The following is a 53,849-nucleotide window of genomic DNA, read 5'->3' as shown; positions in this document are numbered from 1 at the left end:
CGCCTCACTGGGCAGAACGTCGTCGAGGCAACCGCCTCATATTTGCATCAGACAAAACAAACTCATCATCCGGTTGCCCGGCAGATCGTCTGCCCTGTCAGAGGTCGCTGTCAGTGGGAACAACTGAAGTCGTTCGCGTCGTCAGCGTCGCGGTTTCTAGTGAAGTTCTTTTTCACTGTCAATCGCTTTTTTCGATTTTCTTTTCGGTTCGTTTTAAACTCACCGAGGAGAATTTCGAAGTCACTTCTAAGTCAGATTGCTCTTTCTTTTCAGTGGCTTGCCGCAGTTCGTTTCGCCGTTTGGCGCCTCGCTCTGCAGCGGTGAGCGGGGTTATAGGGATGACCTTTGGGGCTGTAAACCCCCTTTTCCAAACTCCATGACATTTCTGTCGTTCTTGGTGGGGTGGTACTGTGGATATCTAGGTGCAAGTCCCCAGAAAACAAGGGGTTTGACCGCTTGGTCGATTTTTTGGCCGCTCCTGCCAATCAGGACGGCAGGCCTGTGTAATTCTCGGCAAGGCTTTGCTGCGCCGCATGCGAACTGCACAGATAGTCGAATTCGGCCCGCTGGATGCGCCGGCCAAAGGCGCCGGTTTCCGGGAAAGTGTGGAGGAGCGAGGTCATCCACCAGGAGAAACGCTCGGCCTTCCAGATGCGCTGCAGGACTTTTGCCGAATAGGCGTCCACGCCGGCTTGGGACTTTTCGATTGTCGCTTCTATGAGGACATCGGCCAGGGTCGCGACGTCGCTCATGGCGAGGTTGAGGCCCTTGGCACCCGTGGGCGGAACGATATGGGCCGCGTCGCCTGCGAGGAAGAGACGGCCGAAACGCAGGGGTTCGGCGACGAAGCTGCGGAGTGGGGCGATAGACTTCTCTATGGAGGGGCCAGTTTTTAGGGCTTTGGCGGTTTCGGGATTGAGGCGGAGACGCAGCTCGTCCCAGAAGCGGGTGTCGGACCAGTTTTCTACGTTTTCGTCGGCCGGGACCTGCACGTAATAGCGGCTGCGGGTGTGGGAGCGCTGGGAGCAGAGGGCGAAGCCGCGGGCGTGGTGGGCGTAGATAAGTTCATCGGCGACCGGGGGTTGATCGACGAGAATGCCAAGCCAGCCAAAGGGATAGATACGCTCGAAGGTGGTCAGCGCCTTTTCCGGGACGCTTTGGCGGCTAACGCCGTGAAAGCCGTCGCAGCCGGCGATGTAGTCGCAATCAATCCGATGGGTCGTGCCGCCCTGCTTGTAGGTGACATGGGGTGACTTGCCCTCGAAGCCGTGGGGTTCGACGTCTTCGGCTTCATAGATGGTGGGGGCTTTGCGCGCGTTCATCAGGTCGCGGGTGACCTCGGTCTGGCCGTAAACCATTACGTGGCGGCCGATGAGGGCGGAGAAGCCGATGCGCTGGCGATCGCCGTCGAAACTGAGTTCGATTCCGTGGTGGATAAGGCCTTCGGCGTGGAGGCGGGTGCTGGCCTCGGCGCGGTCCATGAGGTCGACGGTGCCCTGCTCCAGCACCCCTGCCCTGATGCGGCCGAGGACGTAGTCGGGGCTTTTGCGCTCGAGGATGATCGCATCGACGCCGGCGAGTTCGAGCAGGCGACCCAGCATCAGGCCTGCTGGCCCGGCGCCGATAATGACAACATTGGTACGCAAAGTGTTCCCCTCCAGTTAGCACCATCATCGGCGTTTCGGCGAATTGGTGAATGGACAGGGTGCACAATGACTTGCACTATCCGAACATGACATCGATCCCCGTCTATGCGCTTTATGGCGAACAGGTCGCGACACAGGACTGGCTGCACTGGGAGAGCATCCAGTCACGCAGTCGGCTCTTTGGCTATCGGATCGCCCCGCATCGGCATGAGCAGTTTTTTCAGGTGCTGCACCTGACGGGTGGCTGGGCCGGGGTGACGCTGGATGACGGCAAGTTCGACATCAGGCGCGAAGGCGTGGTCGTGGTGCCGGCGCTGACGGTGCATGGTTTTGCGTTCAGCGATGACGTGGAAGGGATCGTCGTTACCTTGATGGAGCGCGACCTGATTGGGCTGGGGCTGGAATTGCCTGGGCCGATGGTTTTGCAGGGGGCGTCGTTCGAGGTGGGCGAGGCGCTGAATCGGTTGATTGCGGAGGCGGATCGGCCGGGGGCGGGCCACGAGGCGGCGATGCGAGCGCTGCTTACTTTATTGCTGGTGGCGCTTGCGCGGGCGCAGCGCGAGGGGCGGCCGGAGGGCGAGCTGGCCGATCGGGCGCTGCTGCATGCGAAAGCGTTTCGGACGCTGGTCGACCACCAGTTTCGGCAATCGCGCAAGATTGGGGAATATGCCGATCAGTTGGGGATCAGCCAGACGCATCTCAATCGGGTGAGCCGAGAGGTGCTGGGGGCTTCGGCGCTGGAGGTGATCGAGCGGCGGATTGCGCTCGAGGCGCGGCGGATGCTGCTGTTCTCGTCGCTCTCGATCAAGGAGATCGGGGCGGAGCTGGGCTATGAAGACCCGGCGTATTTTTCGCGGGTGCTGACGAGAGTGCTCGGGATGTCGCCAGCGGCATTTCGGAAAGAGGCGATGGGACGATAGCCCCTACCCTTGCAAAGAGGTCATCCCCGCCGAAGCGGGGATCTGCTGCTTGAAGACGAGATTCCCGCTTTCGCGGGAATGACGCTGTGGGTGGCTCAGATCGGATAGTGGATGTGCTCGGCACCCTGGACGGTGATCCAGCGAAGTTCGGTGAATTCTGCGATGCCGGCCTTGCCGCCGAAGCGGCCGTAGCCGGAGGCTTTTACGCCGCCGAAGGGCATCTGGGCTTCGTCGTGAACCGTTGGGCCATTGATGTGGCAGATGCCGGATTCGATGCGCGAGGCGACGGACATGGCGCGGGTGAGGTCCTTTCCGAAGACGGCAGCGGCGAGGCCGTATTCGGTGTCGTTGGCGACGCGGATGGCTTCTTCGGTGCTGGCGACGCGGATGACGGCGACGACGGGACCAAAAGATTCGTCGCGATAGAGCTTCATGCCGGGGGTGACGTTGTCGACGACGGTTGCCTGCATGATGGTGCCATCAATGCCGCCACCGGCGACGACGCGGGCGCCCTTGGCGACGGCGTCCTTGATGAGCGCGTCGATGCGCTGGGCGGCGGAGAGATCGACCAGGCACCCGAGCGGGGTGTCGCCCTTCCGCGGATCGCCGGCCTTGAGAGAGGCGGCCTTGGTCGCGAGAGCCGCGACGAACTCGTCGGCGATCTTGTCGTCAACCACAAGGCGCTCGGTCGACATGCAGATCTGGCCCTGGTTCATATAGGCGCCAAAGGCGGCTGCGGCGACGGCTTCGCCGATATCGGCGTCATCGAGGACGACGAAGGGAGCCTTGCCGCCGAGTTCGAGGAGCGCAGGTTTCAGGTTACGTGCGGCGACTTCGGCAATATGGCGGCCGACGCGGGTGGAGCCGGTGAAATTGACTCGGCGCACGCCCTTGTGGGCGATGAGCGCTTCAACGAGTTCGGGCGCATCGGCGGGGGCGTTGGAGACGACGTTGAGGACGCCCTTGGGGAGGCCGGCTTCGAACAGCGCATCGGCGATGAGTTTGTGGGTGCGCGGGCAGATTTCGCTCGATTTGAAGACGACGGTATTGCCGCAGGCGATCGGGGTGGCGAGCGAGCGAACGCCGAGGATCACCGGAGCATTCCACGGGGCGATGGAGAGGACGACGCCGGCGGCCTGGCGGATGCCATAGGCTGTGGAGCCGGGGCGGTTCGAGGGGATGATTTCGCCGGTGATCTGGGTGGTCAGCGAAGCGGCTTCGCGCAGCATGTCGGCGGCGAGCATGACGTTGAAGCCGGCCCAGCCGGCCGTGGCGCCGGTTTCGTGGCCCATGGCTTCGATGAATTCAGGGGCTTTGGCGGCGAGTTTGTCGGCGGCGGCGAGGAGGATTTTGCGGCGGGCGCCGGGGCCGGTGCGGCTCCATTCGGGGAAGGCGGCAGTCGCTGCGTCGGCGGCGCGCAGCGCGTCATCGACCGTGGCGGCGGCGGCGCGCGTGGCCAATTCGCCGGTGATGGGATTGTTGCGGGTAAAGGTCGCCCCGCCGGTGGCTTGGACTTCCTCGTTGTTTATGAGCAGGCCGAGATCGGTCATGCGGGGTCTCCGATGTGGTGTGTGGATATGGAGGGATTCGGGAGCGACGTCATGCCACCGCTCCCAAGAAGGCGCGCTGCACGGCCGGGTCGGCGCGGAGGCTGTCTGCTGTCCCTGCCCCGGTGATGCGGCCGGCTTCCATGAGGTAGCCGCGCTGGGCGATGGCGAGGGACGCTCTAACGTTCTGTTCGACGACCAGCATGGCAATGCCGGTTGCGCTGATGCGGCCGAGGGCGGTGAAGAGTTCCGAGGTGACGATGGGCGCGAGGCCGAGGCTTGGTTCGTCGAGCATGAGCAGTTTTGGGCAGCTCATGAGGGCGCGGCCAATGGCGACCATTTGCTGTTCGCCGCCGGACATGGTGCGGGCGATCTGGCTTTGGCGTTCGGCAAGGCGGGGGAAAAGGTCGAGGACGAGATCGCGCTGACGCTTTTCGTGCGGACGCGCGTGGGGCGGATGGGCGCCGAGCTGGAGATTCTCGGCGACGGTGAGATCGCCGAAGATACCGCGACCTTCGGGGACGAGGGCAATGCCCAGCTCGGGAAAATCATGAGCGGGGCGGCCGAGGATTTTTCTGGTCTCGAAGGTGAGATCGGCGCCGGGTTCGGGACGGGCAAGGCCACCGAGAACCTTCAGAAGCGAGGATTTGCCGGCGCCATTGGCGCCGAGGACGACGACGGTTTCGGCCGGGGCGACGGAGATGCCGACGCCGTGGAGGGCGAGGTGTTTGCCATAGCGCAGGGCGACATTGGTCAGTTCAAGCATGGTCGTCTCCGAGATAAGCGCGGATGACGGATTTGTCGGCCAAGACGTCTGAAGTGGGGCCATCGGCGAGGCGCGAACCGGTGTTCATGACGATGCAGCGAGTGCAGAGCGCCCGCACCGCATCCATAACGTGTTCGACGAGCAGAATGGTGATGCCGCTTTGTCGCAGGCGGGTGATGAGGTCGATGCCGGCGCGCAGTTCCGTCGGGTTGAGGCCGGCCAGCCATTCGTCGAGCAGCAGCAGTTTGGGCTCGGTGGCGAGGGCGCGCGCCAGCTCCATGCGCTTGAGGTCAATATAAGTGAGATTGCTGGCCCGTTCATGCTGGCGGCCGGCAAGGCCGACGCTTTGCAACAGATTCTCAATCCTGGCTTCGGCTTCGCTGCCCCAGAGCGGGTCCCTGCGGAAGGCGAGAGCGGCGAGGACGTTTTCGCCGACTGTCAGGGATGGCAGTGCGCGGACGAGCTGGAAGGTGCGGGCGACGCCGCGATGGGCGATGCGCTCGGGCCCCAGGGTGCTGATGGTGGTGCCATCAAGAGCGATGGTGCCCGCTGTGACCGGCAGATAGCCCGAGATCATATTGAGCGCCGTGGTCTTGCCGGAGCCATTGGGGCCGAGGAGACCGACGGTTTCGCCTGCGGTCAGGGTGAAGGAGAGATCATTCACCGCCGTGAGGCCGCCAAAACGCTTGGTGACATTGGAGAGAGTGAGAAGGCTCATGCTGACGCCTCCTTGTTCTTGAAGCGCGCGGCAAACTTGTCGGCCGCGGCGAGGACGCCATTGGGCAGGAGGAAGACGATGGCGATGAAGAGAAGGCCCAGGATGATGGAATAGTGGTTGGGGAAATTGGCCGAAAGCCATTCGAAGAGAAGGAAGAGCGGCACGGCGCCGAGAAGGGGGCCGAAGAGTCGGTTGGGGCCGCCGAGCAGGGCCATGATGACCGTGAGGAAACTGACCGTCGGATTGAAGACGATTGAGGGCTCGATATAGGTCCAGCGGGGGGCCTGGATGGCGCCGGCAAGGGTCATGACCACCGCGCTTAAAGAGAAGAGCGCGAGTTTGGTGCGCGTGATGCCAATGCCGAGGTGGGAGGCGACAACGGGATCGTCGCCGATGACGCGGAGGGCGAGGCCGATCTTGGCGCGGCTGATCCAGAAGGCGAGCGCAAGGGTGACCGCGAGGAGTCCGAGGAGCTGCCAATAGATGTGTTCGGGGCCGATGGGCAAGAAGACATAGCGACCAAGGGTGCGGGTGACGTTGACCTCATAGTAGGTGACGAGCTGGCGCACGAGTTCGGCGAGGCCGAAGGTGAAGATCACAAAATAGATGCCGGCGAGGCGCAGGGTGGCGAGGCCGACGAGAAGGGCGACGACGAGGCCGATCAACGCGGCGCAGAGGAGCACCAGCGGATAGGGCATGAGATCGGCGAGGACCGCGACCGTGTAAGCGCCGATGCCGAAGAAGGCGACGGTGGCGAGAGAGATGTAGCGCGTCGGACCGGAAAAGAGGGCCCAGGCCGTGGCGAGGGTGGCGTAACCCAGAATGCCGATGCCGAGGCCGAGCGGATAGGCGCCGACGAAGAAGGGAACCGCAGCGAGAGCCGCGAGCGCGAGAAGAGGGATTAAAAAGATCATCGGGCGGCCTTTCCGAAGAGGCCCTGTGGCCGGACGACGAGCACGGCGAGGAAGATGAGATAGGTGGCGGCGAGGGTCAGGCCGGGATCGATGAAGCTCGAAACCAAGGTTTCGACGACGCCGAGAATAAGGCCGGCGGCGAGCGCGCCGAGAAGATTGCCGACGCCGCCCATGATGACGACGATTAGCGCCTTCATGGTGAAGATGACGCCCATGGTGGCCGAGAAGGTCAGATACATGGAGACGACGACGCCACCGGCTGCGGCGAGGCCACCGCCAAGCGCAAAGGCGAGGCGAGCGACGTGATCGACATTGATGCCGACCAATGGGGCCGAGCCGGGATTGGCGGCGACGGCGCGAATGACGGTGCCGAAGCGGGTACGGGTAAGAAGGAGCCAGAGGCCGACGCCGAAGAGCACGGCGAGCGCGAAAGCGAGGAGACGGTTGGCGGCTATAGTGGTGCCGAGCACGTCTATGGGGACGGCGAGGAAAGAATAGCTTTGATAATTGGCGCCGAAGAGGACGAGCGCGACGCCCTGGATGACGAAGAGAAGGCCGAAGGTGGCCAAAATGCTATCGCCTTCGAGGCGGTCGCGATTGGGCGAGCGGCGGGCGAGTGGCTGGAGCATCAGGGCGTAGACGAGCCAACTCAGGACGAAGCCTGATGGCACCACTATAATAAGAGCGAGGAGCGGATTGATGCCTGCGGCGGTGAAGAGGAGCATGGCGCCAAAACTGCCGGCGATGATGAGATCGCCATAGGCCAGGTTCATGATGCGGGCGACGCCGTATTGGAGCGTGAGGCCCATGGCTATGAGCGCATAGGTGCCGCCGAGGACGAGGCCGGTGAGGATGGCGCTGAAGAGCATTTTTGCTCCGGTTCTAGGATTCCCGCTTTCGCGGGAATGACGTGGGGGAATTTAGGGTCAATCCGGGGCTCCCCATACCCCCACCCTCATTCCCTCCCCACAAGGGGGAGGGAGGCGCAGGCTGAGGCGTTACGTTTCCATCGTCTCCCTCCCCCTTGTGGGGAGGGATTAAGGGTGGGGGTGGACCGGCTAGCTTAGCTCGCAGGAACCCAGGCCGGCTTCGGCACGACCGGTTCGCGGGCGGCTTTGCCTTCGGTGTGGGCGAGGCCGACGAATTTGCCGTCTTGCCACTGGCCGACGGTCCACAGGGCACGGAGCTGGTTGTCGACGAGTTTGACCTTGCCCAGGATCGTGTCGAATTCGCCGGACGCGATTTCGGCGGCGACGGCGGCCTTGTCGAGATCGCCGACGCGGGTGATGGCCTGGCCCAAAATTTCGAGGCTGGCATAGGTGACGGCGCTGGCCCAGCTATCGGGCGCCTGGCCGACTAGGGCAGTGTGGCGCTCAAAGTAAGCGGCGATCGCTTCGCTATCGGGGTCGATGCCGCCGACGCCCATGACGCCATTGTGGTTGGGACCGGCGACATTGGGGTAGATCGGGAAGGCGGTGCCGACGCCGAGATAGAAAATCTTGGGGCTGAAATTGGCGACGACCGATTGCTGGGTCAGCGCAAAGGTATCGGGCGGATAGGAGAAGGCGACGAAGGTATCGACGCCGAGGCCCGAGACTTCATTGATGATGGGCGCGAAATCGGACGTGCCGAGCGGATAGGTCTTGTCATAGACGAGCTCGAAGCCGGCGGCCTGGAAGGCGGGCGTCGCGGCCTTGGAAAGGTCGATACCAAAACCGTCTGCGACCGAGGCAATGGCGACCTTGTTGTTGATCGCTCCCGCATCACGCTGCTTGACGAGGAGGTCAACCAGCGCATTGGCATAGTCGTGGCCGCCGCCGAGGAACCAGAAAGAGTTCTTCCAGCGCTGGACCAGTTGCGGGGCCATGTCGGTGACGGCGGTGCCGGCAAGTTGGGGGAACTGGAATCGGTCGAAGGTCGGGCCAGCGGCAAGGTTGGAGCCGGTGCCCCAGCTTGGCAGGATGAAATCGACATTGTCCTGGGTGGCGAGGCGCTCGATGGCGCGAACGGTTTCTTCGGCGGAAGAACGGTCGTCATATTCGGTGACTTCGAGGGGGAGCGTGACGCCGAGCTTGGACAGCTCAAGGCCGCCGGCCTTGTTCACGTCGTCGACCCAGAGCAGGTAGTTCGGAATGGTCGAGATGCCCGCGCCGCCGGCATTGGCGCCAGTTTTCGAGACGGCGTAGCCGATGCGAATGGCGGTGCGATCCTGCGCAAAAGTGGGCAGGCTGGCGAGAGCCGAGGCGAGCGCACCGGCGCCCATGGCCTGCAATAGCGTTCTACGAGACAGATCAGTCATGTCGTCCTCCCATGCCCGCTCCCGGCGGGCGCTTCCCAAAAATTTCGGCTCCAGACCCCTGCCTTTTCGGCGATTTTGGGTGTCCGGTTCCGACCCTGACCAAACGCTAGGCCGGGTTTGACCCGAGCGAAATGGACAAAACTGAGAGAGTTTTGTATTTTTAGCGGCGTTTTTGGGGAGAGGAACGTGCATCAAGCTATAGCGCAGGGCGCGCGGGTCGAGGGGCCGGATGTCGAGGTGACTGATCTCACCGGCAGTCTTGGGCCGTCGGAATGGAGTTTTGCCGGGGACCGGGCGCGGCGCTCGGCGCATGGGTTTTTGCTCAATGCCGGTGAGGGCGAGGTGCGGCTGGGGGATACCGTTACCGCCGTCCGGGGGCCGTGCCTGATCTGGTTGCCCGGTGGGCGGGGCGGGCAGGTGCGGCTGGCGGCGGGGGCGCGCGGGGCGGCGTTGACGGTTTCGGATGGGGCGCTGGCGCGGGTGGTGCCGGCCACCGCCATTGCCGGACCGCTGCGCGAGGGCATGGAAAGGCCGCTGCTCGGTGTACCGCTCGACGGCAAGGCGGCGCGGGGGATTGGCGCGGATATTGCGGCGCTGAGCGAAGAATTGTTTGAAGACCTGCCGGGGATGCGCGAGGCGGTGATGAGCCGGCTGTGTCTCGTGCTCATTGCCTTCTGGAGATTGGGCGGCGGCGGGACGCGGCCGGCGCAAAGTTCGCCGCGCATGCTGGTGCAGGGTTTTCTGCAACTGGTGGAACTCAATGCGCGACGGCATTGGCGGGTGGCTGACTATGCGCGGGCCATGGGGATTACTACTGATCGGCTGAATACGGCGATCAAGCGGGCGACGGGGGTGACGCCGCTTGATCTGGTACATCGGCGGCTGCTGGAGGATGCGGAAGCCTTGCTGGAGCGTTCGGCGCTGCAGGTGGGGGAAGTGGCTGATGCCTTGGGGTTTCGCGATGCGGGCTATTTCAGCCGGTTCTTTTCGCAGCGAAAGGGGATTTCGCCGGGACGTTTCCGGCAGCAGGCGGCGCAGAGGCTGGGACGGCGGGACGGATCCTATGCGGCCTGGCCGTGACGTGTGGCGGTAGTTACGCCCACCGCAAAACTATGCATAAATTAACAATTGAGGTTCAGCATCAAATCATCGGCACGGAGTGTCTTGATGTTGAAGCTACTGGACTGCATTGTACTAGAGCACGACACAGTAACTTTTCTTCTTGCAGCAATAATCTGCTTATCGTCGATGCAGGTCATGTTCCTGCTGCTCCGGCGCGTCGATGAATGCGCGGAGGCCCGAAAACCCCTGTGGCTGATTGCAGCCGCCAGCGTGGGCGGTCTCGGAATATGGGCGACGCATTTTGTCGCCATGCTGGCCTATCACGGTTCGATTGCGGTGAATTTCGACTGGCTGGTGACCGGGCTTTCGGCCCTGGTGGCCGTGGGCGGCGTTCTGGAAAGCCTGCGGCTGGCCAGCCGGAAATCGCTCGTCGGTTCGATCCTCGCGGCCGTGGTCCTCGCGGGCACCGTGGCAGCGATGCATTTCCTGGGCATGATGGCCATGCAGGGACTGACGCGGCAGGCATATGATTTTTCGATGCTGATCGGCGCGGCCGTTTTTGCGGTCGGCGCCTTCTGGCTCGCCTATGCCGGACAGCGGAGCGGCATCAGGGGGCTGCGGCAGGTGGCCCCCGGACTTCTCGTTTCGGCCGGTATCGTCGTGCTGCATTTTTCCGACATGGCCGCCTCGAGCTTTGTCGTCGATGCCACCGTTTCGACCCATGGCGCGGACGATGCGAGCCGCATCTGGCTCGTGGGCGCCATTTGTTCGATTGCGGCGATTTCGGCCTGCGGCAGTGTGGCGGCCGTGGTGCTCGACCGCTACCTCACCGACCTGCGTGGCATGACCGAAGCCTATATCGAGGGCGTGGCGATCGTGCGGGATAATCGCATCATCGACCTCAATGCGCGGTTTCGCGATATCGTGGCTTTCGACGGCGCGGTTTCGGCAATGACCGGCATGGACCCGGAAAAGCTGCTGCTGCCCGTCGATGGGCAGAAGGTTTTGGGCAATCGCGAGGGCATTGCCGAGGCGACCCTTGTGAACGGCCCGCAGGAACGCAGCCTGGAATTTGCGGTTCGCACCGTCGAATATCGGGGGCGGCCGACGCAGGTTCTGGCAGTGCGCGACCTGACAGCCACAAGGCAAGCGCAGCGCCAGATCGAACACCTTGCCAATCATGACCCGCTTACAGGGCTCGCCAATCGGACCCTACTAAACCTGCGTCTTGAACGGGCCATATCGGTGGCCGGTCGCGCCGATGCATCGCTGGCCGTGATGGCGCTCGACCTCGATCGCTTCAAGGCAGTGAATGATCTTTTTGGACACAGTGCCGGCGACCAGGTGCTGAAAACCGTCGCTGCGATCCTGCGCGAATGCACCAATGACGTCGATACGGTCGCCCGGATCGGCGGCGACGAGTTCATCATCGTGCAGGTGGGCCAGAGCCAGCCCAAGGCGGCCGAGCAATTGGCGAAAAACATCCAGCGCGCTTTCAAGCGCGACTTTAATCCCCATACCAACCCAATGTCGGTCGGGGTTAGTATCGGCGTCGCCCTCTATCCCGACGATGGCGACAATGGGGATGCGCTGCGCCACTGCGCCGATATCGCGCTCTATCGGGCAAAATCCACCGGCCGGGGCATTACGGCCAGCTATTCGACCGAGATGGACCAGGAATTGCGGGAGCGTCGGCGGATGGAAGCCGAACTGCGCCAGGCCATAAGGCGCAAGCGATTGCGCACTGCGTTCCAGCCGCTGGTGCGGGCGGAGACGGGTGCGGTCGTCGGCTATGAAGCACTGTTGCGCTGGCACCATCCGGAACTGGGGGAAGTTCCGCCCTCGGTCTTCATTCCCATCGCCGAAGAGAGCGGGGCCATCAACACGATGGGCGAATGGGTTCTGCGCTCGGCCTGCCGGGCAGCCGCGCAATGGCGGGAAGAGCTGAGCGTTGCGGTCAATGTTTCGGCCGTTCAGTTCCGTCGCCGCAATTTTGCCGATCGCGTCTTTGCGGTGCTGGAGGAAACGGGCCTTGCTGCACATCGGCTGGAGCTCGAAATCACCGAATCCGTGCTTTTGCAGGACGAAGCGCTTTCCCGCGAAATGCTGCATGCGCTCAAGGCCCATGGCGTGCGGATCGTCATCGACGATTTTGGCACCGGCTATTCCTCGCTGAGCAATCTGCGGACGTTTCAGTTCGACAAGATCAAGATTGACCGCAGCTTCATCGCCGCCATGTCGGAGGACAAGCATGCGCGCGCCATCGTCCGCTCGATTGCGGATCTGGGGCGCAATATCAATGTTCCGGTGCTGGCCGAAGGGGTTGAGAGCAAGGAGCAGCAGGACATGATCGCGGCCGACGGCTGCACCCATGCCCAAGGCTACTTTTTCGGACGCCCCAGCGAAGTCACCGAGGCGCAGGCGGGGAATGTGGTTTCCCTGGATTCGGCGAAGCGGCGGGCCTAGCGGAAACCCGCAGCCACATTGCGGATGGCCTGCATCAGTGCCGTTGTCGCCAGGGTCGGGATGGTATCGGCGCGCGTCGTAAAGCCGACGGGACCGGTGGTTTCGCTGGTGTCGACGGGCAGCAAGGCGAGTTGGTTTTCTTCGACATCTTTTGCCACCACACCTTCGGAAATGATCCAGATGGCGTCGGTCTGCCTGACATAGGAGCGACCAAAGGCATTGGAGACGGTTTCCACCTCGTCGCGGATGTTGGAAATGCCGTGGGCCAGGAGCATGCGGTCGACATGGTGGCGGATGACGGCGTCGGGCGTGGGCATCAGCACCTGATAGGGTTCAACCAGGCCGAGGTTGAAATCGGGGACATTGAGGAGCGGATGGTCGGGACGGACGACCATGACGACGCGCTCGGAATAAAGATGCTCGAAGGCGAGGCCGATCATGACATCGGGCTCGGCCATGCGGCCGATGACGAGATCGACATCGCCTGTGCGCAGCAGGGAAAGCAGATAATTGTTGGGGCCGGTGATGATGCGGGTGTGGACGCCGGGATCATCTGAGGTGAAGGCGCTGACGGCCGTGGGGAGAATGCGGGCGGAGACGGTGGGGAGCGCGCCGACTTTTACGGTGGTCGCCTCGCCGCCGGAACGGGCGGCATCGATGCCCTGGCGGAGGGCGGCGATCGATGTGGAGGCGTAGCGATAAAAGGTTTCGCCGAAGGGGGTGAGGAAGAGCTTTCGGCGGGAGCGATCGAAGAGCGCGTTGCCGAGGAATTCTTCGAGTTCCTGCACGGTCTTGCTGGCGGCGGGCTGGGAGATGTTTAGGGCATCGGCGGCGTTGACGACGCTCCTGAGCCGCGCGACTTCGAGGAAGCAGGCGATGTGGCGCAGTTTTATGCGGGGGTCGATGATGCGTTGCGCCAAAAAAGCTTCCTCCGGTTATGTGACGGGCACTTCAGGGCGCATTTTTTGCGCTTCTTGAGGTCATCGATAATTCAGAGGTTATAGCTCGTCCAGAGCTAATCATTTTACTTGGGGTTTTGGGCTGGTTACACCGAGGATAGAGCGTCGTGAGTTCGAATGGCCCAGAACCATCTACGGTCGTCATTGCCGGGCTTGTCCCGGCAATCCATCCACGGGGACAAGCCCGGTGGTGACGAAGGAGGGGAGAGTTTACGTCCAACAGGCTTCCGACGCCCCGAGAGGGAGGCCCCATGAACTTTGCCCGCATCAATGGCGTGCTGTTGCATTATCGTCTGGCTGGACCCGAAGGGGCGCCGGTGGTCGTGCTCGCCAATTCGCTCGGCACGGATGCGCGGATCTGGGACGGGGTGATCTCGCGGTTGAGCGAGACGTATCGCGTTGTGTCCTATGACAAGCGCGGGCATGGGCTGAGCGATATTCCCACTGGCGACTACACGCTGGATGACCATCTCGATGATCTCTTTGGGCTGGTCGATCATCTCGGGATCGGGCGCTTTGCGCTGGGCGGAGTGTCGATCGGCGGGCTCATCACGCAGGGCGCAGCTTTGCGGGCGCCGGAGCGGTTGACGGCACTCGTGATCTGCAATTCGGCGGCGAAATCGGGTGACCATGCATTCTGGACGGCGCGGATGAATGCGGTGTTCGACAATGGCGTGGCCTCGATTGCCGACGGGATCATGGAGCGCTGGTTTAGTCCGCAGTTTCGCGCGGAGCGGACCGAGGAATTGGCCGGCTGGCGCAACATGTTTCTGCGCTGCGATGCGCGGGGCTATGCCGCGACCTGCGCAACACTGCGCGATGCGGATTTGCGGGACAGGATCAGCGCAATTACCCTGCCGACGCTGCTGGTGGCCGGAGAGAAGGATCTCGCCATGCCAGCGGCGCAGGTTGAGGCCGCCGCCGCGGCCATTCCCGATGCGCGGTTCGAAATCTTCCCCGGCGTGGGACACATTCCATCCATCGAGGCGCCGGAGAAACTGGCCAGCCTGATGCTCGAATTTTTGAAGGAGGCCGGTCATGGCTGATACGACGCTTTACGACCGGGGCATGGCGACGCGCCGCTCGGTCCTGGGCAATGCCCATGTGGACAATGCCTCGGCGAAAATGACCGAATTCGATGCCGACTTTCAGAGTTTTATTACTGAGGGTGCGTGGGGCTCGGTGTGGTCGCGGCCGGGACTGAGCAAGCGCGAGCGCTCGATGATCACCCTCGCCCTGCTCGCCGCCTTGGGCCATGATGAGGAAGTGGCGATGCATGTGCGGGCCACCGCCAATACCGGGGCCACGCCCGACGACATCAAAGAAGCGCTGCTGCATGTGGCGGTTTATGCCGGCGTGCCGGCGGCCAATCGGGCGTTCAAGATTGCGCGCGAAGAACTGGCGAAGCGCGAGGGGAGTGGGCAATGAGCGGCATTATTCTGCCCGGCGCCGATGGCGTTCTTTATCAGCGCGACCGCGCCTGGCACCCGGCCGCGGATACGCCGGGATATAAGAGCACGACGTTTCGTGCGCCCAAGCATAGCCTGCTGGCCTTGGGGCCGACCAAGTCGGAAATGACGGGGCCGACTTTTGGCCACGAAAAGCTTGGGGCGCTCGACAACGATCTGATCCGCAATTTCAGCCAGGACGGCACCGACGCCATCGGGCAGCGGATGATTGTTTATGGGCAAGTGCTCGACGAAAATGCGCGGCCGGTGCCCCATACGCTGGTGGAATATTGGCAGGCCAATGCGGGCGGGCGCTATCGGCACAAGAAGGAAGGGTATCTGGCGGCGCTCGACCCCAATTTTGGGGGCTTTGGCCGCTCGATTACAGACGAGAACGGGTTTTATCATTTTCGAACGGTGAAGCCGGGTGCTTATCCCTGGCCCAATGGCGGCAATGACTGGCGGCCGGCGCATATCCATTTTTCCGTCTTCGGCCATGCCTTTGCGCAAAGGCTGATTACACAAATGTATTTCGAGGGCGATCCGATGATCTGGCAGTGCCCGATCGTCGCGACGATCAATGACAAGGCGGCGATCGACCAGCTGACGGCGCGGCTTGATCGGCAGAATACGACGCCGATGGATGCGCTGGCCTATCGCTTCGATATCGTGCTGCGCGGGCGGCGTTCGACCATGTTTGAAAATAAGCTCGAGGGGAATTGATGTTGCATCCCGTTCCGACGCTGAAGGAAACCCCGTCGCAGACGGCTGGGCCCTATGTCCATATCGGCATGACGCCGAATTTTTGCGATATCCCGGGTGTCTATGCCACCGACATGGGGTCCACCATGATCAATGGCGAGGTCGAAGGAGAGCGGATTACGCTATCTATTCGGCTGATCGACGGGGCTGGCGTGCCGCTCAATGATGGGCTGGTAGAAATCTGGCAGGCCGATGCCAGCGGCAGCTTTGTTTCGCCGACGGCGCCCAATTCCAATTCCGTGCCGGCCTTTACGGGCTGGGGGCGGCAGCCGGCCAATGGCGATGGCGTCGCGACGTTTGAAACGATCAAGCCGGGGCGCGTGGCGGGGCCGGACGGGAAGCCGATGGCGCCGCATGTGTCGCTGTGGATCGTGGCGCGCGGCATCAATATCGGGCTGCAGACGCGGCTTTATTTTGAGGACGAAGCCGAGGCCAACGAGGGCGACTTCGTGCTCAACAAGATCATGGACAAGCGCCGGCGGCAGACGCTGATTGCGCGGAAAGAAAACGCCGGGCGCTATCACCTCGATATCCATCTCCAGGGGGAGAAGGAGACGGTGTTTTTTGATATTTAGGCTGACATGACCACCCTCCTCTCTGCTCTCACCGGCGACCCGGAAATCGAAGACCTGCTCTCGGACGAGGCGCAGCTTGGGGCCATGCTGGCCTTTGAGCGCGCGCTGGCGGAGGCTAGTGCGGATTGTGGGTTTGTGTCTGCCGAGGCGGCGGGCACTATCGTTGCTGCGGCGGCGAGTTTTGAGCCGGATTGGTCAGATTTGGCCGCGGGCATGGCGCGTGATGGCGTGGTGGTGCCGGCGCTGGTCAAGCAATTGAAGGCGGGGATTCCAGAGGAGCATCGCCCTGCCCTCCATAAGGGTGCGACGAGCCAGGATGTCATTGATACGGCGCTGATGCTGCAGGTGGCAAAGGTGCTTGGCGTTTATGAAACGCGGCTGTCTGCTTTGTTGGCAGCGTTGGAAGAGCTGGCGCATCTGCACGGCGACCAGAAACTGATGGCGCATACCCGGATGCAGGTGGCGCTGCCGACGACATGGGGCGCAAAACTAGCGAGCTGGGGCGAGCCTCTGCAGCGGCATCTGCGTGCTCTGGCCGGGATGCGGCGGAGCCTGCTTGTCATTCAGCTTGGCGGGCCGGTGGGGGATCGCGGCAGTTTTGAGGGTTTTGGCGACACCATTGCAGCCGGCATGGCGAAGCGGCTCGATCTCGGGTTGGCGACGCCGTGGCAGGCGCAGCGCGATCCGATTGCGGCGCTGGGGAATTTGCTCGCGCTGATTGCCGGGACGCTGGGCAAGATGGGCATGGATGTGACGCTCTTGGCGCAGAACGAGGTTGCGGCTCTGGCGCTGGAAGGCGGCGGCGGGTCTTCGGCCATGGCGCACAAGAGCAATCCGGTGAATGCGGAAGTGCTGGTGGCGCTGGCGCGGCAGGTGGCGGGGCTTTCGGGCATGCTCAATCAGACGCTGGTGCATGAGAATGAACGCTCGGGCGCGGCATGGACGCTCGAATGGCTGACGCTGCCGCAGATGCTGGTGTCGACCGGGGCGAGCTTGCGGCTGGCGCAGAAGCTGGTTGAGCAGATCAGGATCGCCTAACGGTTATTGATCAATCGCAGTATCGACGCTTTTTGGCGACTCGCGACGATAAATCATAACCTCCAACCTATATATGGCCCGCACCATTTCATTTCCGTCCGCGGGTTTCCGATGGCAAACATGCTTTCGGCCCCAGCCGAAAAGGACAAGACAATGGACAAGACAGTGCCCGATCTCGCCGCTGCCGTAGCGGGGATCGAGGATGGCATGGTGCTGATGGTGGGTGGGTTTGGCGGCTCGGGCGCGCCCATCGAGCTTATTCATGCGCTGATCGACCGGTTCAAGGCGACGGGAAGCCCGAAGAACCTGACCGTGGTCAATAACAATGCGGGCAATGGGCGCATTGGGATTGCCGCTATGATCGATGCGCGGATGGTCAGCAAAATGGTCTGCTCGTTTCCGCGCTCGGCTGATCCACGGGCTTTTACGGAAAAGTATCTCAAGGGCGAAATTGCGCTGGAGCTGGTGCCGCAGGGTACGCTGGCCGAGCGCATTCGCGCTGGCGGTGCGGGCATTCCGGCCTTTTATACGCCGGCGAGCTTTGGGACCGATGTGGCCAAAGGCAAGCCGGTGGCCGAGTTCGATGGCAAATCTTATGTGCAGGAGCGCTGGCTGAAGGCCGATGCGGCGCTGATCAAGGCAGAGCTGGCCGATACGATGGGCAACCTGACCTATCGCAAGGCGGCGCGGAATTTTTCGCCGCTGATGGCGGCGGCGGCAAAGCTGACGATCGTGCAGGCGACAAAGATTGTTGCGCCGGGCGAGATCGATCCCGAACAGGTCGTCACCCCCGGGATCTTTGTGAATCGCATTGTGAAAGTGGCTGACGCCAAGCAGGAAGAGGCGCTGATGCGCGAAGGGGTGGCCTACGCATGAGCCAAAAACTTTCCAACGCACAAATCGCCTGGCGCGCGGCGCAGGACATTGCGGACGGCGCCTATGTCAATCTCGGCATCGGCTTTCCGGAAATGGTCGCAAAGTTCCAGCCGCCGGGGCGGCAGGCGATTTTCCATACCGAAAACGGCGTGCTGAACTTTGGCGAGGCGCCGCCGGAGGGTGAAGAGGACTGGGACCTGATCAATGCCGGCAAGAAGGCGATCACGCTCAAACCCGGCGCGGCATTTTTCCATCATGCCGACAGTTTTGGCATGGTGCGCGGCGGGCATTTGGATGTGGCGATCCTTGGGACCTATGAAGTCGCGGAGAATGGCGATCTCGCCAACTGGTCGACGGGGCCGAAGGGCGTGCCTGCCGTGGGCGGGGCGATGGACCTGGTGCATGGAGCCAAGCGCGTGGCTGTCATCACCGACCATGTGACCAAGGACGGAAAACCGAAGCTGGTGAAGCGGTGTTCGCTGCCGCTGACGGGCGTTGGCTGCGTGACGCGGATTTATTCGAGCCTGGCGGTGATCGATATCGAGAATAGCCGTTTCGTGCTGCGCGAGAAATTGCCGTCGATGAGCGTCGAGGAATTGCAGGCGGTGACGGGGGCGGAACTGGTGCTGCCCGATGTGATTGGCGACCTGATCGCGCCGGAGGTTTCATAAATGGCTGATGCTTTTATCTGCGCCTACAAGCGCACGCCGATAGGGCGATTTGGTGGATCGCTGTCCTCTGTGCGGCCGGATGATCTCGGCGCTATTCCGCTCAAAGCACTGATGGCGGAGCAGGCTCAGGTCGATTGGGATGCGGTCGACGACGTCATCTTTGGCAATGCCAATCAGGCGGGCGAGGACAATCGCAATGTCGCGCGGATGAGCCTGCTGCTGGCGGGATTGCCGGTGGGGGTGACCGGGACGACGATCAACCGGCTTTGTGGCTCGGGCATGGATGCGGTCATCGCTGCGGCGCGAGCAATCAAAGCTGGCGAGGCGGAACTGGTGATTGCCGGCGGCACCGAGAGCATGTCGCGGGCGCCGTTTGTTCTTCCCAAGGCGGAGACGGCGTTTTCGCGCAATGCCGAGATTTATGACACCACTATCGGCTGGCGTTTCGTCAATCCAGCGATGAAGGCGCTTTATGGCGTCGATTCCATGCCCGAGACCGGCGAGAACGTGGCGCAGGAGTTTGGCGTGTCGCGGGACGCGCAGGACGCTTTTGCGGTGCGGAGCCAGGACAAGGCCGTGGCGGCGCAGAAGAGCGGGCGGCTGGGCCAGGAAATCGTGCCGGTTTCGATTGCGCAGAAAAAGGGCGATCCGGTTGTCGTCGATACGGATGAGCACCCGCGCGCCGGAACGAGCGTGGAAACGCTGGCGAAGTTGCGCCCGCTTTTTCCCAATGGGACAGTGACGGCGGGGAATGCTTCGGGGGTGAATGATGGGGCGGCAGCGCTGATCATCGCTTCGGAGGCGGCGGCCAGGAGGTATGGCCTGACGCCGATTGCGCGGATTTTGGGTGGCGCCACCGCGGGCGTCGAGCCGCGGATCATGGGCATGGGGCCGGCACCGGCCAGCAAAAAACTGTTTGCGCGGCTGGGGCTTTCGGCTGGCGATTTCGATGTGATCGAGCTCAACGAGGCTTTTGCGAGCCAGGGCATTGCCGTGTTGCGCGACCTCGGGATTGCCGAGGACGATCCGCGGGTGAACCCGAATGGCGGGGCGATTGCACTGGGGCATCCGCTGGGGATGAGTGGCGCGCGGATTACCGGGACGGCGGCGCTGGAACTCTCGCTGACGGGCAAGAAACGGGCGCTGGCGACCATGTGTATTGGCGTTGGCCAGGGTATTGCCGTGGGGCTCGAACGGGTCTGAGAGCCGGTTTTCGATAGACTTGCTTTCATCACCTAAGCAATTGCAGTAAGGAAGCGTAAACCTTTTGACGGCAGAAGCCGGCATAGTGATCACAATATGCTTGCGCGGCATGGGAACATTGTTCTGCCATCAAGGCGCCGCGATTTGGGCTTAGATGCCGCAATTGAAGCATCCGCAAAAGGACGAAGGCATGACGGCACGGGCCATACCTCTGGCGGGACTTTTGGCGCTGGCGGTCATCGTCTCGGGCTGCTCCATGTCCGGCATCAAGCCGCTTCCGGGCAATAAATCCGCTTCGGCGGCCATCGCTGCCGCTGCCCCTGTAGCGCCCATGCCGACCCCGGCGGGCCATGTGCCCAAGGCGGCGAATGTGCCGCGCGCCGGTTCAGACCTGCTGCTCGGCTTTGCCGCCAGCGAGCGCGGTTCGCTCGATGGGCTGATTTCCCACTATTCGACGCAATATAGCGTGCCGGAGAGCCTGGTGCGCCGGGTGATCGTGCGCGAAAGCGGCTACAATCCGGCGGCGCGCAATGGGCCCTATTACGGGCTGATGCAGATCAGCCACGCTACGGCACGCGGCATGGGTTTTTCGGGTGAGGCCGCGGGCCTGCTCGATGCGGAAACCAATCTGCGCTTTGCCGTGCGCTATCTCGCCGGCGCCTATGTGACGGCGGGCGGCAATCACGACCGCGCCATGCAGCTCTATGCCAGCGGCTATTATTACGACGCCAAGCGCCTGGGCCTGCTCGAAAAGTCTGGGCTGCGTTAAGGCGCTTTTCTCCTTTACCTCCTCTTCACCATGAGTTCTGCCGCGTCACAATTGCGACGCAGCGGGGCTGAAGAACTGGCGCGCGGCCAGAAGGCCGGGGGAGATTTTCGTGCGACTGACTTTATTTGCCGCCGCTCTGGCGGGTATTTTTGCCTTGGCCGTTCCAGCACAGGCGCGGGATATTTGTACGCTGATTGCCGATGCGGCGACGCGGACGGTCTTGCATCAAGAGGGCGACTGCGAAACGCGGGTGACGCCGGCTTCGACCTTCAAGGTAGCGCTGGCGGTGATGGCATATGATGCTGGAATCATCACCTCGGCGCATGAGCCGAAACTACCCTTCAAGGAAGGTTATGCCGACTGGATGGGCGAGGCCTGGCGGCAGGATACGGACCCGACCATGTGGATGGCCAATTCCACGGTCTGGTATTCGCAGCGGTTGACCGAGATGCTCGGGGCCGCAAAGCTGACGGCCTATGCGCAGAAATTTGGTTACGGGAATGCCGATTTTTCCGGCGATCCGGGCAAGGACAATGGGCTTGAACGGTCCTGGATTTCTTCATCGCTGAAGATTTCGCCGCTGGAGCAGGCGGGGTTTGTCGCGGCGCTGGTGGACGGCAAGCTGCCGGTGTCGCCGGCGGTGATCTCGGGGACCATGGAACTGGTGCAGCAGGGCGGGGCCAACGACGGCTGGACGCTGCAGGGCAAGACAGGCTCGGCCTTTCCGCGGATGGCGGATGGGAATTTCGACCGGGCGCGGGGCTGGGGCTGGTATGTGGGCTGGGCCGAGAAGGGTGATCGGCAGCTGGTTTTCGTGCGCTTGGCGCAGGATGAGCAGCGGCACCAGAAGAGTGGCGGGCTCAGGGCACGCGACGAACTGGTGGAGGATTGGGCGGGGTTGGTTGCGGGGCTTTAGCCGGCCGGCCATCCTTTACCGATCGTCACCCTCGGGCTTGACCCGAGGGCTCTGTACTTACCGCGGCCTCAGCAGGTGAAGTGTCCTCGGGTCAAGCCCGAGGATGACGTTTGGTGGTGGGGAGGTGTCCCCATGCGGTCGTGACGAGCTGTTGAGAATCTTACTTACGGGTGCTTTCGAGGCCGTAGATCTTCTCGATATCGTCGAGCATCAGGTTGGCCGAGTAGATTCCGCCGCCCGTGTTCCAGGTGATTTCGCTGACGCGCTGGGCCTTGCCGGCCTTAACGGCCTCAAGATTGTTCCAGAGCGGATCGGCCAGCCAGTCGGCGAGATTGGCTTCGGGCTCGGCGTCCTTGAGATCGCTCGAGAAGTAGAAAATGCGATCGCCGGCCATGTCGGGGATGCGCTCCTTGGTCACTTCCTCGGCGAACTCGTCCTTGTCCTGGGCGGGCGGGCGCTGGAAACCGATCTGGTCGAGGATCAGGCCGCTAAACGTATCCTTATAATAGATGCGGGTGCGGTTGGGCGAGAAACGGACCATGGAGATCTGTTCGTTGACGGCATCGCCCAGGGCATCGTGGATGGCCTTGGTGCGGGCGTCGAAGGTGGCGAGAACGGCTTCGGCTTCGGCATCCTTGCCGAGGGCCGCGGCGTAGAACTTCAGGTTTTCCTGCCACTCGCCGCCGATGGTTTCGGTCATGACGGTGGGAGCAATGGCGGACAGCTGCTCATAGATCTTTTCCTGACGCACCTTGGTGCCGAGGATGAGATCGGGTTCGAGCGTTGCCAGCACTTCGAGATCGACAGCCAGTTCGGTGCCGAGATCGACGGTGTCGACGAGGAGATCGGTCAGGTGTGCGTGCCAGGGATTGCCATCCCAGCTCTGGGCGGCGCCGACGGGCTTGACGCCGAGAGCGAGCAGGGCTTCGGTGCCTTCATTGGTGAGGATGACGACGCGCAGCGGGGCGTCGGGCACTTCGGTTGTTCCCATGGCATGGGTGACTTCGCGGGCAAAAGCCGGCGCGACGAGCGTGGTGGCGGCGACGAAGACGGCCGCCAGGGCCGCGGAGGAGCGGAGAGAGAGCATTCTCGGTTTCCTGTGGTGGGAGTGGTGTTGCCCAACCCGCCGGCTGTCATCCCGGCGAAGGCCGGGATCCATCTTGAGATTTCAGGATGGGCCCCGGCCTAAGGCCGGGGTGACATTGGAGGTTGGGGCGTTTTCGGTGCTTAGCGAGTGCTTGCCAACCCGTAGATCTTTTCGATGTCGTCGAGCATCAGGTTGGCAGCGATATAGCCGCCGGCCGTGTTCCAGATGGCGTCGGAAACGGGGTGGACCTTGCCTGATTTGACCACTTCGAGATTGTTCCAGAGCGGATCGGCCAGCCAGTCCTTGGCCTGGGTGTCGCCTTCGCCATTGCCGGTTTCATAGGTGAAGTAGAACAGGCGATCGCCTTCGAACTCAGGGATGCGTTCCTTGGTGATCTCTTCGGCGAACTCGTCCTTGTCCTGCGTGGCAGGACGCTGGAAGCCGAGTTCGGAGAGGGCGAGGCCCGAAAAGCTGTCCTTGAACATGATGCGGGTCTGGCCGGACATGAAGCGGGCGATGGAAATCTTCTCATCGAGCGAGGCGCCGAGCGCGTCGTGGAGCGCGGCGATGCGGCCGTCATACTTGGCGAGAGCCGCCTTGCCGTCTTCGCCCTTGCCGACGGCGTCGGTGTAGAGCGCCATGTTGATTTTCCAGTCGCCGCGCAGGCGCTCGGAAACGACAGTCGGGGCGATGGCCGAGAGCTGCTCGTAGATCTTTTCGTGGCGCATCTTGTTGCCCAGGATCAGATCGGGCTCGAGCGAGAGCAGCACTTCAAGGTTCACGGCCGACTCTTCACCCACGACCACCACATCGGTCATGTCGGCGGCGATGTGATCCCACCACGGATCGCCGACGAAGGATTTTACGGCGCCGACCGGCTTGACGCCGATGGCGAGGAGCGCCTCGGTGCCTTCATTGGTCAAGACGACGATGCGCTGCGGATTGTCCGGCACATCGGTGACGCCCATGGCGTGGGTGATTTCGCGGGCAAAGACCGGGGCGCTCAGCAGCGCCACGGCGGCAACGGCAGTTACGAAACGGTGGAACATGGGAGGAGCTCCTGTTTGAAGTCAGCGGGTAGAGGCGAGGCTATAGGTGGCCTCGATGTCGTCGAGAACGATATTGGCTGCAAAGATGCCGCCGGCAGCGATCCAGGTGGCGTCGTCAACGCGCTTGGCCTGACCGGCCTTGACCGCTTCGAGGCCGAGCCAGAGCGGATCGGCGGTCCAATCAGAGAGATTGGCTTCGGCTTCCTTGTCGGTCGGATCGGGCGAGAAATAGAAGATGCGGGTGGCGGCGAGTTCCGGAATGCGTTCCTTGGTCAGGTCTTCGGCAAAGCCGTCCTTGTCCTGGGTCGCGGGGCGCTTGAAACCGATGGCTTCAAAAATGGCGCCGGGGAACGAGGCCTTCAGATACATGCGCGTGCGCGCGGGCGAAATACGCACAAGGGAGATGGTGTCTTCGACCGAGGTGCCGAGCGCCTCGCGGATGGCGCCGATACGCTGGTCGAAAGCGGCAAGCGCGGCGGCGCCTTCGGAGGATTTGCCGACGGCATCGGCGTAGACGACGAGGTTTTCCTTCCAGGGGGCGCCGAGCGTTTCGGTCATCACCGTGGGGGCAATAGCGGAAAGCTGCTCATAGACCTTTTCCTGGCGCACCTTGCTGCCGAGGATCAGATCGGGTTCGAGGCTGGCGATGAGTTCGAGATTGGGTTCACCCTCGGTGCCCAGAAGGGTGACACCCTCAAGCTGGGGCATCAGGTAGTCATACCAGGGATTGCCCTTCCAGCTTTCCACCGCACCAATCGGGACGACGCCGACAGCGAGCAGCGCCTCATTGCCTTCATTGGTGAGGACGACGACGCGCTGCGGATTGTCCGGCACATCGGTGACGCCCATGGCATGGGTGATTTCGCGGGCGAAGGTCGGCACGGCAAGCAGGCCCGTCAGGGCCAGCGGCATAAGCAGCAGATGCAGAGACTTCATGTCCCCCTCCCCCATCTTTTCTTGACATCGTTAGTCGGAAATTGGATGGGTGCAAAAAGTCAGAATTTAATTTGACTGTCAACATCAACTATATGGGGGCCCAGTGGTGTCCACACTGGCAATGTCACCACAATCGCAGGGCCTGCGCCTGGGTCCGGTACAGGTCTATGCGGGGCTGGTCCTGCTGCTGGCCCTATCCATGCTGATGAGCCTGACGCTGGGCTATAAGCTCTATTCGCTGGACCAGGTCTGGATGGCGCTTTTCGCCCATGATGGGTCGGAAGTGGCCGTGGTGATCGCGGGGCTGCGGCTGCCGCGGGCGCTGATTGCGCCGCTGGCCGGTGCCGCTTTGGGCATGGCCGGGGTGATGGTGCAGACCCTCTCGCGCAATCGCATCGCTTCGCCCGATACGCTTGGGCTCAATGCAGGGGCGTCGCTGGCCGTGGTGGTGGCGAGCATCATGTTCGGCGTGCAATCGCTGGCTGGGCTGTCGCTGGCGGCGGCGTTCGGGGCTTTTGTCACAGCGATCGTGGTTTTTGGCGTGGCCGCGAGCGCGGGCGGGCTTTCTCCATTGAAGATCGTGCTGGTGGGCGTGACTTTTGCCAGCCTCTCGCATGCCTTTGTCGAAGTGCTTCTGACGAGCAACGAGGCGCAGTTGCAGCAATTGCTGTTCTGGCTCTCTGGTGCCTTTGTCGATCGGCCGATTGCGCTCTTTTACAATGGGCTGCCGGTGGTGATCGTGGGTGCGGTGATCGGGATCGCGCTGGCGCGGGCGCTCGATGCGCTGCAGGCCGACGATTCAACCGCGGCGGGGCTCGGTGTACCGCTAGCGGCAGTGCGGGGGCTGGCCTTCGTTGCCGTGGCGCTTCTTACAGGCGCGGCTGTTTCCATGGCTGGGCCGGTGGCTTTTGTCGGCCTTGTCGTGCCGCATGCGGCGCGGCGTCTGGTGGGCTTGCGGCATATTCATCAATTGCCGGCGGCGGCCTTGTTCGGTGCGGTCTATGCGACGCTGGCCGATGTAGCGGCGCGCTTCGTGATTTATCCGGTCGAGGCGCCGGTGGGTGCAATCACCGCTGTGGTCGGGGCCATTGTCCTCCTGGTTCTTTTGATGCGGAGAGCGGCATGAGCACTCTGGCTGTCTCTGCCCCCGCCGGGCGCCGCTTTGGCATCGGGGCAATCGTTCTCATCATCGTCGGGCTTTTTGTGCTGCTCACGCTGGCAGCCGTTGCCTTTGGCTCGACCTGGATCCCGCTCGAGACGGTTGCCAATGTCATTCTCGGCGGCGGGGAAAAGACGGAAAAGCTGGTGGTCTGGCAATTGCGCATGCCACGCGTCATGGCGGCGGCGATTGCCGGGGCGGCTATCGCGTTTTCGGGCTATCTCTTGCAGCGCATCACGCGCAATGAGCTGGCTTCGCCGGGCGTGCTGGGTGTCGTCGATGGGGCGGCGCTTGGCGTGGTGCTGTTCCTTGCCATCTTTTCCAATGAGTCCAATGCGCTGACCGTGTCGGTTGCCTGGCAGCCCCTCGCGGCGGCGATCGGGGCACTCACGGCGATTTCCTTGGTTTTTATTCTGTCTGGGCGGCAATCGTCCTCGGCCATTCGCCTCTTGCTGTTCGGTATTGCCATTGCGGCTGTGGCCAAGGCGTTGACGACGGTGTTCATGCTGGTTGGGCCGGTCTATCAGGCGGCACAGGCAGCGCGCTGGCTCGCCGGTGCGGTCAATGCCATTTCCTGGAGCGAGATCCAGATCATGGCGATCTGCCTCGTGCCCACGGTGCTGGTGGCGGCGTGGCTGGCCAAGGACTTGCCGCCGGCCGATCTCGACGACGTTTCCTCGCGCAGCATCGGGCTTAATCTGCCGGTCTATCGCATTGCCGTGTTTTTCGTTGCGGCGGTTCTCACTTCGATTGCCGTGGCCTTTGTCGGCGGCGTGGGATTTTTGGGGCTGATTGCGCCGCATCTGGCGCGGTTGCTGGTCGGGCGCTCGCGCTTTGCCGGCATTCTCGCTTCCTGCCTGATCGGGGCGATGATGCTGATCGGCGCCGACCTTCTGGTGCGCGTGGCTTTTACGCCCCTCGAAGTGCCGGCAGGTACGGTGACCGCCATTGTCGGCGCGCCCTATTTCCTCTTCCTTCTCATGCGCAAGGACAAGACCAATGGCTGACCTCGTTCCGAGCCGCATAGAGGTACGCGACCTCACCCTGACTTACGGGCACGACACGGTGCTCGATGCGCTGAACCTGCCCATTCCGCGCGGCAAGGTGACGGTGCTGGCCGGGCCTAATGGCTGCGGCAAGTCCACCCTGCTGCGCGCCATTCGGCGCCTCCATACGGGGCAGAAGGGGCAGATTTTTCTCGACAATGTCGATATCGCTTCGCTCGGCGCCAAGGACCTGGCGCGGCAGATCGGGCTTTTGGCCCAGAACCCATCTGCGCCGCCCGATATGACCGTGGAGGAGCTGGTGCGGCTGGGGCGCTATCCGCATCAGGCCATGTTGCAGCCCTGGAGCGAGAAGGACGGTGTCGCCGTCAATCGCGCCATGGACGGCACGGGCGTGACGGGGCTGAAGACACGCCGCATCGGTTCGCTTTCGGGCGGTCAATTGCAGCGGGCCTGGATTGCCATGGTGCTGGCGCAGGAGACCGATGTCATCTGCCTCGACGAGCCGGTGAACCATCTCGACATGGCGCATCAGCTTGATTGCCTTGATCTGGTATCAAAGCTCAACAAGGAAGACGGGCGCACCATCGTGCTGGTGCTGCACGACCTGAACCTCGCGGCGCGCTATGCCGACCAATTGGTGTTTGTGCATGAAGGACATGTGCGGGCGCTGGGGCAGCCCGAAGAGCTGATGAAGCCAGAACTGCTGGCCGAAGTGTTCGAGGTCGACGCGGCGATCATGACTGATCCCGTGCATGGCCGACCGATCTGCATTCCGCGCGGACGGGCCCGGGCGGCGGTGCAGGAACTGGCTTAGGCGCTTTCGGCGAGCTGGATGGGGTTGCCGCCCATGAGCGCGGAAATCTCGCACCAGCGGGACTGGAACGAGGCGACGCAGGCCGGATCGAAATGGCTGCCCGAGCAACGGGCGATTTCGGCATAGGCCTCTTCGAGCGGCCAGGCGCGCTTATAGGGGCGCTCCGAGCAGAGGGCGTCGAAAACGTCGGCCAGGGCGACAATGCGCGCTTCGATGGGAATGGCCGTGCCCGAGATTCTGTTGGGATAGCCGGTGCCATCCCACTTTTCATGATGGCTCTGAGCGATCAGTTCGGCCGTGCGGATAAGATCACTGTCGGCATCGGCAAGGATGCGGGCGCCGATGGTGACGTGCTCGCGCATGCGGGCCATTTCTTCCGGCGTCAGCTTGCCGGGCTTACTCAGGATAGCGTCGGCGATGGCGATCTTGCCGATATCGTGGAGGGGGGCGGCGAGATAGATCATGCGGCATTGCTGCGCGGTGAGGCCGAGGCCCTCGCCGATGATCTTGCTGATCTGGGCGACGCGCGAGACGTGTTCGCCAGTGTCGCCGTCGCGATATTCGATGGCGCGGGCGAGGCGCCAGATGATCTCTTCCTCGCGGGCGAGCAGGTGGGCCGTAGCCTTGGCGACTTCGCGCGTCAGGCGATTGGCGTGATCGGCCAGTTCCACCTGCGCGCCGCGCAGGGCAAGCAGATTGGTGATACGCGCCTTGAGCTCGATGGGGTCGAAGGGCTTGGTCAGAAAATCATTGGCGCCGACGCGGATGGCCTCGATGCGGATGGCCTTGTCGATGTCGGAGGTCACCATGACCATGGGGACGGTGCGATAGTTGTCGCAGTTCCGCAGCATTTCGATGAAGTGGATGCCGTCCATTTCCGGCATGATGTGGTCGACGAGCAGCAGATCATACTGCCGCTCCTCGCAACGCTTGAGGGCCTCGAGCGGATTGAGACAAAGCTCGACGCCCTCACCCACTATTTCCCGAACGATCGAGCCCAGTAAGGCCAGACTCGACCGGCTGTCATCCACGATCAGCACGTACACAATACAGCCCCCCGGCCTAATGCGAGGGTGATGATATGGATGAGCCCTTATGCGAAACTTAATGTCTCACATGCATTTAGCAGGACTCTCTTCGATGGTTTATTGCGCCTTTACCGGAGCAATAAATTTATTCCCGGCAATCGAGGCCGGTTTCATTTCGATCGAGAATCCCGGCAGCTCCGGCGGCATGTAGGCAGCATTCTTGATCACACAGGGATCGATGAAATGCTCATGCAGGTGATCGACATATTCGATCACCCGGCCGTCCTTGGTGCCTGATACGACGAGATAATCGATCATCGACAGGTGCTGCACATATTCGCAGAGACCCACGCCGCCGGCATGCGGCCAGACGGCCTTTTTGTATTTTGCGGCCATGAGCAGGACAGAGAGCACTTCATTGAGGCCGCCGATGCGGCAGGCGTCGATCTGCACCACGTCGATGGCGTCACGGGTGATGAACTGCTTGAAGATGATGCGGTTCTGGCACATTTCGCCGGTCGCGACTTTTACCGGTGCGATGGCGTCGCGGATCTTGCGATGGCCCTCGATATCGTCGGGGCTCGTCGGCTCTTCGATGAAATAGGGATTGAAGCGCTTAAGCTGGTTGACCCACTCGATGGCCTGGTCGACTTCCCAGACCTGATTGGCGTCGATCATTAGGTAGCGATCCGGCCCCATGATGGAACGGACGATTTCGAGGCGGCGGATATCGTCGGCGAGGTCGCGGCCGACCTTCATCTTGATATGCGTAAAACCCTCGGCGACGGCTTCGGTCGCGAGGCGCGTCAGCTTTTCGTTGGAGTAGCCGAGCCAGCCGGCCGAGGTCGTGTAACAGGAATAGCCTTCGGCGCGCAGTTTTGCGATGCGCTCGGCCTTACCCGGCTCGGCGGCCTTGAAGATGGCGAGGGCTTCTTCGGGCGTGATGGCGTCGGTCAAATAGCGGAAGTCGATGATGGAAACGAGCTGTTCGGGGCTCATTTCGGCGACATAGAGCCAGACGGGTTTGCCGGCACGCTTGGCGAGAAGGTCCCAGACGGCGTTGACGACGGCGCCGGTCGCGAGGTGCATGGCCCCCTTATCGGGGCCGATCCAGCGCAGCTGGCTGTCGCCGGTCATGTGGCGCCAGAAGCGGCCGGGATTTTCTTCGACCCAGTCGAGATCGAGGCCGGTAACGCGATCGGTCAGGGCCGCAATGGCGGCGCAGACCACTTCATTGCCGCGGCCGATGGTGAAGGTCAGGCCATGGCCTTCAAGGTCGCCATCGGTGCCGAGGACGACATAGGCAGCCGAGTAATCGGGATCGGGATTCATCGCATCGGACCCGTCGAGCGAGGCCGAGGTGGGGAAGCGCAGGTCGTGCGTCGTGAGGGTGGTGATCTTCATTTGCAACTATCCAAAAGGCCCCCTCACCCGTCTCGGCCTTCGGCCGATCCACCCTCTCCCCGAGAGGGAGAGGAACAGGGGGCACCGCGTTCAGGCAGGCGCCGGTTCTATTCTTCTCCCTCTCGGGGAGAAGGTGGCGCGTAGCGCCGGATGAGGGGGCCTACGCCGTCCAGCCGCCGTCGATGATGTGGACCTGGCCGGTCGTATAGGTGGCGCCGGCGAGATAGACCGCGAGATCGGCAACTTCATCGGGGCGGGCGATGCGGCCGATGGGCTGGCGGGCGATAAAAGCCTTTTTCGCGCCCTCGAAATCGCCGGTGGCGTGCCAGCGATCGTGAAGGCTCGGCGATTCCACCGTGCCGGGGCAGATGGCGTTCACGCGGATATTGGAGGTCGTGTAGTCGGACGCGATGGACTTGGTGAGGCCGATGACGGCGGCCTTGGAAATCGTATAGGCGGCGCGGTTGGGCACGCCTTTGATCGAGGAGGCAACCGTTGCCATGTTGATGATGGCGCCGTCTTTGCGTTCCAGCATCTGCGGCAGGATGGCCTTGATGGTGCGGACCTGGGCGCGGACATTGAGATCGAGCGCGAAATCCAAATCCTTGTCGCTCATCTCGAGTAGGGTGCCGTTGTGGACGACGCCGGCGCAATTGAAGAGCACGTCGATGCGGCCGATTTCGGCGACGGCCTGGGTGACGGCCTCATCGGAAAGAACGTCGAGCAGGCGCGTCGTGATATTGGGCGTGCCATCAAGCTCCTTGAGCTTGGCTTCGTTGATGTCGGTCGCGATCACCTTGGCGCCTGCCTTGGCGAAAGCGCGGGCCGAAGCCTCGCCAATCCCCTGGGCAGCGGCGGTGATGAAGACGATCTTTCCGTTGAGGTCGGCCATATTCTGTTCCTGAAAAGCAGAAGCCGGGCAGCGCGAAGCGCTGCCCGGCCGGTGAAAGTCTTAGTCGTAGAGGACCGCGGCGATTTCCGGGTCAGCCATGTTGGAGGCGTCGTAGTAGTAGAAGCCGGTGTCGATGACCTTGGGCAGGGTTTCTCCCTTGAGCGCGCCGATGGCGGCCTTGACGGTCTCGTAGCCGATGCCGACCGGGTTCTGGGTGATGGCGCCGGCCATCACGCCCGAGGTGATCATGCCCTTCTGAGCTGCACCGGAGTCAAAGCCGATGACGACGATCTGGCTGCCCAGTTCCGTCTTGCCATTGGCAACGCCGATGGCCGAGCCTTCATTGGCACCAAAGATGCCCTTGAGGTCGGGATTGGCGAGCAGGATCGACTTGGTGATTTCGGTCGACTGCAGCTGGTCGCCGCCGCCGTACTGAACCGACACCACTTCGATGTTCGGATAGGCTTCCTTGATGCGGTTGACGAAGCCATCGACGCGATCGATGCCGGTGCGGCTGGTCTGGTCGTGGGCAACGACGGCAACCTTGCCTTCGCTGCCGATCAGTTCGGCCATCTTGTCGGCCGCGAGAGCGGCAGCGGCGACGTTGTCGGTGGTAGCGGTCGAGAGCGGAATGTCGCTATCGACGCCGGAGTCGAAGGCGATGATCGGAATGCCGGCATCCGAAGCCTGCTGCAGCAGCGGCACGGCAGCCTGGCTGTCGAGGGCGGCAAAGCCGATGGCATCGGGCTGACGCGAGAGAGCGGCGGCCAGCATATCCATCTGGCGGTCGACCTGGGTTTCGCTTTCCGGACCTTCGAAGGTGACGTTTGCACCAAACTCGGCCGCGGCCTTGTCGGCACCGGCTTTCACGGCCTGCCAGAACTGGTGCTGGAAGCCTTTGGAGATCAGGGCGATGTCATAAGTATCCTGCGCGAATGCGGCGCCGTTGGATGCGGCGAGCATTGCGACGGCGCTGAGGGCGCCGAGCAGGGTGCGACGGTTGAGCATGGTTTTCCTCCCACATGCTGCGTTGAAACTTCTTGGCATTGCTTGAGCCATTTTGTTGGCGCCCCGCGGGGCGCAGGCAGAATCGGCGCCTAAAGTGTGCGGCGCCGCAGTATGTCGGCATAGACAGCCAGGATGATGATGCAGCCGGTCACCACCGTCTGCCATTCCTGAGCCACCGATAGGATGCGCAGGCCATTGGCCAGCACGGATATGATGAGGGCGCCGATCAGCGTGCCGAGCACGGTGCCGCGACCGCCCGAAAGCGAGGTGCCGCCGATAACCACGGCCGCAATGGCGTCGAGCTCATACCCCTGGCCGAGAGCCGGCTGGGCGGAATTGAGACGCGAAGCAATGAGCACGCCAGCAACGCCGACAATGCCGCCGGCCAGCGCATAGACGCCGATCTTCCAGCGATCGACATTGACGCCGGAGAGACGCACGGCTTCTTCGTTGGAGCCCAGCGCAAAGGTGTAGCGGCCAAGCGCGGTCTTGCCCAAGACGAAGGCGGCAATCAGCGCCACGGCGAAGAGGATCATCACGCCATTGGGGACCGGTACCGCCGGAATGATCTGGCCGACGACGGAGCCCAAGGCGATCTGGTTGAAGCCCGGCGTGTCGTTGAAATAGATGGGGCGCGTGCCGGAGATGACCAGCGAAAGTCCCTTGAGAATCAGCATCATGCCGAGGGTGGCGATGAAGGGCGGGACCTTGAGTTTGGCGATGATGGTGCCGGAGATGAGCCCGCAGACGGTGCCGGCGAGGATGGCGCCGACGACGCCGAGGGGCAAAGGCAGGCCGAGATAGGTGAGGATGACGCCTGCGATGACGGCGCAAAAAGTCATCAGCGTGCCGACCGAGAGATCGATGCCGCCGGTGATGATGACGAGCGTTGCCGCGATGGCGAGGACGCCATTGACCGAGGTCGCCTGCAGGATGGCCAGGATATTCTGGGTCTGCATGAAATTGGGCGAAGCCAGCGAGAAGGCGACGACCAGGGCGATCAGACCCGAAAAGGCGAGGAGCCGATGGAAGGCGCCGGAAATGCGGGGCCCGGATTTTTGGGCCGCGGGGGCTGCGGTATCGGTCATGCCGTCCTCCTTTGGGTGGCGCTTTCGGCCACGCTGCTCTGGCGCTGGGTCGCCAGACGCATGATTTCTTCTTGGGATGCGCCACCGGGCAACATGCCGGTGAGACGCCCCTCGCACATCACCGCGATACGGTGGGAAAGGCGCAGCACTTCGGGCAGTTCGGAGGAAATGACGATGATCGCCTTGCCTTCGGCTGCCAGTGCATTGAGCAATTTGTAGATTTCGGATTTTGCGCCGACATCGATGCCGCGCGTCGGTTCGTCAAAGATGAGAATGTCGCAATCGCGCAGCAGCCACTTGGCGATGACAACCTTCTGCTGGTTGCCGCCCGAGAGAAGGCGCGCTTCCTGGGTGTCGCTGGGCGTCTTGATGGAAAGCTGGCCAATATAGCCGACGGCTTCCTTTTGCATGCTGGCTTCGTCGAGCACGCCGCCGAGGCCGGTGAAGCGATCAAGGCTTGCGAGCGCAATATTGTTGCGCACGTCGAGCCCAGTCGCGAGGCCAAAATGCTTGCGGTCTTCGGAGAGATAGCCAATGCCGGCCTCCACCGCGTCCTTGGGCGAAGCAATGCCGACGCGCTTGCCGTGGACCCAGATTTCGCCGCTCTCGCGCCGGTCGGCACCAAAAATGGCGCGGGCGACTTCGGTGCGTCCGGCGCCCATGAGGCCGGCAAAGCCGAGGATTTCGCCCTTCTTCACCGAAAAATTGACGTCGCGGATTTCGCGGCCGCGATTGAGGTTTTTGACCTCAAGGGCAATCGGGGCGTCGGCGGTGTTGGGGATGACCAGCGCCTCATTGCTGAGAGTGCGGCCGACCATCATGGAGATGATGGTTTCGATGGGGGTATCGGCGGCCGGGACGGTGCCGACATATTCGCCGTCGCGCATCACGGTGACGCGGTCGGAGATGCGTTTGATCTCGTCCATCTTGTGGGAGATGTAGACGACGCCGACGCCTTCGGCCTTGAGCCGATTGATGATGGTGAACAGCTCGGCGATCTCGGCGTCGTTCAGCGCGGCGGTCGGCTCATCCATGATGAGGACGCGGGAGCGATAGGAGAGCGCCTTGGCGATCTCCACCATCTGCTGCTTGGCGATGGTGAGGGTTTCGACCTTTACCGTCGGCTCGAGTTTTAGGTTCATCGAAGCGAAGATGGCTGCCGCGTCGCGGTTGAGCTGGCCTTCGTCGAGAATGCCGAAACGGCGCGGTTCGCGGCCGACAAAGATGTTCTGGGCGGCGGTCAGGTCGCGCATCAGCGCCAGTTCCTGATGGATGATGCCGACGCCAAGGGACTGGGCCTGTCGCGGCGAAGTGATGTCCACCGGCTGGCCATCGAGGAGCACGGAGCCCGCATCGCGGGTGTAAACGCCCGAAAGAATCTTCATCAGCGTCGACTTGCCGGCGCCGTTCTCGCCCATCAGGGCATGGACTTCGCCGGGCTTGAGCTCGAAGCGCGCCTTGGAGAGGGCCCGAACGCCGGGGAAGGACTTGTCGATGTCGGTCATTTCGACCAATGGGACCGGCGGGTTCGCCAGCGGCACCGCCGCATCCGCTGGGGATGCCGGTGCGAAATGCCCAGCCATGTAAAGTCCTCCCGATGCGTATGGCGGCTCCGTTGCTCCCGAGCCGTCCTCGCAATGTGGGAGGAATGAATGGCAAAACGATCAGGCTGTCAAGTGGTCAGACCAGTGGACATGCAACGAGCGTGGCGCTATGGGTTGAGACAGGGAACGGCATAGCCGCCTCACTTCAATTAAACGGCTTGGAACCCGCTTCCCCAAAGCGGAAGCAGGTTCTAGGGGGAGAGAATGAAACTTCAGGCCGTATCCAACCGCAAACTTTATATCCAGATTGCCGACCAGATCAGGGATCAGATCCTGGCAGGTGAGGTCGAGGCCGGGCGGCAATTGCCGTCGGAGCGCGATCTGGCAGTAAGCCTCGGGGTGTCTCGCCCCACGGTGCGCGAGGCGCTGATTGCGCTTGAAGTGGCCGGGTTCGTGGAAGTGCGCGTTGGGGTCGGCGCCTTTGTGCGCGACCAGAGCAAGGGCAGCGCCGCCCTGCCCGACGAGGGACATTCACCCATTGAAATCATGCGGGTCCGGCGTCTGCTGGAGCCGGAAGCCGCGGCGCTGGCGAGCCAGAATATTTCGCCCGAAGGCACGGCCCGGATGGCCGAGGCCATGCGGCGCATGCAGGCCGAGACGACGAACAATCGCTGGTCTTCGGAAAGCGACCGCATGCTGCACCTGACCATTGCCGAAGGCTCGGGCAATACCATGCTGCGCGAAGTGCTGGACCTGCTGTGGAACTCACGCTTCGAAGTCGTCGATACGAAATTTCACGAGCATCTTGCGAGCATGAGCGAGGTGCGGACGCACATCATGGATGACCATGCGCGGATCGTTGCGGGTATCGTGCAGGGAAATGCTGAAGCGGCCCGCGAGGCCATGGCGGCGCATCTGGATTTTGTTACCGCGTCGATGCTTGGGGCGTGGGATTAGTCGCCTGCCGCCACCCCCACCGCGTCATTCCCGCGCAAGCGGGAATCTCCTGTGCAGGCCGAAGAGAGATTCCCGCTTGCGCGGGAATGACGCAGTGAGAAGAGGGTGAGGTCGGGAGCGGGCCGTTGAGGGCCTAGAACCGCACCAGAATCTTCGTGAAATCACCCGGCCGCGCATGCCAATCAGCCAGTGCCTCGGCAGCCTCATCCAGCGTTGCGGTACGCGTGACGATGAGATCGCCCGCATCGGGGCGCTTGCGCAGTTCGTCGATGACATCGTCAAAGTCCGAGCGCAGCGCATTGCGGGAGCCGCGGATGTCGAGTTCCTTGGTGATAAACACCTTGGTTTCATAGGCGATCGGGGACTTGGCGTAGCCGATATAGACGACGCGGCCGGCCGTGGCGACGAGATCGACGGCCTGGAGAAAAGTAGCCTCGGCGCCGACGGCTTCCACGACGACATCAGGCCCCTCCCCCGTCAGTTCGGCGACGCAGGCTCTTACATCCGTTGAGGCATTGATGACCTCGTGAGCGCCGAGCTTTTTGGCGACTTCCAGTTTGGCGTCGCTGAGATCGACGGCGATGACGCGGGCTCCCTGGCGCAGGGCGCCGAGGATGACGCCGAGGCCGATCATGCCGCAGCCGAGGACAACGACGGTTTCGCCCGCGGTCAATTCGGCGCGGCGGACGGCGTGGAAACCGACGGCGCAGGGTTCGACCAAGGCCAGATCGCGCTGGGAGATACCGGTGACTGCAATCACCTTGGTGGCAGGCACGACGATGCGGCCGGTCATGGCACCTTCGCGCTGCACGCCCATGGTCTGGTTATGAGGGCAGGCATTGACCCGGCCGGAACGGCAGGCGCGACAGGTGCCGCAATTGAAATAGGGCAGCACGGTTACGGCGGTGCCGGGAGCAAGATTTTCGACACCCTGCCCTAGTTCTGCAATGGTGCCGGAAATTTCGTGGCCGGGCACACGGGGATAGCTCACCAGCGGATTGAGGCCGCGATAAGAGGTCAGGTCGGAGCCACAATAGCCGACAAAGGCGAGATCGATGGCGACTTCGCCGGGGCCGGGCATAGGCACCGGCTTCTCGGTGAGCGCGGCTTCTCCGGGACGCAGGATGGTCAGGGCTTGCATCGGTCGGTTGATCCTTCATCACCGTAACATGTTAGTGCCTTATATCTTCCATACATGACGGGTGACAAGAGAACCTTCGGCTTGTAGACCATGGAAAAGCCAGCAGTTTTGGAAGGACACGCGATGAAGACGCATCTGCCGACACGGGCCTTTGGCCAGACGGGAATGCACATCACCAAGCTCGGCATCGGCGCCTGGGCCATGGGCGGCAATATGTGGGGACCGCAGGACGATCAGGACTCCATGGCGGCGATTCGGCATGCGATCGATAGCGGTATCAACTGGATCGACACGGCGGCGGTCTATGGCAATGGGCACTCCGAGGCGGTGATCGGCGAAGCACTGGCGGGCCTATCTGCAGACAAGCGACCGCTGGTTTTCACCAAGGGCGGGATCGTTCGCGACGAGAACGGGCAGAATCCGCGGCGGATCGGCGAGCGGAAACATCTGCGGCAGGAGCTGGAAAATTCGCTAAAGCGCCTGAAGGTCGATGTGATCGATCTCTACCAGATGCACTGGCCCTCGGACGATGTGCCATTGGAAGACTATTGGGCGAGCCTGCTGGAGCTCAAGGCCGAGGGCAAGGTGCGCCATGTCGGGCTTTCCAACCATGACGAGGGGCAGTTGGCACGGGCCGAGGCGATCGGACATGTCGAGACGCTGCAGCCACCGTTTTCGATGATCCGGCGCGAGACGGCGGGCAAGATTTTGCCGTGGTGCGCAGAGCATGGCACGGGCACGATCTGCTATTCACCGATGCAGGCGGGGCTGCTCACGGGCACGATGACGGCCGAGCGCGTTGCGGCCATGCCGGACAATGATTGGCGCAAGGGTAGTCCGGAGTTTCAGGGCGAGAAGCTGACGGCCAATCTAGCACTGGCCGAGAGCCTGGAGCCGATTGCGGAAAAGCATGGAACCAGTGTGTCGAGCGTGGCGCTGGCCTGGTGCCATGCGTGGCCGGGGCTGACGGCGACGATTGTTGGCGCGCGTTCGCCGGCGCAGGTCGATGGCTGGATCGACGCGGCGAGTCTGGAGCTCGATGCAGGGGATGTCGAGGTGATTGCCAAGGCGATCGAGGCTACGGGAGCTGGGCAGGGGCCGGCGCGCGCCTGACCCGTTTCATCACGGCGTCATTCCCGCGAAAGCGGAAATCTCCCGGTCCGAAACAGAGATCCCCGCTTTCGCGGGGATGACGTGGTGGGTGGGGCATGGACCACCGGGACAAGCCCGGTGGTGACGATGGGGCTGGGGGCAGGACCTCACCATTCGAGCGCCAGCTCTTAGCCTTCGATCTCTTCTCGCAGCATTTCCAGTTCCAGCCATTGCTCTTCGGCCTTGGCCTTCTTGGTCGCCGCTTCGCTCAGCGCCGCGGAATCCTTGGCAAAACCTTGGGGGTCGCGGGTGTAGTAATTGGCCTGGGCGAGCTTGCGGTTGATGGTCGCCATAAGGTCGTCGAGCTTGGCGATCTCCTTGGGCAGGGTTTCGAGGGCGTGCTTTTCCTTGAAACTCAGCTTGCGCTTGGACGCTGCCGGGGCGCTGGAGGGTTCTGATTTCTGCTTTGCGGCCGCTGCCACCTTTTCGACGACGCGGGCAGAGACCCCTGCCCCGCGCTGGGCGACCATGTCGGAGTAGCCGCCGGCATATTCGAGCCAGTTGCCGTCGCCTTCGGCCATGATGATTGAGGTAGCGACGCGGTCGAGAAAATCACGATCGTGGCTGACGACGATGACGGTGCCCGAATAGTCCGAAACCATTTCTTCGAGGAGATCGAGGGTTTCGAGATCAAGGTCGTTGGTCGGCTCGTCGAGGACGAGGACGTTCGAGGGCAGCGCCAAGGCGCGTGCCAGCGCGACACGGGCGCGTTCGCCGCCGGACAGCTTGCCGATCGGCGTATTGGCCTGTTCGGGAGTGAACAGGAAGTCCTTCATATAGCCGACGACGTGCTTGTTCTCGCCGTTGATCTTCAAGGTATCGCTGCCGCCGCCGGTCAGCGCGTCCTTGAGGCGCGTTTCCGGATCGAGGCGGGCGCGGCCCTGGTCGAGCATGGCAAGTTCGATGGCCGAGCCCAATTTGATCGTGCCGCTATCGGGTTCGAGCAGGCCATTGAGCATTTTGATCAGCGTAGTCTTGCCCGCGCCATTGGGGCCGACGAGGCCAACGCGATCGCCGCGCAGCACGCGGGTCGAGAAATCGCGGACAACCGTGCGCGAGCCAAAGCTCTTGGAGATGTTTTCGGCTTCCACCACCAGCGCGCCAGAAGTGCGGCCTTCGGTGACCTGCATATTGACCGCGCCGGTGACGCGGCGCTGATCGCGGCGGTCCTGGCGCAGATTGGCGAGGCGTTCGAGGCGGCCGACATTGCGCTTGCGGCGGGCGGTGACGCCATAGCGGAGCCAGTGTTCTTCGCGAACGATCTGGCGATCGAGCTTGTGGCGGTCCTTTTCTTCCTGCTCCAGCACTTCGTCGCGCCAGGTTTCAAAGGAGCCAAAACCCTTTTCGATGCGACGGGTGAGGCCGCGGTCGAGCCAGACGGTGGAGCGGGAGAGGTCGGAGAGAAAGCGCCGGTCGTGGCTGATGATCACCATGGCGGAGCGCATGGAATCGAGCTCGGCCTGCAGCCATTCGATGACGGGCAGATCGAGGTGATTGGTCGGTTCGTCGAGCAACAGCACGTCGGGTTGCGGGGCGAGAACGCGCGCCAGGGCGGCGCGGCGGCCTTCGCCACCCGAAAGAGTCTTGGGGTCTTCCGTTCCGGAAAGGCCAAGGGCGTTGAGCAGATATTGGGCGCGATATTCATCGTCGCCGGAGGTCATGCCGGCTTCGACATAGGCGAGCGTTGTCGCATAGGCCGAAAGATCCGGCTCCTGCGGCAGGTAGCGGATGGTGGCGCTGGGTTCGGCAAAGCGCTTGCCGGCATCCTGCTGCACCATGCCGGCAGCGATCTTGAGGAGCGTCGATTTTCCCGAGCCATTGCGGCCGACAAGCGCGATGCGCTGGCCGGGCGACACGATCAGCTCGGCGGATTCGAGCAGCTGCGTGCCGCCAAAGGTCAGCTGAATATTCTGCAGAGAAAGAAGAGGAGGCGGGGCCATGGGCAAAAGTCCGGGAATTTGCCGCGGATAGAGCACAGGCCCGGCGACATATCAATGTGAGGGAAAAGCAAAGAGGCCGATCAGGACGTTGAGGATCCTGATCGGCCCGGGGAGACGGCAGCAGCAAGCCCCGTCGTTTTGGCGCTGCACCCCACAGGCCCCACGGGGGCGCTGCACCAATGCAACCTAATAACCATGGGCAAACTTGATTGTCAAACTCATATTTGAGTTTTTCAGTCAGATTTACGCAGCGACAATGTCACCGACGATATTGCCGGCGGAATCGGCGTTGACCGCCTCGGTGGCGGACAGACCCAGGCGCTGGCGAATGGAGCGCTTCTTGCTCGCGAGATCGGCAATGGAATAACCGGCAAGCACTTCAAAGAAGGCGCCAAGCGCTTCGCGCAATGCGCCATTGAGATCGCATTCGCCGATCAGCGGGCAATCGGCGCCTTCCTCGAAACATTCGGCGAGAGCGAAGTTTTCTTCGGTCAGGCGAATCGTCTCGAGCAGGGTGATCTGGTCGGCCGGCTTGCCCAGCTTGATCCCGCCATGGCGGCCGCGCACGGTCTGCAGCAGGCCATTTTCCACCAGCGGCTTGATCAGCTTGAAGAGGAAGAGTTCGGAGATGCCGTAAGCCCTGGCAATTTCGGCTACGCGGCTCAATTCCGGGTCGTTGACGGCGCAATAGACCAGAGTGCGGATGGCGTAGTTGGATTGGCGAGTCAGTCTCACGAGCGAACGATCCCTTTGCGGTTAACCGGGCCGGCCACGGCTTCGACCCATCCATGGCACGAGCCGTAATTTAAAACCATTCTAAAGAATGTCAATCTTATTCTGAACGTCCTGATCATGTTTAAGGCGACAAAAACCGGACTGGACAGCGACTTAACTTCGGAATATGAAATTATTAGGAGGAGTGTCGCATGTCTACCACCGTCACGCGAGCTATCATCACCGCCTCTGCCAGTGAGGCCACGGGCCTAGCCAAGAACGACGTCACCGCCATTGGCCAGCGTATGTTCGAGTTGATCGGAGACGCGCTCAAGGCCGGAGAAACGGTCAAATTGACCGGCTTCGGCACCCTCGCGGTGCGCTCGAGGGCCGAACGGGTGGGGCGCAATCCCCGCACCGGTACCGAGCACCGGATCACCCCCCGCCATACCGTCACCTTCACGCCCAGCGCGCGCCTGCGCGAGGCGCTGGATGAACTGGCGGATAGCTAGGGCTTTTTGGGGTTCCACGACAAAATATCAGGCCAACAAAAAATCCCGCTTTCGCGGGATTTTGTTTGCGTGGGTGGCGCGCACTAGTCGCGGGGTTTTTCGAGCAGATTGCGCGAGAAGAACCGGTGGTAGAGCGGCAGTTCGGCAGCGCCCAGCGCCGGCGCCAGGCGACCGATATGGCCCGAACCAATGCTGACCCGGCGCCGGGCCGGCAGGCGCTCGAAATGGGCGGAGAGGCGCTCGACGAGGCGGACAGTGATCGCCGTGGGCAGGATGGTATCGAGCACGACCAGGCTCGCTTCGACCACGGCATTGGTGTTGAAGACAACCAGCGCCAGGGCTTTGGCGCAGTCTTCCAGCCAAGGCTCGACAATCGGTTCGAGCGCGGGCCAATCCCAGTTTTCGACATCGGCAATATCCACCGCTATGCCGGCGGCGCTCAGCCGCTCGACGAGAGCCGAAGCCGAGGCGATGGCATGGGCCGATAGCGGGCCCTTGTCATTGCGATCGACCAGCATGGCGCCAAGATCGGCCGAATGGCCGGTCGGCCCCTGCCAGAGCCGACCCTCGCCGATGAGGCCGGCAGCGAGATAGGTCGAAACGAGAAGATAGATGAAGCTGGCCGGGCGCGGCGCCGGCTGGGCGATCAGTTCGGCCCAGCAGGCAGCATTGCCGTCATTGAACAGGGTTACGGCAAGGCCGGTCCGCTTCTCGAGATCGGCGGCAAAATCGGCCGGTGAGGGGCCGGATTTGCTACCGAAGCCGTCTTCGAGCGGCCAGGTGGCGGCGTGAATGGAGCCGGGCATGCCCACCCCGATATCGGCCAGGCGCTCGCGCTGCTCCTTTGACCAATCACGAGTCATTTCCTCGATCAGCAGCGCCAGTTGCGGGGCGAGCGCGATGAGGTCGGCCTCGGCATAGTCGAGATGGCGATGGGCCACCACCGCACCGTGCAGATTGATGGCCAGGACATCGGCATGGCGCCAGCCGATTTCGACGCCAATGGAATAGGCCCCTTCAGGTCTCAAAAAAATCGGGGTGGCCGGCTGGCCGCGACGGCCGCGCAAGACTTCGCCGCGCACGATCAGGCCGGCGGCCTCCACATCGTTGAGAATGGCCGACACGGTTTGCGGGGCAAGGCCTGACATGCGGGCAATTTCGGCATTGGAGAGGCCGGGATTGAACCCCACGACGGTCAGCACTGCGCGTTCATTGGCCCGGCGCAGGCCATGATGCTGCAAGCCCTTGGCGCCAAGGTTGAATAGATCGATCGTCGGGACTGCGGAATCGCTCACGCCGGCCTCCCCGTCACATAGTTCTGAATAAAGCAGAGCGAATGGGCTCCCGCGCCGCTCCCTTGGGATGGAGCAGTCATGGGGCCGGTGCCGATTCCAGCTTGTTCGCTTGCCGCATCATGGCCAAGCAAGGCGGCAGTGCAAGCGGCCATTTCGCCGCGCGAGCGATTTGTGCGCGACAAGTCGGGCCGCGGAGACCACCGGGACAGGCCCGGTGGTGCCATCAGAGACGCTCTTGCTCTAGGCGCCCGCCTTGGTGAGACGCGCATTGGCATCATCACCCAGAGTAAGCCGCACGCCGCGGGCAAGGCTTTTCACCTGGTCGACCGAGGTTGCCGAGGCGATGGGCGCGCTGACGCTGGGCTGGGCCACAAGCCAGGCGAGCGCCACCTCGGATGGCGTCGCGTCAAGCTCCCTGCCGACGGCATCGAGCGCGTCGAGAATGCCGAGACCCTTTTCATTGAGATAGCTTTCCGCCTTGCCGCCGCGAGGTGATTTACCAAGATCAGCCTTGGAGCGGTATTTTCCCGAGAGGAAGCCTGCCGCGAGGCTGAAATAGGTAATGGCGCCAACCTCGTTTTCGAGGAGATAGGGGCGCAAGGCGTCGAACTGCTGGCGATCGTAGAGATTGTAGAGCGGCTGGGTGACCTCGTAGCGCGGCAGCGATTTCAGGATGGCCGTATCCTGCGCCGCCTTCATCATGGCTGCGTCATAGTTTGAGGCGCCGATGGTGCGCACCTTGCCGGCGCGGATCAGCACGTCATAGGCGGCCAGGGTTTCCTCGTGGGTGTTTTCGGTCGCCGGCCAGTGGCTGAAATAGAGGTCGACATAGTCGGTCTGGAGGCGTTTCAGCGAATCTTCGATGCCGGTCTTGATCGCTTCGGCGCTGAGGCCCTGGGGCTGGTGCGCGGAATTGACCTTGGTGATGATGTGGACCTTGTCGCGATTGCCTCGCGCCTTGAGCCACTTGCCGATGATGGTCTCGCTCATGCCCGGCGGATTGCCTGGCACCCAATTGGGATAGCCCTGCGCCGTGTCGATGGCCGAGAAACCTTCGTCCACATAGGCATCCAGAATGTCGAAGCCGAGCGTTTCGTCGACCGTCCAGCCGAAGACATTGCCACCGAGAACCAGCGGTTCGATCACGAGTTCACTGCGGCCGAGAGGACGACGATTCATTGCTCTTCTCCAAGTTTGGACGGACCCTGACTTTGATCGTGGTCAACGTCCGAGACTGCGTTTTGTTCTTGCGGCGGCACGCGGGGCGCGCACCAATAGAGCGCCTCGGCGATGGTTTTCATCGAGCCATTGAGGTCGATGAAGGCGAAGGGCGCATGCTCGTCCCCGCTATGGCGGAGATAGACGAATGTTCCATGACGGAGCCGATCGAGCAGCAGATCGGCGTCTTCACGAATGCGCGCGCCGTAGGGACTGCCGGATTTTTCGGCAATGAAACTACGGTCCTCGCGGTCGAGCGTCATTTCCCAAGTGCCGGCATCGCCGCCGAAACGGCTCGAATGGACATGCACACCGTTCGAGAAATCGTCCTCGCAGCGCACAACGAGGCAGGTGAAATTCTCTTGCGTTGCCTCGCGCGCACAGCCCATGGCGGCGCGATCGCCCTCACCGGACAGGGGCGAAAATTGCCAGCCGGGCGCCTGCGCAAAAGCCGGCTGGGCCATGACCAAAAAGAGGATCAGCCCCGCGGCTCGATGAGGTCCCATTTGTTTCCATAAAGATCGGCAAAGACGGCAACCGAGCCATAGGGCTCGTGGCGCGGCGCTTCGAGAAAGGTGACGCCTTTTTCGCTCATGCGCGCGAAGTCGCCCGCGAAATCGTCGGTTTCGAGAAAGAACATGACGCGGCCGCCGGCCTGATTGCCCACACTCGCCAGTTGTTCGGCTCCGTCGGCCTTGGCCAGCAACAGCCGCGCACCATTGCCACCCGGCGGAGCGACCAGAATCCAGCGCTTGTCCGGCCCCAATGGCGTATCGGCCACGAGAGAAAAACCAAGCTTGTCGCGGTAAAATTCGATGGCGTCGTCATAGTCGGCAACGACAAGGGCGAGAGTGGCAATCTTCTGCGTCATGGCTCTATCGTTCATTACCGATAAGACGCGGTCAAGCCATGATTACTTGCCGAACGGATTTGGAATCATCCGTCCATTTCTGTGGAAAGGCATCCGACCGTCACACGATTGACCAAATGGTCAACTTCGTCATTGCACTTCCTAAAAAACTAGGCTTTGGTGTCGCCCAAGCCTCCAGATGGGAACTCTGGAGAGCATGAATTACTTCGGGAGACAACAATCATGAAATTGATGAAAACCCTGATGGCCGCGACTGCCATGGTGGCCCTGGCCGCCGGCGCCGCCCAGGCCAAGCAGCTGGTTTACTGCTCGGAAGCCTCGCCGGCTCACTTCGATCCCGGCCCGGTGACCGGTGGCAACGACTTCGACGCCTCTGCCCACACGATCTTCGAACGCCTGGTTGAGTTCGCTCCCGGCTCCACCGAAGTCATTCCGGCCCTGGCTGAAAGCTGGGACGTTTCGGCAGATGGCAAGGAATACACTTTCCACCTGCGTCCGGGCGTCAAGTGGCACACCCAGCCCTATTTCACCCCGACCCGCGACCTCAACGCTGACGACGTGATCTTCTCGTTCGAGCGTCAGTGGAAGGAAGACAATCCGTGGCACGCCTATCTCGAAGGCATGACCTGGGACTACTTCCAGGGCATGGACATGCCCAAGTACCTGTCTTCGATCGAGAAGGTCGATGACCTGACCGTCAAGATCACCCTGACCGAGCCGAATGCGCCGATGCTGGCAAACCTTGCCATGCAGTTCGCTTCGATCGTGTCGAAGGAATATGCCGACCAGGTCGCTGCGGCCGGTGATCTCGCCGTCTTCTCGACCCAGCCGGTCGGTACTGGCCCGTTCCAGTTCGTCGACTACCAGCTCGACACCGTGATCCGCTATTCCGCATTCCCCGACTACTGGGAAGGCAAGCAGCCGATCGATGATCTGATCTTCGCCATCACCACCGATGCTTCGGTGCGTGCGCAGCGTCTGCTCGCTGGCGAATGCGATATCATGCCCTACCCCGCTCCCGCCGATCTCGAAGCCCTCAAGGCTGACGAGAACCTGACCGTGCAGGAGCAGGAAGGCCTCAATATCGGCTACATCTCCTACAACACCACCGAAGCGCCGTTCGACAATCCGGAAGTGCGCAAGGCCCTGACCATGGCGATCGACAAGTCGGCCATCATCGAGGCCGTCTACCAGGGTGCTGGCCAGGACGCCAAGAACCTGATCCCGCCCACCATGTGGTCCTATGACGATGCCATCGCGGCCGACGTCTATGATCCGGAAGCCGCCAAGGCCGCTCTCGAAGCTGCCGGCGTGACCGGCTTGACGACCGACCTCTGGGCCATCCCCGTGTCGCGTCCCTACAACCCGAACGGCCAGCGCGTGGCCGAACTGATCCAGGCCGACTGGGCCAAGGTCGGCGTCACCGCCAATATCGTGACCTATGAATGGACCGAATATCGCGAGCGCGGCAAGCAGCCCGACCGCAAGGGCCCGTTCATGATCGGCTGGACCGGCGACAATGGCGATCCGGACAACTTCTTCGCGACCCTCTTCTCCTGCTCGGCCATCGGCGTTTCGAACTATTCGAGCTGGTGCAATGACGACTTCGAAGCTGCGATCTCCGCTGCCAAGACCTCGTCGGACCCGGCAGAACGCACCGCGCTCTACACCAAGGCCCAGGAAATCTTCAAGGCTGAAGAACCTGCGATCACCCTGGCGCACAGCCGCGTGTTCATGCCGATGAAGAAGACCGTGCTCAACTATGTCATGAGCCCGCTCGGCAGCCACTCTTTCAAGGGCGTGGACGTCCAGGAGTAAGGTTTTAGCCTTCTCACCAAACAAGGGAGCCTCGATCCGGCAAACACCGGAGCGGGGCTCCGCCTTTTAAGACAGAGCGGGGTTGGATGGGCCAACCAAGGTCCACGGACGCACTCCGCCATAACAGGAAACGGGACCGGCGGGTTCGCCGCATTTGTGCGGCGGGCTTGCGCCCCAGAGGCAAGACCCTCTCATGCTGAACTATGTTTTGCGCAGGATTGCGCTACTGGTGCCGACCATTATCGGCATCTCCATCTGCGCTTTTGCGTTTGTCCGCGTTTTGCCGGGCGATCCCATCCTGGCCATGGCCGGGCAACATGGCGTGACCCCGGAACGCTACGAAATCCTGCGCGAGCAGTTCGGCTATAACCTGCCGATCTGGCAGCAATATTTCAATTATCTCTGGAGCGTGATGCAGGGCGATTTCGGTATCTCGCTCGCCACCAAGCGCCCGGTGATCAATGAGTTCATGGCGCTGTTCCCGGCCACCATGGAGCTGGCTTTCGTGGCCCTGCTCTTTGCCGTCGTCATCGGCATTCCCGCCGGCATCTTTGCCGCCATCAAGCGCGGCTCGTGGTTCGACCAGATCACCATGGGCGTGGCGCTGACCGGCTATTCGATGCCGATCTTCTGGTGGGGGCTGCTGCTCATCATCTTCTTCTCGGGCTATCTCGGCTGGACGCCGGTTTCGGGCCGCATAGCCCTGACGTTCTTCCTGAAGCCCATTACCGGCTTCATGCTGATCGACACCCTGCTCTATGGAAACTGGGCGGCCTTCGTTTCGGCGCTGCGCCACCTGATCCTGCCCGCAATCGTTCTCGGCACCATTCCACTCGCCGTCATCGCGCGGCAAACGCGTTCAGCCATGCTCGAAGTGCTGGGTGAAGACTATGTGCGCACCGCCCGCGCCAAGGGCATGTCGCCCAATCGCGTGGTCAACGTGCATGCCCTGCGCAATGCCCTGATCCCGGTCGTGACCACGATCGGCCTGCAGGTGGGCCTGCTGCTCGGCGGTGCCATTCTCACCGAAACCATCTTCACCTGGCCGGGCATCGGCAAGTGGATGATCGATTCCATCTCCAAGCGCGACTATGTCGTGGTGCAGTCGGGGCTCCTCATCATCGCCCTCATCGTCATGTCGGTGAACCTGATCGTCGACCTCCTCTACGCGCTCATCAATCCGCGCATCCGGGTGCAGTAAACATGGCCACGACCAACACTCCTGCCAGTGCACCGGCCTCCGGCCTGCGTGAATTCTGGTACTATTTCTCCGTCAATCGCGGCGCCGTCATCGGCCTCACCGTCTTTGCCATCCTCGTCTTCGTCGCGATTTTCGCGCCGCTCATCGCGCCCTTTGCGCCCGACGAGCAGTTCCGCGATGCGCTGCTGAAACCCCCGATCTGGGACGCCAATGCCGACCCGCGCTTCATTCTGGGGACCGACCCCGTGGGCCGCGACATGCTTTCGCGCCTCATCCACGGCGCGCGCTATTCGCTGTTCATCGGCTTCTTCGTCGTTGTCGGCGCGTTGATTGTCGGGGTGATCCTCGGCGTCTTGGCCGGCTATTTCCGCGGCTGGGTCGACGTCCTGATCATGCGCATCATGGACATTATCTTGGCTTTCCCGCCGCTGCTGCTGGCCCTGGTGCTGGTGGCCATTCTGGGCCCGGGCCTCTTCAACGCCATGATCGCCATCGCGCTGGTCTTGCAGCCACACTTTGCGCGCCTGGTGCGTGCGGCGGTGATGGCTGAAAAGAGCCGTGAATATGTGACGGCGGCCAAGCTTTCCGGCGCCGGCCATTTGCGCCTGATGATGGTAACGATCCTGCCCAACTGCCTGGGTCCGCTGATCGTTCAGGCAACGCTGAGCTTTTCCAATGCAATTCTCGAAGCCGCCGCGCTCGGCTTCCTCGGCATGGGCGCGCAGCCACCGACCCCCGAATGGGGCACCATGCTGGCCTCGGCCCGCGAATTCATCCTCAAGGCGCCATGGGTCGTGACCTTCCCCGGTCTTGCCATCCTGATCACGGTGCTGGCCATCAATCTCATCGGCGACGGGCTGCGTGATGCGCTCGATCCCAAGCTGAAGAGGAGCTGACCCTATGTCCCTTCTCGAAATCAAAAACCTCACCGTCGCCTTCGACACCTCGGTCGGTCTCTTCAAGGCCGTCGACGGCATCGACATCTCGGTCGACAATCGCGAAGTGCTCGCCATTGTCGGCGAGAGCGGCTCGGGCAAGTCGGTGGCGATGCTCGCCACCATGGGCCTGCTTCCGGCCAGCGCCCGCGTCACTGCCGATGTCATGCGTTTTGAAGGCCGCGACCTCCTCAAGATGAGCGACAGCGAAAAGCGGAAAATCATCGGCAAGGACATTGCCATGATCTTTCAGGAGCCGATCGCCAGCCTCAATCCGTGTTTTACGGTCGGCTTCCAGATCGGCGAGGTGCTGGACAAGCATCTCGGCCTCAAGGGGCGTGCAGCGCATGATCGCGCGGTGCAGCTGCTCAATCAGGTCGGCATTCGCGATGCCGAAGACAAGCTGAAAGCCTTTCCGCATCAGATGTCGGGCGGCCAGTGCCAGCGCGTCATGATCGCCATGGCCATTTCGTGCAATCCAAAACTGCTGATTGCCGACGAGCCGACCACGGCGCTCGACGTGACCATCCAGAAGCAGATCCTTGATCTCCTCGTCGGGCTGCAGCAGCAGACCGGCATGGGGCTGATCATGATCACCCATGACATGGGCGTCGTCGCCGAAACGGCCGACCGCGTCATCGTGCAATATAAGGGGCACAAGATGGAGGAGGCCGATGTGCTCTCCCTCTTTGAAAATCCCCAGTCGAACTATACGCGGGCGCTGCTATCGGCCCTGCCGGAAAATGCCGTGGGCGATCGCCTACCGACCGTTTCCGACATGCTGTTTACCGCCGCCCCGGGAGTTGCCCAATGACGACACCCGTTCTTGAAGTGCGCAATCTCAAGCGCGACTACGTCACTTCCGCCGGCTTTTTGAAGCCGGCCAAGGTGCTGCATGCCGTCAAGGGCGTCAGCTTCACGCTCGAAAAGGGCAAGACGCTGGCTGTCGTCGGGGAAAGCGGCTGCGGCAAGTCGACCCTTGCGCGCATGATCACGCTGATCGACGAGGCGACCTCGGGCGAGATTTTTATCGATGGCATCAAGGCCAGCGCGTCGCATGTGACCAAGGAACTGCGCCAAAAAGTGCAGATCGTCTTCCAGAATCCCTATGGCTCGCTCAATCCGCGCCAGAAGATCGGCGACGTGCTCTCCGAACCGCTGCTGCTGAACACTGATATGTCGGCAGCCGAGCGGCGCGAGAAGGCCATGGCCATGCTGACCAAGGTTGGCCTGCAGCCTGAGCACTATAACCGCTATCCGCACATGTTCTCGGGCGGCCAGCGCCAGCGCATCGCCATTGCCCGGGCGCTGATGCTGAACCCCAGCTTCCTGGTGCTCGACGAGCCGGTTTCGGCACTCGATCTTTCGGTGCAGGCGCAAATTCTCAATCTCTTGAAAGACCTGCAGGACGAGTTCGGCCTGACCTATGTGTTCATCAGCCATGACCTCTCGGTCGTGCGCTATATCGCTGATGAAGTCATGGTCATGTACTTTGGCGATGTCGTTGAACACGGCAGCCGGGACGCGGTGTTTTCGAATCCGCAGCACGCCTATACCAAGACCCTCTTTGCCGCGACGCCTCAGACCGAGGTCGAGCACATCCGTGCCCGTATCGCGCGCAAAAAGGCGGCTGTGGCCTGATCCCATTGTCGCAGCGCCGACGCGGAGCCAAGCGGCCCGCGTCGGCGTTGTCAGGGAATGCCGACGCGTACGCAGGAACTTCGATCCAAACAGCCAGACCGGGGACGCAGGGCCACTGCGCCAGTGGGCATTCCCTGGCGCGGCTGGAAGGATATCGCCTATCGTTTGTTCATCGGTTTTAGCGAAAACCGTGTGCTGCTGACCGCCGCGGGCGTTGCCTACTTTTTGCTGTTCGCGCTGGTGCCGTCGCTGAGCCTTTTCGTCTCGCTTTATGGCCTCCTCAATGACCCCGTTGGCGTGGTCGATCAACTCAGCCTGCTCGATGGCATCGTGCCGGCCGGCGGCCTCGACATCATCCGCGAACAGCTGGTGCGCCTGACGAGCCAGGATAGCGGCGAACTCGGCATCGCCCTTGTCGTCTCGCTCGTGGCGGCGCTCTGGGGCGCCAGTGCTGGTATCAAGGCCTTGTTCGATGCCATGAACGTCGTCTATGGCGAGCAGGAAAAGCGGAACATTTTTCATATTCACCTGCTCGCCCTCGCCTTCATCTTGGGCGGGTTGATCATGCTGGTGCTGATGCTGGCGGTCATGCTGGTGGTGCCCGCTTTGCTGCAGATACTCGCGCTCGGGGGCTATGAGTGGATCGTGCGGGCCGGCGCCTATGTACTGATGCTCGTAAGCCTCCTCGTCGCGCTTTCGTCGATCTACCGCTGGGGCCCAAGCCGGGCCAAGGCCAAGTGGCGCTGGATCACGCCGGGCAGCCTTTTTGCAACCGTCGGCATCATGCTCATGTCGGCGGGCTATTCCTGGTATGCGGCCAATTTTTCCAGTTTCAACGCCACCTATGGCTCGCTGGGCGCGCTGATCGGCTTTCTCACCTGGATCTGGCTTTCGGTGACCATCGTCATTCTGGGTGGGTCGCTCAACTCGGAGAGCGAGCACCAGACGACGGCGGATTCCACCACGGGCGAACCGCGCCCCATGGGCGAGCGCGGCGCCTATGTCGCAGACACAGTGGGTGGGCGCTGGCCAGCCAAGGGCGGGGAAGCCGCCAAGGAGCAGCCGGCCAGCGAGGACGTCGCTAGACGTTGACGCGGCGGCCTTCGCGCGAGGAGGCAATGAGCGCGTCGATCAGCTTGTGCACGGCAAGCGCCGAATGGCCGGTCGAGACCGGCTGCCGCCCCTCCTGCACCGCTTCTGCAAAGTCGGCGATCTGGGCCATATGCCAGTCGAACGGAAAAGCCATTGGGTCGGCGCCGCCACCTGAATTGCTGGCCTCGCCGATATTGTCCTCGCGGCCATCGAACCATTTCAGGTTGAGGTTGCCACCCGCGAGGGTGGCGCTGGCCTTTTCGAAGTTGAGCGTGATGCTCTCGGCGCCGCCGGGGAAATTGGCTGTGGTGGCCATCAGCCCGCCCACCGCACCATTGGCAAATTCGAGCCCGCCGGCGACAAAATCTTCTGTCTCCATCTGGTGGAAACCAGTGGTCGCAGCAAGAGCGGTGACCGACTTCACCGGGCCGGTGAGGCTCAGCATCAGGTCGAGCGAATGGATGGCCTGGGTGATGAGGACGCCACCGCCGTCCTGGGCAAATGTGCCGCGGCCGGGCTTGTCATAGTAGCGCTGCTGCGGGCGCCACCACGGCACGACGAGATGGGCGGCGAAGAGTTTTCCTAAGTCGCCGCTGGCAACCTTCTCGGCCAGTGCTTTCGAGGCCGCGCGGAATCGGTGCTGGAAGATGATGCCGAGGGTCACCCCTGCCCCATCGCAAATCTCGACGATGCGGGCGGCGGCTTCCGTCGTGCGCTCGACCGGCTTTTCCATCAGCACATGCTTGCCGGCTGCGGCCGCCGCAGCGACCAGGGGCTCGCGCGCATTGGGCGGGGTCAGGATGAGAACCGCATCAAGGCCGGGATCGGCCAGCATGGCCTCGTAGCTTTGTGCCGCCGGAAAATCATAAAGGTCGCAAAACTGCTTGAGCGCTTCCGTGTCACGCCGCCAGACACCGCGGACTTCGATCCTGTCGCGGAGGGCATCGAGAGCCAGCGCATGTGGCTTTGCCGCCATGCCCGCGCCAACCACGCCCAGCCCAAATTTCCTGCCCAGCGCCATTTCCGCCTCCCAAAAGCCGTTCCATACAAGATAGACGGAGGGGGTTTAACGAAATTCGTCTGGTTTGTCGCCTGTTCTAGCTGGCCCGGCGCCAGCTTTGTTCGGCAAGGAAGGCTTCGAGCGCCTCGCGCGGCATGGGCTTGGCGAAGGCATAGCCCTGCAGAATGTCGCAGCCGAGATCGCGCAGGATTTTTGCATGTTCCATGGTCTCGACGCCTTCGGCAACGATCTCGATATCCATGGCCTTGCCGATATCGACGATGGAGGCGACAAGCCGGCGCTGGCTCGGCTCGGTGATGATCGGATCGACCAATTGCCGGTCGATCTTGAGACGGCGTGGGTGCAGTTTTTGCAGCGAGACGATGGAGGCGTAGCCGGTGCCGAAATCGTCGATCTCGACATCGATGCCGAGCGCCTTGATCTGCTCGATATTCCAGGCGATGACGCCGTCGCTCTCGTCGAGATAGATGGATTCGACGAGTTCAAAAGCGATGCGGCCTTCGGCGATGTCCATTTCCCGCAGCGCGGCGACGAGGTTTTCGTCGTGGAGGCGCCGCTGGGAGACATTGACCGAAACCCGCGGCACGCGCAGTCCCAGGCGGTCCCAACGTTCGAGATCATGAAGGCTCTGCTGCAGAATGGCGTGGTCGATGGCGGCGACGACGCTCAGCTCCTCGGCGATTTCCATGAAGCTGTCGGGACTGCGCAGGCCCAGCGTCGGATGCCGCCAGCGGGCCAGCGCCTCGACACCGACGACATCGAGCGTTTTGGCATCGAACTGGGGCTGGTAGTGGGCGATGAAATCCTGGTTTTCGAGGCTGTTGAGGATTTCGTCGGCGACGCGCTTGGTATTGATCACCTCAGCCTGCAGCGCTGCGGAGAAGAATTCAAAGCGATTGCGGCCGCGATCCTTGGCGCGATAGAGCGCGATATCGGCATTGATCAGCAATTGCTCGACATCAATGGCGGGCACCATGCCCGTGGCGATGCCGACGCTGACGCCGCAGCGGCATTCGTGCCCTTCATGCATGACCGGCTTGCGCATGGCTTCGACGAGTCGCCCGGCGAGCCGGGCCAGGCCTTCCTCGCCATGGCTATTGCTGGAGACGACAACGAATTCGTCGCCGCCGATGCGGGCGACAAAGTCGGTGTCGCGGCAGCTCTCGCGCAGCACCTTGCTGGCATGGATGAGCATGGCATCGCCCGCGGCGTGGCCGAGCGTATCGTTGATCTGCTTGAAACGGTCGAGATCGATATGGAGCAGCGCGATCGTGCCGGAATCGTCAAACCCTCCGGCGGCATTGCCGCGGAGCATTTCGTCGAGATAGCGCCGATTGGGCAGGCCCGTCAGGCTGTCATGGAGCGCATTGTGCTCGATGCGGACGCGCGCCGCTTCGAGTTCGGTATTGCGTGCCTCGGTCATGGCCTTGGCGCGGCGCAGGTCCTCGCTCAGCGCCACGTCGGCGGTCACGTCCCAATTGATGCCCATGACGCGATCGTCCTCGCCGGGCGCGCGATAGAGCACGGCGATGGAGCGGATATGGCGCGTCGTGCCATCGGCCAGCACGATGCGATAGTCCGATTGATAGCGGCCATTGGCGATGGACTTGCGGAACTCGCTTTCGGCCCGCGCCTTGTCCTCGGGGTGAACCACCTTTTGCCAATGGTCATGCGTGCGCCCGCCGCCATCGGCCGACATGCCGTAGATTTCGTTGGTGCGCGCGTCCCACACTTCCTCGCCGCTTGCCAGGTCCAGCTCCCAAAGCCCGA

52 protein-coding genes (1 of these 52 cut by a window edge) are annotated in these 53,849 nt (G+C 62.4%); 26 read left to right on the top strand and 26 right to left on the bottom strand.

Translation table 11 applies throughout. The annotated features are described in order from the left end of the window. Window positions 1-380 (top strand): hypothetical protein (locus tag ACSQ2A_RS21560; RefSeq protein ID WP_436073896.1); only part of this gene is annotated, 380 nt, incomplete at its 5' end. A 105-nt stretch (window positions 381-485) separates the two neighbouring features. On the opposite strand, the gene pobA is transcribed toward ACSQ2A_RS21560, so the two are convergent. Then, window positions 486-1,646, bottom strand: a complete 1,161-nt coding sequence (gene pobA, locus ACSQ2A_RS21555) for a 4-hydroxybenzoate 3-monooxygenase (protein WP_436073895.1) — start codon at window positions 1,644-1,646, stop codon at window positions 486-488. 71 nt (window positions 1,647-1,717) lie between these two features. On the opposite strand from pobA, the gene ACSQ2A_RS21550 reads away from it, so the two are divergent. Beyond that, on the top strand, window positions 1,718-2,566 hold the full coding sequence (locus ACSQ2A_RS21550) for a helix-turn-helix domain-containing protein (protein WP_436073894.1): 849 nt from the start codon (window positions 1,718-1,720) through the stop codon (window positions 2,564-2,566). A gap of 95 nt (window positions 2,567-2,661) precedes the next feature. On the opposite strand, the gene ACSQ2A_RS21545 is transcribed toward ACSQ2A_RS21550, so the two are convergent. From ACSQ2A_RS21545 to ACSQ2A_RS21520, 6 genes are all read right to left on the bottom strand, one after another. Continuing rightward, entirely contained in the window at window positions 2,662-4,116 is a 1,455-nt protein-coding gene (locus ACSQ2A_RS21545; RefSeq protein WP_436073893.1) for an aldehyde dehydrogenase, read from the bottom strand. A 49-nt stretch (window positions 4,117-4,165) separates the two neighbouring features. Continuing rightward, window positions 4,166-4,879, bottom strand: a complete 714-nt coding sequence (locus ACSQ2A_RS21540; RefSeq protein WP_436073892.1) for an ABC transporter ATP-binding protein — start codon at window positions 4,877-4,879, stop codon at window positions 4,166-4,168. Then, complete coding sequence (locus ACSQ2A_RS21535) at window positions 4,872-5,597, bottom strand: ABC transporter ATP-binding protein (RefSeq protein ID WP_436073891.1); 726 nt, start codon at window positions 5,595-5,597, stop codon at window positions 4,872-4,874. Before ACSQ2A_RS21535 ends, ACSQ2A_RS21540 begins: the two co-directional genes overlap by 8 nt. Continuing rightward, the gene (locus tag ACSQ2A_RS21530; RefSeq protein ID WP_436073890.1) at window positions 5,594-6,511 is read right to left on the bottom strand and encodes a branched-chain amino acid ABC transporter permease; all 918 of its coding nucleotides are present in this window, start codon (window positions 6,509-6,511) and stop codon (window positions 5,594-5,596) included. The genes ACSQ2A_RS21535 and ACSQ2A_RS21530 overlap by 4 nt, the downstream gene beginning before the upstream one ends. Beyond that, window positions 6,508-7,380, bottom strand: a complete 873-nt coding sequence (locus tag ACSQ2A_RS21525) for a branched-chain amino acid ABC transporter permease (protein ID WP_436073889.1) — start codon at window positions 7,378-7,380, stop codon at window positions 6,508-6,510. The genes ACSQ2A_RS21530 and ACSQ2A_RS21525 overlap by 4 nt, the downstream gene beginning before the upstream one ends. Window positions 7,381-7,574: 194 nt before the next feature. After that, complete coding sequence (locus ACSQ2A_RS21520; RefSeq protein WP_295414402.1) at window positions 7,575-8,810, bottom strand: amino acid ABC transporter substrate-binding protein; 1,236 nt, start codon at window positions 8,808-8,810, stop codon at window positions 7,575-7,577. A gap of 186 nt (window positions 8,811-8,996) precedes the next feature. Here ACSQ2A_RS21520 and ACSQ2A_RS21515 point away from each other — a divergent pair, with 186 nt between their 5' ends. Both ACSQ2A_RS21515 and ACSQ2A_RS21510 read left to right on the top strand, forming a co-directional pair. Then, on the top strand, window positions 8,997-9,890 hold the full coding sequence (locus tag ACSQ2A_RS21515) for a helix-turn-helix domain-containing protein (protein WP_436073888.1): 894 nt from the start codon (window positions 8,997-8,999) through the stop codon (window positions 9,888-9,890). Between the two features lie 177 nt (window positions 9,891-10,067). Then, window positions 10,068-12,338 carry a bifunctional diguanylate cyclase/phosphodiesterase gene (locus ACSQ2A_RS21510; protein ID WP_436073887.1) on the top strand — a complete coding sequence of 757 codons (2,271 nt, stop codon included), beginning with the start codon at window positions 10,068-10,070 and terminating at the stop codon, window positions 12,336-12,338. On the opposite strand, the gene pcaQ is transcribed toward ACSQ2A_RS21510, so the two are convergent. Then, window positions 12,335-13,246, bottom strand: coding sequence for a pca operon transcription factor PcaQ (gene pcaQ, locus ACSQ2A_RS21505; protein WP_436073903.1), 912 nt, complete (start codon window positions 13,244-13,246; stop codon window positions 12,335-12,337). The two genes, ACSQ2A_RS21510 and pcaQ, sit on opposite strands and share 4 nt — an antisense overlap. Window positions 13,247-13,548: 302 nt before the next feature. Here pcaQ and pcaD point away from each other — a divergent pair, with 302 nt between their 5' ends. The 10 genes from pcaD (at window position 13,549) to blaOXA (ending at window position 21,555) form a co-directional block, all read left to right on the top strand. Continuing rightward, window positions 13,549-14,343 (top strand): 3-oxoadipate enol-lactonase, encoded by a 795-nt coding sequence (gene pcaD, locus ACSQ2A_RS21500; RefSeq protein ID WP_436073886.1) that lies wholly within the window; start codon window positions 13,549-13,551, stop codon window positions 14,341-14,343. Next, window positions 14,336-14,725: a 4-carboxymuconolactone decarboxylase gene (pcaC, locus tag ACSQ2A_RS21495; protein ID WP_436073885.1), complete on the top strand. Its 390-nt coding sequence runs from the start codon at window positions 14,336-14,338 to the stop codon at window positions 14,723-14,725. The genes pcaD and pcaC overlap by 8 nt, the downstream gene beginning before the upstream one ends. Then, complete coding sequence (pcaH, locus tag ACSQ2A_RS21490) at window positions 14,722-15,468, top strand: protocatechuate 3,4-dioxygenase subunit beta (protein ID WP_436073884.1); 747 nt, start codon at window positions 14,722-14,724, stop codon at window positions 15,466-15,468. Before pcaC ends, pcaH begins: the two co-directional genes overlap by 4 nt. Beyond that, window positions 15,468-16,082, top strand: a complete 615-nt coding sequence (pcaG, locus tag ACSQ2A_RS21485; protein WP_436073883.1) for a protocatechuate 3,4-dioxygenase subunit alpha — start codon at window positions 15,468-15,470, stop codon at window positions 16,080-16,082. Before pcaH ends, pcaG begins: the two co-directional genes overlap by 1 nt. A gap of 6 nt (window positions 16,083-16,088) precedes the next feature. Next, window positions 16,089-17,120 carry a 3-carboxy-cis,cis-muconate cycloisomerase gene (locus tag ACSQ2A_RS21480; RefSeq protein WP_436073882.1) on the top strand — a complete coding sequence of 344 codons (1,032 nt, stop codon included), beginning with the start codon at window positions 16,089-16,091 and terminating at the stop codon, window positions 17,118-17,120. Between the two features lie 153 nt (window positions 17,121-17,273). Then, a complete protein-coding gene (locus ACSQ2A_RS21475) occupies window positions 17,274-17,996 on the top strand; it encodes a 3-oxoacid CoA-transferase subunit A (RefSeq protein WP_436073881.1) in 723 nt (240 codons plus the stop codon). Beyond that, complete coding sequence (locus ACSQ2A_RS21470) at window positions 17,993-18,667, top strand: 3-oxoacid CoA-transferase subunit B (protein WP_436073880.1); 675 nt, start codon at window positions 17,993-17,995, stop codon at window positions 18,665-18,667. The genes ACSQ2A_RS21475 and ACSQ2A_RS21470 overlap by 4 nt, the downstream gene beginning before the upstream one ends. Further along, complete coding sequence (pcaF, locus tag ACSQ2A_RS21465; RefSeq protein ID WP_436073879.1) at window positions 18,668-19,870, top strand: 3-oxoadipyl-CoA thiolase; 1,203 nt, start codon at window positions 18,668-18,670, stop codon at window positions 19,868-19,870. 190 nt (window positions 19,871-20,060) lie between these two features. Continuing rightward, window positions 20,061-20,639, top strand: a complete 579-nt coding sequence (locus tag ACSQ2A_RS21460; RefSeq protein ID WP_436073878.1) for a transglycosylase SLT domain-containing protein — start codon at window positions 20,061-20,063, stop codon at window positions 20,637-20,639. Between the two features lie 115 nt (window positions 20,640-20,754). Beyond that, complete coding sequence (gene blaOXA / locus ACSQ2A_RS21455) at window positions 20,755-21,555, top strand: class D beta-lactamase (RefSeq protein WP_436073902.1); 801 nt, start codon at window positions 20,755-20,757, stop codon at window positions 21,553-21,555. 160 nt (window positions 21,556-21,715) lie between these two features. On the opposite strand, the gene ACSQ2A_RS21450 is transcribed toward blaOXA, so the two are convergent. The 3 genes from ACSQ2A_RS21450 to ACSQ2A_RS21440 form a co-directional block, all read right to left on the bottom strand. Continuing rightward, entirely contained in the window at window positions 21,716-22,642 is a 927-nt protein-coding gene (locus ACSQ2A_RS21450) for an ABC transporter substrate-binding protein (RefSeq protein ID WP_436073877.1), read from the bottom strand. A gap of 140 nt (window positions 22,643-22,782) precedes the next feature. Further along, window positions 22,783-23,691: an ABC transporter substrate-binding protein gene (locus ACSQ2A_RS21445; RefSeq protein WP_436073876.1), complete on the bottom strand. Its 909-nt coding sequence runs from the start codon at window positions 23,689-23,691 to the stop codon at window positions 22,783-22,785. Window positions 23,692-23,712: 21 nt separating this feature from the next. Further along, entirely contained in the window at window positions 23,713-24,627 is a 915-nt protein-coding gene (locus ACSQ2A_RS21440; protein WP_436073875.1) for an ABC transporter substrate-binding protein, read from the bottom strand. 106 nt (window positions 24,628-24,733) lie between these two features. On the opposite strand from ACSQ2A_RS21440, the gene ACSQ2A_RS21435 reads away from it, so the two are divergent. From ACSQ2A_RS21435 to ACSQ2A_RS21425, 3 genes are read left to right on the top strand one after another with little or no spacing between them, the layout of a single operon-like run. Then, on the top strand, window positions 24,734-25,753 hold the full coding sequence (locus ACSQ2A_RS21435; protein WP_436073874.1) for a FecCD family ABC transporter permease: 1,020 nt from the start codon (window positions 24,734-24,736) through the stop codon (window positions 25,751-25,753). Further along, complete coding sequence (locus ACSQ2A_RS21430) at window positions 25,750-26,793, top strand: FecCD family ABC transporter permease (protein ID WP_436073873.1); 1,044 nt, start codon at window positions 25,750-25,752, stop codon at window positions 26,791-26,793. The genes ACSQ2A_RS21435 and ACSQ2A_RS21430 overlap by 4 nt, the downstream gene beginning before the upstream one ends. Next, entirely contained in the window at window positions 26,786-27,607 is an 822-nt protein-coding gene (locus ACSQ2A_RS21425) for an ABC transporter ATP-binding protein (protein WP_436073872.1), read from the top strand. Before ACSQ2A_RS21430 ends, ACSQ2A_RS21425 begins: the two co-directional genes overlap by 8 nt. Here ACSQ2A_RS21425 and ACSQ2A_RS21420 read toward each other — a convergent pair. From ACSQ2A_RS21420 to ACSQ2A_RS21395, 6 genes are all read right to left on the bottom strand, one after another. Then, window positions 27,604-28,653, bottom strand: coding sequence for an HD domain-containing phosphohydrolase (locus ACSQ2A_RS21420; RefSeq protein WP_436073871.1), 1,050 nt, complete (start codon window positions 28,651-28,653; stop codon window positions 27,604-27,606). The two genes, ACSQ2A_RS21425 and ACSQ2A_RS21420, sit on opposite strands and share 4 nt — an antisense overlap. A 99-nt stretch (window positions 28,654-28,752) precedes the next feature. Further along, a complete protein-coding gene (locus ACSQ2A_RS21415) occupies window positions 28,753-30,039 on the bottom strand; it encodes an L-fuconate dehydratase (RefSeq protein ID WP_436073870.1) in 1,287 nt (428 codons plus the stop codon). A gap of 160 nt (window positions 30,040-30,199) precedes the next feature. Further along, complete coding sequence (locus ACSQ2A_RS21410; protein ID WP_436073869.1) at window positions 30,200-30,931, bottom strand: SDR family oxidoreductase; 732 nt, start codon at window positions 30,929-30,931, stop codon at window positions 30,200-30,202. A 60-nt stretch (window positions 30,932-30,991) separates the two neighbouring features. Next, a complete protein-coding gene (locus ACSQ2A_RS21405; RefSeq protein ID WP_436073868.1) occupies window positions 30,992-31,939 on the bottom strand; it encodes an ABC transporter substrate-binding protein in 948 nt (315 codons plus the stop codon). 89 nt (window positions 31,940-32,028) lie between these two features. After that, window positions 32,029-33,027 carry an ABC transporter permease gene (locus ACSQ2A_RS21400; RefSeq protein WP_295414370.1) on the bottom strand — a complete coding sequence of 333 codons (999 nt, stop codon included), beginning with the start codon at window positions 33,025-33,027 and terminating at the stop codon, window positions 32,029-32,031. Beyond that, window positions 33,024-34,532: a sugar ABC transporter ATP-binding protein gene (locus tag ACSQ2A_RS21395; protein ID WP_436073901.1), complete on the bottom strand. Its 1,509-nt coding sequence runs from the start codon at window positions 34,530-34,532 to the stop codon at window positions 33,024-33,026. The genes ACSQ2A_RS21400 and ACSQ2A_RS21395 overlap by 4 nt, the downstream gene beginning before the upstream one ends. Window positions 34,533-34,835: 303 nt before the next feature. Between ACSQ2A_RS21395 and ACSQ2A_RS21390 the strand changes: the two genes are divergently transcribed. Then, the gene (locus tag ACSQ2A_RS21390) at window positions 34,836-35,528 is read left to right on the top strand and encodes a FadR/GntR family transcriptional regulator (protein WP_295414369.1); all 693 of its coding nucleotides are present in this window, start codon (window positions 34,836-34,838) and stop codon (window positions 35,526-35,528) included. Between the two features lie 133 nt (window positions 35,529-35,661). On the opposite strand, the gene ACSQ2A_RS21385 is transcribed toward ACSQ2A_RS21390, so the two are convergent. Further along, the gene (locus ACSQ2A_RS21385) at window positions 35,662-36,669 is read right to left on the bottom strand and encodes a zinc-binding alcohol dehydrogenase family protein (protein ID WP_436073867.1); all 1,008 of its coding nucleotides are present in this window, start codon (window positions 36,667-36,669) and stop codon (window positions 35,662-35,664) included. A 123-nt stretch (window positions 36,670-36,792) separates the two neighbouring features. Between ACSQ2A_RS21385 and ACSQ2A_RS21380 the strand changes: the two genes are divergently transcribed. Further along, window positions 36,793-37,782: an aldo/keto reductase gene (locus ACSQ2A_RS21380; protein WP_436073866.1), complete on the top strand. Its 990-nt coding sequence runs from the start codon at window positions 36,793-36,795 to the stop codon at window positions 37,780-37,782. A 167-nt stretch (window positions 37,783-37,949) separates the two neighbouring features. Here the strand turns inward: ACSQ2A_RS21380 and ACSQ2A_RS21375 are convergent, their stop codons facing one another. Together ACSQ2A_RS21375 and rirA are read right to left on the bottom strand one after the other, a co-directional pair. Continuing rightward, the gene (locus ACSQ2A_RS21375; RefSeq protein ID WP_436073865.1) at window positions 37,950-39,761 is read right to left on the bottom strand and encodes an ABC-F family ATP-binding cassette domain-containing protein; all 1,812 of its coding nucleotides are present in this window, start codon (window positions 39,759-39,761) and stop codon (window positions 37,950-37,952) included. Between the two features lie 243 nt (window positions 39,762-40,004). Further along, window positions 40,005-40,496: an iron-responsive transcriptional regulator RirA gene (gene rirA, locus ACSQ2A_RS21370; protein ID WP_295414361.1), complete on the bottom strand. Its 492-nt coding sequence runs from the start codon at window positions 40,494-40,496 to the stop codon at window positions 40,005-40,007. Between the two features lie 191 nt (window positions 40,497-40,687). Between rirA and ACSQ2A_RS21365 the strand changes: the two genes are divergently transcribed. Further along, complete coding sequence (locus ACSQ2A_RS21365; protein WP_295414359.1) at window positions 40,688-40,987, top strand: HU family DNA-binding protein; 300 nt, start codon at window positions 40,688-40,690, stop codon at window positions 40,985-40,987. Between the two features lie 83 nt (window positions 40,988-41,070). Here ACSQ2A_RS21365 and ACSQ2A_RS21360 read toward each other — a convergent pair whose 3' ends face one another. The 4 genes from ACSQ2A_RS21360 to ACSQ2A_RS21345 all read right to left on the bottom strand — a co-directional run bounded on the left by ACSQ2A_RS21360 (window position 41,071) and on the right by ACSQ2A_RS21345 (window position 44,371). Next, window positions 41,071-42,282, bottom strand: a complete 1,212-nt coding sequence (locus tag ACSQ2A_RS21360; RefSeq protein ID WP_436073864.1) for an ROK family transcriptional regulator — start codon at window positions 42,280-42,282, stop codon at window positions 41,071-41,073. 240 nt (window positions 42,283-42,522) lie between these two features. Next, complete coding sequence (locus tag ACSQ2A_RS21355; RefSeq protein WP_436073863.1) at window positions 42,523-43,461, bottom strand: aldo/keto reductase; 939 nt, start codon at window positions 43,459-43,461, stop codon at window positions 42,523-42,525. Beyond that, window positions 43,458-44,006 (bottom strand): hypothetical protein, encoded by a 549-nt coding sequence (locus ACSQ2A_RS21350; RefSeq protein ID WP_436073862.1) that lies wholly within the window; start codon window positions 44,004-44,006, stop codon window positions 43,458-43,460. Before ACSQ2A_RS21350 ends, ACSQ2A_RS21355 begins: the two co-directional genes overlap by 4 nt. Next, complete coding sequence (locus ACSQ2A_RS21345; RefSeq protein WP_436073861.1) at window positions 43,979-44,371, bottom strand: VOC family protein; 393 nt, start codon at window positions 44,369-44,371, stop codon at window positions 43,979-43,981. The genes ACSQ2A_RS21350 and ACSQ2A_RS21345 overlap by 28 nt, the downstream gene beginning before the upstream one ends. Window positions 44,372-44,593: 222 nt before the next feature. Between ACSQ2A_RS21345 and ACSQ2A_RS21340 the strand changes: the two genes are divergently transcribed. The 6 genes from ACSQ2A_RS21340 (at window position 44,594) to ACSQ2A_RS21315 (ending at window position 51,058) form a co-directional block, all read left to right on the top strand. Further along, the gene (locus ACSQ2A_RS21340) at window positions 44,594-46,189 is read left to right on the top strand and encodes an ABC transporter substrate-binding protein (RefSeq protein WP_436073860.1); all 1,596 of its coding nucleotides are present in this window, start codon (window positions 44,594-44,596) and stop codon (window positions 46,187-46,189) included. A 193-nt stretch (window positions 46,190-46,382) separates the two neighbouring features. Further along, window positions 46,383-47,390, top strand: a complete 1,008-nt coding sequence (locus ACSQ2A_RS21335; protein WP_295414349.1) for an ABC transporter permease subunit — start codon at window positions 46,383-46,385, stop codon at window positions 47,388-47,390. 2 nt (window positions 47,391-47,392) lie between these two features. Next, complete coding sequence (locus ACSQ2A_RS21330) at window positions 47,393-48,286, top strand: ABC transporter permease subunit (protein ID WP_436073859.1); 894 nt, start codon at window positions 47,393-47,395, stop codon at window positions 48,284-48,286. A gap of 4 nt (window positions 48,287-48,290) precedes the next feature. Beyond that, on the top strand, window positions 48,291-49,139 hold the full coding sequence (locus tag ACSQ2A_RS21325) for an ABC transporter ATP-binding protein (protein WP_436073858.1): 849 nt from the start codon (window positions 48,291-48,293) through the stop codon (window positions 49,137-49,139). Further along, window positions 49,136-49,966: a dipeptide ABC transporter ATP-binding protein gene (locus ACSQ2A_RS21320; protein ID WP_295414345.1), complete on the top strand. Its 831-nt coding sequence runs from the start codon at window positions 49,136-49,138 to the stop codon at window positions 49,964-49,966. The genes ACSQ2A_RS21325 and ACSQ2A_RS21320 overlap by 4 nt, the downstream gene beginning before the upstream one ends. A 123-nt stretch (window positions 49,967-50,089) precedes the next feature. Continuing rightward, on the top strand, window positions 50,090-51,058 hold the full coding sequence (locus ACSQ2A_RS21315) for a YihY/virulence factor BrkB family protein (protein ID WP_436073857.1): 969 nt from the start codon (window positions 50,090-50,092) through the stop codon (window positions 51,056-51,058). Here the strand turns inward: ACSQ2A_RS21315 and ACSQ2A_RS21310 are convergent. Both ACSQ2A_RS21310 and ACSQ2A_RS21305 read right to left on the bottom strand, forming a co-directional pair. Further along, window positions 51,048-52,079: a Gfo/Idh/MocA family protein gene (locus tag ACSQ2A_RS21310; RefSeq protein WP_436073856.1), complete on the bottom strand. Its 1,032-nt coding sequence runs from the start codon at window positions 52,077-52,079 to the stop codon at window positions 51,048-51,050. The genes ACSQ2A_RS21315 and ACSQ2A_RS21310 overlap by 11 nt on opposite strands. 76 nt (window positions 52,080-52,155) lie before the next feature. Continuing rightward, window positions 52,156-53,849: the 3' portion of a bifunctional diguanylate cyclase/phosphodiesterase gene (locus tag ACSQ2A_RS21305; protein ID WP_436073855.1), read on the bottom strand. Its footprint extends 979 nt past the window's final position; the window shows 1,694 of its 2,673 coding nt (coding positions 980-2,673); its start codon lies beyond the right edge, outside the window — the gene reads right to left on this strand; the stop codon is at window positions 52,156-52,158.

Source organism: Devosia sp. LjRoot3 (assembly GCF_964252865.1).
Lineage (GTDB): Bacteria > Pseudomonadota > Alphaproteobacteria > Rhizobiales > Devosiaceae > Devosia.
Note: the sequence above shows the minus strand (reverse complement) of the source record. Positions and strands in the feature narration are given on the sequence as shown.

What these genes read in the sequence shown, in the direction of transcription:
- ACSQ2A_RS21460 (WP_436073878.1), top strand. Translation starts at nt 20,061, where the DNA reads ATGACGGCACGGGCCATACCTCTGGCGGGACTTTTGGCGCTGGCGGTC.
- ACSQ2A_RS21535 (WP_436073891.1), bottom strand. Translation starts at nt 5,597, where the DNA reads ATGAGCCTTCTCACTCTCTCCAATGTCACCAAGCGTTTTGGCGGCCTC.
- ACSQ2A_RS21545 (WP_436073893.1), bottom strand. Translation starts at nt 4,116, where the DNA reads ATGACCGATCTCGGCCTGCTCATAAACAACGAGGAAGTCCAAGCCACC.
- pcaH (WP_436073884.1), top strand. Translation starts at nt 14,722, where the DNA reads ATGAGCGGCATTATTCTGCCCGGCGCCGATGGCGTTCTTTATCAGCGC.
- ACSQ2A_RS21335 (WP_295414349.1), top strand. Translation starts at nt 46,383, where the DNA reads ATGCTGAACTATGTTTTGCGCAGGATTGCGCTACTGGTGCCGACCATT.
- ACSQ2A_RS21450 (WP_436073877.1), bottom strand. Translation starts at nt 22,642, where the DNA reads ATGCTCTCTCTCCGCTCCTCCGCGGCCCTGGCGGCCGTCTTCGTCGCC.
- ACSQ2A_RS21325 (WP_436073858.1), top strand. Translation starts at nt 48,291, where the DNA reads ATGTCCCTTCTCGAAATCAAAAACCTCACCGTCGCCTTCGACACCTCG.
- ACSQ2A_RS21470 (WP_436073880.1), top strand. Translation starts at nt 17,993, where the DNA reads ATGAGCCAAAAACTTTCCAACGCACAAATCGCCTGGCGCGCGGCGCAG.
- ACSQ2A_RS21525 (WP_436073889.1), bottom strand. Translation starts at nt 7,380, where the DNA reads ATGCTCTTCAGCGCCATCCTCACCGGCCTCGTCCTCGGCGGCACCTAT.
- ACSQ2A_RS21410 (WP_436073869.1), bottom strand. Translation starts at nt 30,931, where the DNA reads ATGGCCGACCTCAACGGAAAGATCGTCTTCATCACCGCCGCTGCCCAG.
- pcaC (WP_436073885.1), top strand. Translation starts at nt 14,336, where the DNA reads ATGGCTGATACGACGCTTTACGACCGGGGCATGGCGACGCGCCGCTCG.
- ACSQ2A_RS21395 (WP_436073901.1), bottom strand. Translation starts at nt 34,532, where the DNA reads ATGACCGACATCGACAAGTCCTTCCCCGGCGTTCGGGCCCTCTCCAAG.
- ACSQ2A_RS21510 (WP_436073887.1), top strand. Translation starts at nt 10,068, where the DNA reads ATGTTCCTGCTGCTCCGGCGCGTCGATGAATGCGCGGAGGCCCGAAAA.
- ACSQ2A_RS21440 (WP_436073875.1), bottom strand. Translation starts at nt 24,627, where the DNA reads ATGAAGTCTCTGCATCTGCTGCTTATGCCGCTGGCCCTGACGGGCCTG.
- ACSQ2A_RS21540 (WP_436073892.1), bottom strand. Translation starts at nt 4,879, where the DNA reads ATGCTTGAACTGACCAATGTCGCCCTGCGCTATGGCAAACACCTCGCC.
- ACSQ2A_RS21520 (WP_295414402.1), bottom strand. Translation starts at nt 8,810, where the DNA reads ATGACTGATCTGTCTCGTAGAACGCTATTGCAGGCCATGGGCGCCGGT.
- ACSQ2A_RS21425 (WP_436073872.1), top strand. Translation starts at nt 26,786, where the DNA reads ATGGCTGACCTCGTTCCGAGCCGCATAGAGGTACGCGACCTCACCCTG.
- ACSQ2A_RS21330 (WP_436073859.1), top strand. Translation starts at nt 47,393, where the DNA reads ATGGCCACGACCAACACTCCTGCCAGTGCACCGGCCTCCGGCCTGCGT.
- ACSQ2A_RS21340 (WP_436073860.1), top strand. Translation starts at nt 44,594, where the DNA reads ATGAAATTGATGAAAACCCTGATGGCCGCGACTGCCATGGTGGCCCTG.
- pcaD (WP_436073886.1), top strand. Translation starts at nt 13,549, where the DNA reads ATGAACTTTGCCCGCATCAATGGCGTGCTGTTGCATTATCGTCTGGCT.
- pcaF (WP_436073879.1), top strand. Translation starts at nt 18,668, where the DNA reads ATGGCTGATGCTTTTATCTGCGCCTACAAGCGCACGCCGATAGGGCGA.
- ACSQ2A_RS21380 (WP_436073866.1), top strand. Translation starts at nt 36,793, where the DNA reads ATGAAGACGCATCTGCCGACACGGGCCTTTGGCCAGACGGGAATGCAC.
- ACSQ2A_RS21310 (WP_436073856.1), bottom strand. Translation starts at nt 52,079, where the DNA reads ATGGCGCTGGGCAGGAAATTTGGGCTGGGCGTGGTTGGCGCGGGCATG.
- ACSQ2A_RS21445 (WP_436073876.1), bottom strand. Translation starts at nt 23,691, where the DNA reads ATGTTCCACCGTTTCGTAACTGCCGTTGCCGCCGTGGCGCTGCTGAGC.
- ACSQ2A_RS21480 (WP_436073882.1), top strand. Translation starts at nt 16,089, where the DNA reads ATGACCACCCTCCTCTCTGCTCTCACCGGCGACCCGGAAATCGAAGAC.
- ACSQ2A_RS21415 (WP_436073870.1), bottom strand. Translation starts at nt 30,039, where the DNA reads ATGAAGATCACCACCCTCACGACGCACGACCTGCGCTTCCCCACCTCG.
- ACSQ2A_RS21320 (WP_295414345.1), top strand. Translation starts at nt 49,136, where the DNA reads ATGACGACACCCGTTCTTGAAGTGCGCAATCTCAAGCGCGACTACGTC.
- ACSQ2A_RS21390 (WP_295414369.1), top strand. Translation starts at nt 34,836, where the DNA reads ATGAAACTTCAGGCCGTATCCAACCGCAAACTTTATATCCAGATTGCC.
- ACSQ2A_RS21375 (WP_436073865.1), bottom strand. Translation starts at nt 39,761, where the DNA reads ATGGCCCCGCCTCCTCTTCTTTCTCTGCAGAATATTCAGCTGACCTTT.
- ACSQ2A_RS21405 (WP_436073868.1), bottom strand. Translation starts at nt 31,939, where the DNA reads ATGCTCAACCGTCGCACCCTGCTCGGCGCCCTCAGCGCCGTCGCAATG.
- ACSQ2A_RS21385 (WP_436073867.1), bottom strand. Translation starts at nt 36,669, where the DNA reads ATGCAAGCCCTGACCATCCTGCGTCCCGGAGAAGCCGCGCTCACCGAG.
- ACSQ2A_RS21475 (WP_436073881.1), top strand. Translation starts at nt 17,274, where the DNA reads ATGGACAAGACAGTGCCCGATCTCGCCGCTGCCGTAGCGGGGATCGAG.
- ACSQ2A_RS21355 (WP_436073863.1), bottom strand. Translation starts at nt 43,461, where the DNA reads ATGAATCGTCGTCCTCTCGGCCGCAGTGAACTCGTGATCGAACCGCTG.
- ACSQ2A_RS21400 (WP_295414370.1), bottom strand. Translation starts at nt 33,027, where the DNA reads ATGACCGATACCGCAGCCCCCGCGGCCCAAAAATCCGGGCCCCGCATT.
- ACSQ2A_RS21350 (WP_436073862.1), bottom strand. Translation starts at nt 44,006, where the DNA reads ATGGGACCTCATCGAGCCGCGGGGCTGATCCTCTTTTTGGTCATGGCC.
- pcaG (WP_436073883.1), top strand. Translation starts at nt 15,468, where the DNA reads ATGTTGCATCCCGTTCCGACGCTGAAGGAAACCCCGTCGCAGACGGCT.
- ACSQ2A_RS21430 (WP_436073873.1), top strand. Translation starts at nt 25,750, where the DNA reads ATGAGCACTCTGGCTGTCTCTGCCCCCGCCGGGCGCCGCTTTGGCATC.
- ACSQ2A_RS21345 (WP_436073861.1), bottom strand. Translation starts at nt 44,371, where the DNA reads ATGACGCAGAAGATTGCCACTCTCGCCCTTGTCGTTGCCGACTATGAC.
- ACSQ2A_RS21530 (WP_436073890.1), bottom strand. Translation starts at nt 6,511, where the DNA reads ATGATCTTTTTAATCCCTCTTCTCGCGCTCGCGGCTCTCGCTGCGGTT.
- ACSQ2A_RS21365 (WP_295414359.1), top strand. Translation starts at nt 40,688, where the DNA reads ATGTCTACCACCGTCACGCGAGCTATCATCACCGCCTCTGCCAGTGAG.